Source organism: Metabacillus litoralis (assembly GCF_020524045.1).
Taxonomy (GTDB): domain Bacteria; phylum Bacillota; class Bacilli; order Bacillales; family Bacillaceae; genus Metabacillus; species Metabacillus litoralis_C.
Window position 1 is genome coordinate 57,672 of sequence record NZ_JAIVKL010000013.1, and the last position, 57,671, is coordinate 115,342.

52 protein-coding genes and 1 riboswitch (1 of these 53 only partly in view) are annotated in these 57,671 nt (G+C 33.6%); of the genes, 39 read left to right on the top strand and 13 right to left on the bottom strand.

The genetic code is table 11. The features are described from left to right. The first annotated feature begins 277 nt into the window (after window positions 1-277). Complete coding sequence (locus LC076_RS17375; protein ID WP_226670349.1) at window positions 278-799, top strand: hypothetical protein; 522 nt, start codon at window positions 278-280, stop codon at window positions 797-799. A 171-nt stretch (window positions 800-970) separates the two neighbouring features. Here the strand turns inward: LC076_RS17375 and LC076_RS17380 are convergent, their stop codons facing one another. Beyond that, window positions 971-2,521, bottom strand: a complete 1,551-nt coding sequence (locus LC076_RS17380) for a sensor domain-containing diguanylate cyclase (protein ID WP_226670350.1) — start codon at window positions 2,519-2,521, stop codon at window positions 971-973. Window positions 2,522-2,965: 444 nt separating this feature from the next. Then, window positions 2,966-5,020, bottom strand: a complete 2,055-nt coding sequence (locus LC076_RS17385) for a catalase (RefSeq protein ID WP_226670351.1) — start codon at window positions 5,018-5,020, stop codon at window positions 2,966-2,968. A gap of 434 nt (window positions 5,021-5,454) precedes the next feature. Here LC076_RS17385 and LC076_RS17390 point away from each other — a divergent pair, with 434 nt between their 5' ends. Further along, on the top strand, window positions 5,455-5,820 hold the full coding sequence (locus tag LC076_RS17390) for a hypothetical protein (RefSeq protein ID WP_226670352.1): 366 nt from the start codon (window positions 5,455-5,457) through the stop codon (window positions 5,818-5,820). Between the two features lie 196 nt (window positions 5,821-6,016). Beyond that, on the top strand, window positions 6,017-6,379 hold the full coding sequence (locus LC076_RS17395; RefSeq protein ID WP_226670353.1) for a VOC family protein: 363 nt from the start codon (window positions 6,017-6,019) through the stop codon (window positions 6,377-6,379). Between the two features lie 57 nt (window positions 6,380-6,436). On the opposite strand, the gene LC076_RS17400 is transcribed toward LC076_RS17395, so the two are convergent. The 7 genes from LC076_RS17400 to LC076_RS17430 all read right to left on the bottom strand — a co-directional run bounded on the left by LC076_RS17400 (window position 6,437) and on the right by LC076_RS17430 (window position 11,289). Further along, entirely contained in the window at window positions 6,437-6,619 is a 183-nt protein-coding gene (locus LC076_RS17400) for a hypothetical protein (RefSeq protein ID WP_226670354.1), read from the bottom strand. Between the two features lie 338 nt (window positions 6,620-6,957). Further along, window positions 6,958-7,128: a hypothetical protein gene (locus tag LC076_RS17405; RefSeq protein ID WP_226670355.1), complete on the bottom strand. Its 171-nt coding sequence runs from the start codon at window positions 7,126-7,128 to the stop codon at window positions 6,958-6,960. Between the two features lie 140 nt (window positions 7,129-7,268). Continuing rightward, window positions 7,269-7,415 carry a YjcZ family sporulation protein gene (locus LC076_RS17410; protein WP_226670356.1) on the bottom strand — a complete coding sequence of 49 codons (147 nt, stop codon included), beginning with the start codon at window positions 7,413-7,415 and terminating at the stop codon, window positions 7,269-7,271. 171 nt (window positions 7,416-7,586) lie between these two features. Beyond that, on the bottom strand, window positions 7,587-7,841 hold the full coding sequence (locus LC076_RS17415) for a YnfE family protein (RefSeq protein WP_226670357.1): 255 nt from the start codon (window positions 7,839-7,841) through the stop codon (window positions 7,587-7,589). A gap of 99 nt (window positions 7,842-7,940) precedes the next feature. Then, window positions 7,941-8,522, bottom strand: coding sequence for a hypothetical protein (locus LC076_RS17420; RefSeq protein ID WP_226670358.1), 582 nt, complete (start codon window positions 8,520-8,522; stop codon window positions 7,941-7,943). Between the two features lie 19 nt (window positions 8,523-8,541). After that, window positions 8,542-9,168, bottom strand: a complete 627-nt coding sequence (locus LC076_RS17425) for a TetR/AcrR family transcriptional regulator (protein ID WP_226670359.1) — start codon at window positions 9,166-9,168, stop codon at window positions 8,542-8,544. Window positions 9,169-9,597: 429 nt separating this feature from the next. Beyond that, entirely contained in the window at window positions 9,598-11,289 is a 1,692-nt protein-coding gene (locus tag LC076_RS17430; RefSeq protein WP_226670360.1) for a methyl-accepting chemotaxis protein, read from the bottom strand. A 450-nt stretch (window positions 11,290-11,739) separates the two neighbouring features. On the opposite strand from LC076_RS17430, the gene LC076_RS17435 reads away from it, so the two are divergent. Both LC076_RS17435 and LC076_RS17440 read left to right on the top strand, forming a co-directional pair. Further along, window positions 11,740-13,620 carry an LTA synthase family protein gene (locus LC076_RS17435; RefSeq protein ID WP_226670361.1) on the top strand — a complete coding sequence of 627 codons (1,881 nt, stop codon included), beginning with the start codon at window positions 11,740-11,742 and terminating at the stop codon, window positions 13,618-13,620. A 368-nt stretch (window positions 13,621-13,988) separates the two neighbouring features. Beyond that, window positions 13,989-15,467 carry a SulP family inorganic anion transporter gene (locus LC076_RS17440; protein WP_226670362.1) on the top strand — a complete coding sequence of 493 codons (1,479 nt, stop codon included), beginning with the start codon at window positions 13,989-13,991 and terminating at the stop codon, window positions 15,465-15,467. Between the two features lie 250 nt (window positions 15,468-15,717). Here the strand turns inward: LC076_RS17440 and LC076_RS17445 are convergent, their stop codons facing one another. After that, complete coding sequence (locus tag LC076_RS17445) at window positions 15,718-16,272, bottom strand: cysteine hydrolase family protein (protein WP_226670363.1); 555 nt, start codon at window positions 16,270-16,272, stop codon at window positions 15,718-15,720. A gap of 22 nt (window positions 16,273-16,294) precedes the next feature. After that, the gene (locus LC076_RS17450) at window positions 16,295-16,492 is read right to left on the bottom strand and encodes a DUF1272 domain-containing protein (protein ID WP_226670364.1); all 198 of its coding nucleotides are present in this window, start codon (window positions 16,490-16,492) and stop codon (window positions 16,295-16,297) included. A gap of 280 nt (window positions 16,493-16,772) precedes the next feature. Here LC076_RS17450 and LC076_RS17455 point away from each other — a divergent pair, with 280 nt between their 5' ends. The 4 genes from LC076_RS17455 (at window position 16,773) to LC076_RS17470 (ending at window position 19,447) form a co-directional block, all read left to right on the top strand. Further along, window positions 16,773-17,192 (top strand): Lrp/AsnC family transcriptional regulator, encoded by a 420-nt coding sequence (locus LC076_RS17455; RefSeq protein WP_226670365.1) that lies wholly within the window; start codon window positions 16,773-16,775, stop codon window positions 17,190-17,192. A gap of 167 nt (window positions 17,193-17,359) precedes the next feature. Next, window positions 17,360-18,376, top strand: a complete 1,017-nt coding sequence (locus LC076_RS17460; protein WP_226670423.1) for a Gfo/Idh/MocA family protein — start codon at window positions 17,360-17,362, stop codon at window positions 18,374-18,376. A 414-nt stretch (window positions 18,377-18,790) separates the two neighbouring features. Continuing rightward, a complete protein-coding gene (locus LC076_RS17465) occupies window positions 18,791-18,958 on the top strand; it encodes a hypothetical protein (protein ID WP_226670366.1) in 168 nt (55 codons plus the stop codon). Between the two features lie 36 nt (window positions 18,959-18,994). Then, window positions 18,995-19,447: a chemotaxis protein CheX gene (locus tag LC076_RS17470; RefSeq protein WP_226670367.1), complete on the top strand. Its 453-nt coding sequence runs from the start codon at window positions 18,995-18,997 to the stop codon at window positions 19,445-19,447. A gap of 598 nt (window positions 19,448-20,045) precedes the next feature. Here the strand turns inward: LC076_RS17470 and LC076_RS17475 are convergent. Then, the gene (locus LC076_RS17475; protein ID WP_226670368.1) at window positions 20,046-20,279 is read right to left on the bottom strand and encodes an aspartyl-phosphate phosphatase Spo0E family protein; all 234 of its coding nucleotides are present in this window, start codon (window positions 20,277-20,279) and stop codon (window positions 20,046-20,048) included. Window positions 20,280-20,617: 338 nt separating this feature from the next. On the opposite strand from LC076_RS17475, the gene LC076_RS17480 reads away from it, so the two are divergent. Then, window positions 20,618-21,166 (top strand): GNAT family N-acetyltransferase, encoded by a 549-nt coding sequence (locus tag LC076_RS17480; RefSeq protein WP_226670369.1) that lies wholly within the window; start codon window positions 20,618-20,620, stop codon window positions 21,164-21,166. A 275-nt stretch (window positions 21,167-21,441) separates the two neighbouring features. Here the strand turns inward: LC076_RS17480 and LC076_RS17485 are convergent, their stop codons facing one another. Further along, complete coding sequence (locus tag LC076_RS17485) at window positions 21,442-21,795, bottom strand: hypothetical protein (protein WP_226670370.1); 354 nt, start codon at window positions 21,793-21,795, stop codon at window positions 21,442-21,444. Between the two features lie 451 nt (window positions 21,796-22,246). Between LC076_RS17485 and LC076_RS17490 the strand changes: the two genes are divergently transcribed. The 29 genes from LC076_RS17490 to LC076_RS17630 form a co-directional block, all read left to right on the top strand. Next, window positions 22,247-23,089: an undecaprenyl-diphosphate phosphatase gene (locus LC076_RS17490; RefSeq protein WP_226670371.1), complete on the top strand. Its 843-nt coding sequence runs from the start codon at window positions 22,247-22,249 to the stop codon at window positions 23,087-23,089. 316 nt (window positions 23,090-23,405) lie between these two features. Then, the gene (locus LC076_RS17495) at window positions 23,406-23,711 is read left to right on the top strand and encodes an ArsR/SmtB family transcription factor (protein ID WP_226670372.1); all 306 of its coding nucleotides are present in this window, start codon (window positions 23,406-23,408) and stop codon (window positions 23,709-23,711) included. 70 nt (window positions 23,712-23,781) lie between these two features. Beyond that, a complete protein-coding gene (locus LC076_RS17500; protein WP_226670373.1) occupies window positions 23,782-25,176 on the top strand; it encodes an aldehyde dehydrogenase in 1,395 nt (464 codons plus the stop codon). A gap of 201 nt (window positions 25,177-25,377) precedes the next feature. After that, complete coding sequence (locus LC076_RS17505; protein WP_226670374.1) at window positions 25,378-25,920, top strand: glycerol-3-phosphate responsive antiterminator; 543 nt, start codon at window positions 25,378-25,380, stop codon at window positions 25,918-25,920. 431 nt (window positions 25,921-26,351) lie between these two features. Next, the gene (locus LC076_RS17510) at window positions 26,352-28,016 is read left to right on the top strand and encodes a glycerol-3-phosphate dehydrogenase/oxidase (RefSeq protein ID WP_226670375.1); all 1,665 of its coding nucleotides are present in this window, start codon (window positions 26,352-26,354) and stop codon (window positions 28,014-28,016) included. Between the two features lie 149 nt (window positions 28,017-28,165). Beyond that, complete coding sequence (locus tag LC076_RS17515; protein WP_226670376.1) at window positions 28,166-29,098, top strand: alpha/beta hydrolase; 933 nt, start codon at window positions 28,166-28,168, stop codon at window positions 29,096-29,098. 38 nt (window positions 29,099-29,136) lie between these two features. Then, on the top strand, window positions 29,137-30,222 hold the full coding sequence (locus LC076_RS17520) for a DNA alkylation repair protein (protein ID WP_226670377.1): 1,086 nt from the start codon (window positions 29,137-29,139) through the stop codon (window positions 30,220-30,222). Window positions 30,223-30,591: 369 nt separating this feature from the next. Beyond that, complete coding sequence (locus tag LC076_RS17525; RefSeq protein ID WP_226670378.1) at window positions 30,592-31,764, top strand: AGE family epimerase/isomerase; 1,173 nt, start codon at window positions 30,592-30,594, stop codon at window positions 31,762-31,764. Continuing rightward, on the top strand, window positions 31,764-32,939 hold the full coding sequence (locus tag LC076_RS17530) for a glycosidase (RefSeq protein WP_226670379.1): 1,176 nt from the start codon (window positions 31,764-31,766) through the stop codon (window positions 32,937-32,939). Before LC076_RS17525 ends, LC076_RS17530 begins: the two co-directional genes overlap by 1 nt. A 267-nt stretch (window positions 32,940-33,206) precedes the next feature. After that, the gene (locus LC076_RS17535; protein WP_226670380.1) at window positions 33,207-34,220 is read left to right on the top strand and encodes a substrate-binding domain-containing protein; all 1,014 of its coding nucleotides are present in this window, start codon (window positions 33,207-33,209) and stop codon (window positions 34,218-34,220) included. 670 nt (window positions 34,221-34,890) lie between these two features. Beyond that, window positions 34,891-35,487 carry a hypothetical protein gene (locus LC076_RS17540; RefSeq protein ID WP_226670381.1) on the top strand — a complete coding sequence of 199 codons (597 nt, stop codon included), beginning with the start codon at window positions 34,891-34,893 and terminating at the stop codon, window positions 35,485-35,487. A gap of 350 nt (window positions 35,488-35,837) precedes the next feature. Further along, window positions 35,838-37,181, top strand: coding sequence for an ABC transporter substrate-binding protein (locus LC076_RS17545; RefSeq protein WP_226670382.1), 1,344 nt, complete (start codon window positions 35,838-35,840; stop codon window positions 37,179-37,181). A gap of 280 nt (window positions 37,182-37,461) precedes the next feature. Then, complete coding sequence (locus tag LC076_RS17550; RefSeq protein WP_226670383.1) at window positions 37,462-38,340, top strand: carbohydrate ABC transporter permease; 879 nt, start codon at window positions 37,462-37,464, stop codon at window positions 38,338-38,340. A 2-nt stretch (window positions 38,341-38,342) separates the two neighbouring features. After that, a complete protein-coding gene (locus LC076_RS17555) occupies window positions 38,343-39,173 on the top strand; it encodes a carbohydrate ABC transporter permease (protein WP_226670384.1) in 831 nt (276 codons plus the stop codon). 330 nt (window positions 39,174-39,503) lie between these two features. Beyond that, window positions 39,504-40,433, top strand: a complete 930-nt coding sequence (locus LC076_RS17560) for a glycoside hydrolase family 113 (RefSeq protein ID WP_226670385.1) — start codon at window positions 39,504-39,506, stop codon at window positions 40,431-40,433. Window positions 40,434-40,805: 372 nt separating this feature from the next. After that, window positions 40,806-43,268 (top strand): beta-mannosidase, encoded by a 2,463-nt coding sequence (locus LC076_RS17565; protein WP_226670386.1) that lies wholly within the window; start codon window positions 40,806-40,808, stop codon window positions 43,266-43,268. A 435-nt stretch (window positions 43,269-43,703) separates the two neighbouring features. Beyond that, the gene (locus LC076_RS17570; protein WP_226670387.1) at window positions 43,704-44,756 is read left to right on the top strand and encodes a LacI family DNA-binding transcriptional regulator; all 1,053 of its coding nucleotides are present in this window, start codon (window positions 43,704-43,706) and stop codon (window positions 44,754-44,756) included. Between the two features lie 21 nt (window positions 44,757-44,777). Continuing rightward, window positions 44,778-45,767, top strand: a complete 990-nt coding sequence (locus LC076_RS17575; RefSeq protein ID WP_226670388.1) for an aldo/keto reductase — start codon at window positions 44,778-44,780, stop codon at window positions 45,765-45,767. An 87-nt stretch (window positions 45,768-45,854) separates the two neighbouring features. Then, the gene (locus LC076_RS17580) at window positions 45,855-47,246 is read left to right on the top strand and encodes an MATE family efflux transporter (RefSeq protein ID WP_226670389.1); all 1,392 of its coding nucleotides are present in this window, start codon (window positions 45,855-45,857) and stop codon (window positions 47,244-47,246) included. A gap of 174 nt (window positions 47,247-47,420) precedes the next feature. Further along, window positions 47,421-48,398: a glycoside hydrolase family 113 gene (locus LC076_RS17585; RefSeq protein WP_226670390.1), complete on the top strand. Its 978-nt coding sequence runs from the start codon at window positions 47,421-47,423 to the stop codon at window positions 48,396-48,398. Window positions 48,399-48,412: 14 nt separating this feature from the next. After that, entirely contained in the window at window positions 48,413-49,036 is a 624-nt protein-coding gene (locus tag LC076_RS17590; RefSeq protein WP_226670391.1) for an SGNH/GDSL hydrolase family protein, read from the top strand. A gap of 405 nt (window positions 49,037-49,441) precedes the next feature. Beyond that, a complete protein-coding gene (locus LC076_RS17595) occupies window positions 49,442-50,227 on the top strand; it encodes a DUF4397 domain-containing protein (RefSeq protein ID WP_226670392.1) in 786 nt (261 codons plus the stop codon). Then, window positions 50,227-50,898 (top strand): class F sortase, encoded by a 672-nt coding sequence (locus LC076_RS17600; protein ID WP_226670393.1) that lies wholly within the window; start codon window positions 50,227-50,229, stop codon window positions 50,896-50,898. Before LC076_RS17595 ends, LC076_RS17600 begins: the two co-directional genes overlap by 1 nt. A gap of 739 nt (window positions 50,899-51,637) precedes the next feature. Next, window positions 51,638-52,867 carry a coiled-coil domain-containing protein gene (locus LC076_RS17605; RefSeq protein WP_226670394.1) on the top strand — a complete coding sequence of 410 codons (1,230 nt, stop codon included), beginning with the start codon at window positions 51,638-51,640 and terminating at the stop codon, window positions 52,865-52,867. A gap of 415 nt (window positions 52,868-53,282) precedes the next feature. Continuing rightward, a complete protein-coding gene (locus LC076_RS17610) occupies window positions 53,283-53,519 on the top strand; it encodes a GTP-binding protein (RefSeq protein WP_226670395.1) in 237 nt (78 codons plus the stop codon). A 26-nt stretch (window positions 53,520-53,545) separates the two neighbouring features. After that, entirely contained in the window at window positions 53,546-53,695 is a 150-nt protein-coding gene (gene rpmG, locus LC076_RS17615; protein ID WP_053348792.1) for a 50S ribosomal protein L33, read from the top strand. Between the two features lie 100 nt (window positions 53,696-53,795). Next, a riboswitch (cobalamin riboswitch) is annotated at window positions 53,796-53,982 on the top strand. Window positions 53,983-54,106: 124 nt separating this feature from the next. Further along, window positions 54,107-56,146 carry a DUF4430 domain-containing protein gene (locus LC076_RS17620; protein WP_226670396.1) on the top strand — a complete coding sequence of 680 codons (2,040 nt, stop codon included), beginning with the start codon at window positions 54,107-54,109 and terminating at the stop codon, window positions 56,144-56,146. A gap of 147 nt (window positions 56,147-56,293) precedes the next feature. Further along, window positions 56,294-57,130 (top strand): DUF4430 domain-containing protein, encoded by an 837-nt coding sequence (locus LC076_RS17625; protein WP_226670397.1) that lies wholly within the window; start codon window positions 56,294-56,296, stop codon window positions 57,128-57,130. Then, window positions 57,130-57,671, top strand: partial view of an energy-coupling factor transporter transmembrane component T gene (locus tag LC076_RS17630; RefSeq protein WP_226670398.1) — the 5' portion only. Its footprint extends 343 nt past the window's final position; the window shows 542 of its 885 coding nt (coding positions 1-542); its start codon is at window positions 57,130-57,132; the stop codon falls past the right edge of the window. The genes LC076_RS17625 and LC076_RS17630 overlap by 1 nt, the downstream gene beginning before the upstream one ends.

Sequence of the window (57,671 nt, forward strand, 5' to 3'; positions counted from 1 at the left end):
GAGGAGTCATTAAACTATAAAAAACCTTTTATTAGAATCACTTTCTGCATTACTACATTGAACATTGAAAATAAAAGAGACTAAATATTAAAAAAAGCTTCTTCAAAAGCTAACTTTTTATTCATCAATTCTTGATTATACTTCCCACTTCGTAGAGTAACCTTATCATAGTTTTCAATTATCCATAATGCACGTTTTTATGAATATAAGCCCATTCTTTCTTTGGTGGAGGTAAACTCTGGTAATTTATTATTCTAATTTATAAAGGATGTATATTATGGGAAAAAATCATTATTTTGAGAAATCATTTCCTCCTAAAAGAATTAAAGATGTTGATTATATATTAAAACATTATTTAGAAGGAATAGAAATTTCTAAAGAAAATAAACGTATAAAATTTATTTTGGATGATCCATATTCTCCAGAAATGGAGCTGATTAAGGGAGTTTACGTAATCTATAAAAAGCCAGTACTCGAATTGCTTGAGGGAAGAATCCGTTCGATTAATAGCCATGAGTTTTATACCAGTAAAAAGGAAAATAGAACTATTTCAGATGAAGATATTGAGTATGTATTAGAGACGGCGACAATTGTAGCGCTCGCAAGTGATAACAGCCAAATACTTACAACATATTTTATTGCCGGTTCGGGAGAAAAATTAAATAGCATATTAAACTTATGTCGAGGTTACTCAAAAGATTTAGAAAATAATGAGTTTAAAGTTAGTTTGCAAAGCTTCATTGATGATATTGAAATAGTTAAGGAAATGGGATTACTAGATGAAATAATTGTTAAATAAGTAATGTGGAAGAAGAGTTTGTGAAAATTTTATAAGCTTGTATGTAAAAGACCCTCAATCCATTAGTTTGAGGGTCTTTCTTTTTTGAGTTAAAATTACTCATCAGTGATTTCATAAATATCATTTTAGTAGTATTTAATTTTATCTAAAGTAAACTTTTTAAATTGTCATTTATTGTTTACTTTCTGCAATGATTGTTCTATTTCGACCTTCATTTTTGGCAATATACAATGCTTTATCGATTTGATCTAAGGCTTCCGTTTTATAAGCGTTTGAATACGGAACACCACCAACTCCTAGAGAAATGGTGATGGTTGAATTAACCGGACTTATACTTAGCTGGACTCTTGTCCTTAATTTTTCAGAAATTCGATATGCTTCTTCCACTGAAGTTTCAGGGAGAACGAGTAGAAATTCTTCCCCACCAAAACGAAAGCAATGACCTTTATCCTTTATTTCGTCTAAAACTATGTTTGCAATAAACTTTAGAACTTCATCACCCATCAAATGTCCATAGGTATCATTCACTTTTTTGAAATGATCTATATCAAACAGAACCATTGAATACGTATCAAGATTAGAAGTCATTTTATTAAATGAACGACGATTTAGAAGACCGGTAAGGTGATCGAATTGTACTTCTTTTTCGAAGTTTAGTATTTGCATATTATAGTGGGTAACCAATTTAAAAATTGTCCTTTTTAATTCACTAATCTCCAGAGAATTATTGTTAATAACTGGTGTTGGTGTCTTTTGATTTGTAGCTACATCTTTAGCATATTTTGTTAATTTCCGAAGAGGGGAAAATATTTTCCTTAGTAATAGAAATGAAAGTAAATAAATGATAATAAAAATTGGTACAGTATATTTTATTATATCTTTAACAGAATTCAAGGCAGGGGTCATAATGGATTTCTCCGGAGTTTGGCTTATAATTCCCCATTCACTTGTTTTAACTGGGGCATAACCCGCCAGCATTTTTATTCCTTTTGTGTTGATGACTTTTTCCTTACCAGCATGTCCTTTTGTAACTTTTGCTACGACTTTATTCTCTATTACAGTGTCTCCAATACGTTCACTTTCAGGGTGATAAATGATTTGACCTTTAGAATCCACCACATAAACATAGGATCCATTTGAATGGGATGGATGTAAACTGAGAGTATCTTGTAGGCTGTTTATTTCATTTAGATGGATGGTACCCCCAAGAAACCCAAAGTATTCACCATTTGTTTTATTATATACAGGTACCGAAACTAAAACGACGTTTTTGCCCGTTACCTGGCTCCTATAAGGTTGAGAAATGGTAGTGTATTTTTTAAAAATCGCTTCCTTTACCCCCATTGTTGTCACTTTGGTTCCCTCGAGTATTAATTTTGGAGTTGATTTTACGATATAGCCTTCTTTATCAACTAAATAAATAGCATTAAAAAAGTTGGATGATTTTAAAAGTTGATTTAGTTCAACGACTAGATCAGGATCATCCAAATTTGAATAAATATTTGCAGCACTAACTTCAAGTGTGTTTATCATATTTTGAAATAAGAGATCCGTAGTTCCAGCTAGTTTTTCTGAGTATACCGCATTCTCTGTTAGGATATTTTTTTGATTATTTTCTTTGCTTTCAATCAAAGTTACATAAGTAACTCCAATGAAAGTAGCAAGCATCGCGCAGGATATTAATAGTAAAATGATGGATTGTAAAGATAACTTTTTAGTCATTTTATTCCTTCTAGATAGAAATTTATTAGAGTAGTTAGTACTAGTTGCAAAAGGCAATATTCAATAATAATTATACTTCTTAGTAAGCTGAGATGTAAGAAATTTCTTTAGGATATTTATTCCATTGAAATAGGGCTTCAATCAATTGTGTTAAGTTTTTCATGGGTAGACTTATTCATTTTACGTGTTACTACTATTAATCCATAAAGGTGTTATATTTTAAAGTGAGATTCATTCCCCATGGAGCCTAATCCTAATACCGTTCTTTTTTAAAAAAACTACTATTTTAAGTGTGTTTTATCTGTAAAAAATTATTCATCGATTCTTCTCTTTAACTAGCTATGAAGACTCTTTAGTATGCACTAAATCGTATGAAAAATAACAATAAAAAGGTAGAGAAATCCCTAACTTTGGATTCCTCTACTTTACTAGTTTGATAGGAACTTAATGATTCAACTGGCGGTCCCAATGACGATGGGTAGAAATGGCTTTGATAAAGTGTTGCGAGAATGTATCCATCTTTTCAGTCTCAATGACCACTCCAGGACTTTCTTCAGCGATGTTCTTAGGAAGCCAGTTAATGCCTTCAAATGTTGCTCCAATTGCTTTGAAATGAGAGAATGCTTCCTTGATAAAGTCAGCCGCTTCTTGTTTGAATGTCTGACTTATCTCTTTTCCTCCACCTGCATAAATCGCATCGAATAAGACTGAATCGCAGGTGAGGAATGTATGATCAACTTCAAGCTCTTTATCACCCGATCCTTTTAAGTGACCAAGCTTATCACTGATAATTTCAACTTGTATACCTTCTTCTTTTAAATTGTTACAAACATTCATGACCTCTTCACCGTTAAAATCGTTACCGAGAATCAATCCTACTTTACGAGTATTCGGTACTTTCTTCGTATTTAATTGACTTAATGCTGGAGAGAACTTTGTGACATTCGATCCGCCTGCTTTAGGTGGGTTAGCACCAATTGCTGACGCAAATGCAGATGCTAGATCTACGTTGACATTTGCAAACATATCAACTACCTGCTGTTGTATAGATTTGCTTTTTACCTTTCCAAGCTCAAAACTAAATGCTTTAATGATATGTTCTTTCTCAGGCTCACTCATACTGTTCCAAAACAAAGTAGCTTGAGAGAAATGATCTTTAAAGCTATCACTTCTACTTCGAACCTTATGTCCGTCTACTTTTTCCTGATAATGAACATATCCACCTTCCTCTTCACTTGCAGGTTTAGGTGTATTGTTAGCTAGTGAATTTTTATGATAGCTTACTTTTCCTACGTTAATGGTTTGACGGCCATATCCATCACGTTGATTATTGAAGAATGGGCAAACAGGTCGATTTATTGGTAACTCATGGAAGTTAGGTCCACCAAGGCGAATTAATTGTGTATCTGTATAAGAAAACAGTCGGCCTTGTAGCAATGGATCATTCGTAAAATCAATACCTGGGACAACATGACCAGGATGGAATGCGACTTGCTCTGTCTCTGCAAAAACGTTATCTACATTTCGATTTAATGTCATCTTACCAATGATTTTAACGGGTACTTCTTCTTCAGGCCAAAGTTTTGTTGGATCTAACACATCAAAATCAAAGTTAAATTCATCTTCTTCAGCAATTAATTGCACGCCTAACTCGTACTCTGGAAAATTTCCTGATTCAATGGAATCAAATAAATCACGGCGATGAAAATCTGGGTCCTTACCAGCGATCTTCTGAGCTTCATCCCATACAAGAGAATGAACACCTAATACCGGTTTCCAGTGAAATTTTATAAAATGGGCTTTTCCTTCATCATTGACAAAGCGAAATGTGTGGACGCCAAAGCCTTCCATCATTCGAAAGCTTCGAGGAATACCACGATCTGATAAATGCCACATGATCATATGTGCGGATTCTTGATTATTTGCTACAAAGTCCCAGAATGTATCATGTGCACTAGCTGCCTGGGGAATTTCATTATGAGGTTCAGGTTTAACGGCATGAATTAAATCAGGAAATTTAATAGCATCCTGAATAAAGAAAACAGGAATGTTGTTTCCAACTAAATCGTAATTTCCTTCTTCTGTATAAAACTTTGTCGAAAAACCACGGGCATCTCTGACCGTTTCAGCTGAGCCACGTGAACCCGCTACTGTTGAAAATCTCACAAAAACAGGTGTTTTTACAGCTGGATCTTGTAAAAATTTTGCTTTCGTATACTGTTTCATAGATTCATAAACTTCAAATTCACCATGTGCTGCAAAGCCGCGTGCATGAACGATACGTTCTGGAATTCGTTCATGATCAAAATGAGTCATCTTTTCACGAAAATGAAAATCCTCCATTAACGTTGGACCACGTTCTCCTGCTTTTAAAGAAAATTCATCTTCAGATACCTTTAATCCTTGATTTGTCGTTAAGTTTTCCCCTTCATCCTTAACACGGAATTGTTCCAATTGCTCATTTTTGCTATTTCCATTTATCTTATCCTTGCTATTCATAAAATCGCTCCTTTTTATTAGTCTTATATGTAAAATCAGTCCATTATTACGTACCCATCTAAGCAGGAGAAAAAACACGTATTTTGTAAAAAGATTTAATTAGTAGGTGACTGTCATATAATCTATTGATAAATACACCGGGCCATATAGGATTCTGTGATTTTATGAATGGTTTTTAATAGGTCCAAGTGTTTCAATATGATTTAAAGCAAAATATTTTATTCAACAATCAATCAAATTAGATCACTACTAACTAATGTATAAAAATGGGTAGTATTTCACTTATTTAAACCAATATATCCCATAAAGGTATTGATAATTTCAAAGGTCTAGATTAAAGTAATATTTAAAATAATTGTTTGTAACACTCACTCTTTTTTTCTAAATGAATTTACATAAAAATATTAATAGATTTGTGAGAATGGGAGGGTTAAATGGCGATTCATAAAAATGATCTTTATAAAATTACTAAAGATTCTATACGCTACAAATCATTATCTAAACAATACTGTTTATTAGTTGATTCAATGAAACAACTAAATAATGAGCGAGATTTAAATAGTATTGATAACTTTGTGCTATATTTAACGATTTATACTAAAGTTAGGAAAATAAATAGAATACAAACAAAACATTTCATCTTATTTGCAAGAAATCAAATTCAAAATTGTCATGATCAACCGACTGAGGTGACATTAAAAGAAGTAGTTAAAACATTAACTACATTAAAAGAAATACATAAATTAAATACAGATGTTTCTTTAATGAATTACAAATTCTGGTGTGAGGTATTTAAGTGATATTCCTGTGATATCAATCTTTATTAATCTAGCTATTTATTCAAGAGAAGAGTTATGTATGGGGACTATACTAGAACTAAAGAGTAAACCTTAAACTACAATTAACGATAAACTTTATTCTAGAAGTAGAAGGAATTCACGATAAAATGGAGAAATCTTACATATAATCTTAAAGCAGAATTAGGAGATGTGTATGATGAGTGGACAAACAAACGGAAAACTAGTAGAGCGAATTGACGCAGTATTTCTTCCTGTAAGGAATCTTAACGAGTCACTGATATGGTATCAAGACATTTTTGCATTTGATTTACGTTGGAAAAATGAACGGATGTGTGGACTTGCAATAGCACCTAATTGTGGATTTCACCTCGTCGAAATCTCTGACTTTCAACCTATCACAAAATATACTCCATTTAATTATGTTGTTAAAGATGTTGAAGAAGTTAGAAATATGTTAATTGAAAAGAAGGTAACGGTTTCGGATTTAAGAATTGGAGAACCTAAACGTTTTGATTTGGCAGATATTAATGGAAATATGATTAGTGTTATAGAATTATAATCGAAAATACAAATTTGCTAGAAGTATGAAATAGAGAGCTCCATTTTTGGAGCTAAGTTACTTTTTCTTAATAGTCTCTATAAGTTTAATTAATAGAGTTATTATAATGGACATCATTAACAGTAGAACGAGCCCTATTGACATGGCTCCCGTTTCATCTCCATTGAACAAGTTAAGAAATAAGAAAATTAACAGTAAGCTACCAAAAAATACTAATAAAGTCATTGAAACGAATCTCATGAAATTCCCCCTTATGATACATCTTAAATTTTTGAGGAAGTATATTGAGAGTTTTTTGTTTCACAGTCCGTAAAGATATTGAAGAAGTCATTTTCCTCACGCTAATTCCTTTGATTAGATGATATTTAAATCCTATTTTATGTTCATTCAACTCTTTGTATCTATCATTGATCTATTTCATCATGATGTGAACAGTAACATCGTATTATAATAACTCTTACACTTCAACAAAAAGTGAAATTCAAGACTGAAGTAGTGGAGGTAGCTGAAAAACGCAACTGAATGAAAAAAGATGACACCTGTAAATACAGAATCATCTTCTTCCATGTAATATTTTCTTATTCATCATCATTTAAATCAGCTTTATCATATTCATTTAAGTATGGGTTTTCTGTCGTAGCAAAAGTAACAGACTGAAGAATTTCTTCTGGGTCCATTCCGTAATGTTTTTTTAATTCTGCCTTTGATAACTCATCATTTATAATGGGGGCATCTTTATTTTCCTTCATGGTCCACCTCTTTTCTTGTTCCTATTTTCCGATAGGATCATTACATTTATGCAATTATGCAAAAAACTCTTATGTATAATTTGTTGATAAAGAAGTAAGAGAGATGCCTTAGGTACAAGCATCTCATTTTAATTAATTTATTAGCACCATGCTGCTCCTACAATGATAAGAAGTATGAATAAAACAACGATTAACACAAAAGGATTAACTCCAACTGGTGCAGCAACAGGAGCTGTGTTTCCGTAGCCGCAGAAGCCACCACCAAATCCACCATATCCGTAACCCATAAAAAAAGCACCTCCATTTCACATTAGATCAATACATACTATGGATATATCCTATAATTGTATAGACACTAACACATTTATCATTAAAATAAAGGAGAAATGAAAGGGGTAGGGTGATGGTAAGATTGTGAAGAAAAAATAAAACAATGAAAAAAACACCCCTAAGGATGTTTATTTGGTGTTTTGTTTGTAGATCTCATCCAGTTGAGTTTGCGAAATATCTTTATTTGCGTAACCTACAGCAGCGTCTACAAGTTTATCAAAGCTTTCAGAAGATCTAGTTTTCATCTTTAGATTGTGTTCTAACTTCTCAAGATCTTCCTTTTGTCTTAATAAGTCTTGTTCTCTTCCTGCATAATCAGGTTCATTCATTGTTAGGGAATTTTCCTTAACAACATCAATATAGCGTTGTAATTGATCGTCCATATGGCCAAACTCCTTTGAGCAAATGATTTCAATTTAGTATGTACTAAATTGAAGGACTCATTCAAAAGAAGTACGTTAAAACCTGTTCACATTTCTAAGTCATTTGTCGATATTCATTTTGTTCTTTTCTAATTTCTTAAAGCCCCAATAAATGAAGAACACACAAAGTAGTAGGCCAACAATAGCTGGAATCATGATGGATTTGCCTGATTCACCAGCAGAAAAAATACTCCACATCATTTTACCGAAAGCCATCATAATAATGACAGATAAACCAATCCACAAATTTCTTTTCCAGAATCCTAGGCCTAATAATAAGAAGGAGATGGGTACTAATAAAGTTAATAAGATTTTCGATATACCCCATTCACTTGTTAAATAATCAACTTCATACTCAAGAAATAATGCAACCTGTTCGCTTACAATTTCTGGTTCTGGAAACCAAAACATACTTGTGAAAAGGCTAAAAATTGTGATTGAAATGCCACTCCAACTTTTTTTATAAGCAAAATAGCAAAAAGGTATCAAAAAAATAGGACGAATAAACCAGCTTAATTGATTGTGGTGACGAGCAAAAGCCCATTCTAGAAAATCCCTGTTGCTTATAGCAAAGATAAAGAACAATAAAGTGAGAAATGCAAAAATAGAAGCAATTAATTTATCATATTTCTTAAAAAACATGAGTAACACCTCATTTATTTTATTTTGTTACTATGCCATTCTTTAAGATGAAAAGTAAGCGGTCTAAGGATTGTATTAATTCTTCACTTTCAAAACCTATATCTGGATGCTTTAAAAAATAATCTGCAAAGGTAGCATTGATTGTGTTAATTAAATAGATGAGCATGTCTGAATCAATTTCTTCCGATATTTCTCCAGATTTCTTTCGTTCTTCTATAACGTTAATGAAAAATTGGTGACTTGCTTTTTGGCTATCACCTTCTATTTCACTTTTCAATTCTTGATTTTTTAGTGTAAGAAAATCTGTTGCAATGGCTGCAAGCTTGGGTTCATTTTTATAAAAATCAAGACCGCTAATAAATAGCTCACGAATGAAAGGAATAAAATTCATTTCCCCTATTTTCTCGGTTAAAGAGTTAGAGTAGTGACTTTTTCTGCTCCCAATAATATTGATAATGATGTATTTATAAAGATCATCTTTATCTTCGAAGTATTGATAGAAACTTCCTCGAGGGATTTTAGCACTTACAATTAATTTTGAAATACTCATTTTTTCATAGCCTTTATCAAAAAATTCATCTACAGCAGCTTCAATGATATGAATTTTTTTATCTTCAGGTAAATTAAAAAAGGTTTGAGTTGGCATGTAAGTTATCTTCCTTTCAATTATGACATGTGTGTCATATGACGATAATGTCATAATAAATGATTTTTAGCTAAATGTCTACTCCATTTAGATAAAGATTTGTTGATGAGATAGTGTTGAACGAATGGCTGATCATGGGGGGTAAAGCATGAAGGAAGATTGTTGATAGTAAAAGGAGGTTGGGACATAAGTATTTTAACAAAACAGGAACCGAACAATGATTGTAGGGTAGTTCCGTCGCTCCTGAAATATACTCCGCTTTCCGCGGGAAGCTGGCAAGCCTCCTCGTGCTACGCACTGTGGGGTCTAGCCTTTGCTTTTCATCCCGCAGGAGTCTACGTATATTTCATCCGCTAAGCAATTACTTTGTTCGAAGTTTTTGTTAATTAGTACGTTATGTCCCAGCCTCTCTCTGAGGTCTTATTTAGATTAAACTTTAAATTTGCCAACAATACTTTGAAGATCTTCAGCCATTTTAGAGAGTGAAGAGGAAGAGGCTGTAATCTCCTCCATTGCTGCAAGTTGTTCTTCAGCAGATGCCGAGACACTTTGTGTGCCAGATGCTGTAATGTCAGAGCTCTTAGTAATTTGTTCAATCGATTGGACAATTAATTTAGTGCCAGTAGACATTTCTTTTACAGCAGAAGTTACTTCTAGAATTTGTGAAGATACTTCAGAAATAGATTGCTGAATTTGCTCAAATGATTTTCCAGTTTCGTTGACAGAGGTAATTCCCTCAGCGACTTTGATGGTTGTATCATCCATTGATTTGACGGTATTGTCTGTATCCATTTGTATTGCTGATATTAATTGTGAAATTTCCGACGCTGATGCTGTGGATTGTTCAGCCAATTTACGCACTTCATCAGCCACAACTGCAAACCCACGTCCTTGTTCACCAGCTCTTGCCGCTTCAATGGCTGCATTTAATGCAAGTAAATTTGTTTGTTCAGCTATTTCTGTAATGACTTTGATAATATCGCCAATTTGACTTGAACGTTTTCCTAGTGTTTTCACTTTTGACGAAAGTTCATTAACAGTAAGGTTAATATCATTCATTTGTGAGACAACAGTTGTTACGAATTTATTACCTTCATCAGCCATATCTGCAGCATGAAGAGCGGTTGTTTTGACAACCTCGGAACTGTCAGAAATCTGGTTAACAGATAATGATAATTCACCAATCGTTTTCGATGTATCTTTCACACTAAGGGCTTGTTTTTCTGTTCCAACAGCTACCTCTTGAACTGTCGAGGAAATTAATTCAGTTGCTCGCGTTGTTTCTTCTGAACTTGCTGTTAATTGCTCAGATGCGGCAGCTACTTGTTCAGAATAAAAACTTACTTGTTGAAATAATTCTCTTAATTTTCCAATCATTTGATTGAAAGATTGGGCCATTTCACCGAGTTCATCTTTCGAGTGTAAGTTGATTAATTGGGTAAGATCTCCTTCGCCTTCAGAGATTTCCTTTAATCGACTATTCATCATGCTTATAGGTTTGTTTATAGATCTAATGATAAAAAATGACGCAATTGCTCCTCCGATAATTGATAGCAAAATGGTTGTATACAATGTTATGTTAGCGATTGTTTGTTTTTTATCTAAGAGTATCTTATCTTCTTCTATTTCGTTCGTTAATTTATTAATAAATTGCTCGATACTAGGATCAACCAGTTCTTTACGGATACTTCTCTGTTCATCCATATGAATGGTCATGGCTGCTTCTTTATCACCAGCTAGATAATTTTTGATCATTTTTTTATTTGCTTCGCTGTATGTTAACAAATTGGTTTGAATGGAATCGATAGCTTCTCGATCACTTTTACCGAGGCTTTTTATTTTAGTAAGTTCATTGAAGTAGTTTGCTAGTTGCTTTTCTTTTTCCTCTATACCTGTAATTAAATCCCGATCACCAGTAAGTAAGAAGGCTCTTTCATCATTAGAAATTCCTGTGAATCTGTACTGTAATGACTTTAAGATTAATTGAACTTGTTCATCCTCTTGTATTTCAAGATAGGAGTTTTCTGTTGCTTTTAATTGAAGTGCTGACCACACACCTGTAATGGTTAAGGCAGTAATTAATAATGAAACTAGTAATACTAATTTGATTTTGATTTTCATAATTTCCCCCAGTAATTCCATTGTGTAAATGTCAAAAAACGATAAAATTCGACATTTTTCTATTTAAGAAATAATACCACATTGTGGCTGGATAAACTATATGATGAAGAGTGTTTATCATAGATGGGAAAATTTACTGAATGATAATGAAATTGAAGCGTAAAAAAGAATGACTAGTTTTTAGTTACAGAAAATAGGGAATAGTTAAATTGGTTATGTGTTCATAGAGGAAAAGCAATGAACTCTACTTGATAATTAGCGTGTTATTTGATATATTAATTCCGTTTATGAGTCGTTACATAATAATAAATATTTCGAAGAGTATGTTTTTACTATTACGTGATATATAGCAAACATGTACAAGCTTTTTAATGGCAAATACCTTCGTATAACAATATTTGTATGTTAAATTATATTTAGGAGATTTGAACGATCTTAAGGGAGGAAAAGATGTTAAAAAACTTAATAAGCAAATATCATTTTCTATTTTTAGCGGTTGTCCTCATGTGGATAAAAACCTATATTGTTTATCAAACTAGTTTTGAGATAAAAATAGAAAATATAATGCAGTCTTTTATTCTATTTATTAACCCACTAAGTTTCTTTCTTTTGGTCTTTGGTTTCGGTTTATTTATGAAACAAAAAGCAAGAAATATATATATTATTGCTGTTAGTACAGTGGTTACAATTTTGCTGATCTCTAATATGATTTTTTATAATTTCTATAATGATTTTTTGACCATTCCATTATTGTTTCAGTCTAGTAATATGGGAGATTTAGATAGTAGTGTTCAAGAATTAGTGAAACCGATTTATTATCTATTGTTTATTGATATTTTATTGTTAATCTGGATAGCAATGAAACATAAATTTCAAAAAGTAGATATTGTCCCATCAAGAGAAAGAAGAGCTTACTTTTTACTTGTTACCGTTGTTTTTGTTATTAATTTAGGGCTTGCTGAGATTCAACGTCCTATGTTATTAACTCGTTCATTTGATCGTGAGGTATTAGTGAAAAACATTGGGATTTTTAACTTCCATATCTATGATGCTATTATCCAATCAAGTACATCAGCACAAAGAGTTCTAGCTGATAGTGATGAACTTGTGGAAATCCAAAACTATATCAAAGCGAATAAAACAAAACCAGATGAAGAGATGTTTGGTATTGCTAAGGATCGTAATGTGATTTTTGTTTCTTTGGAATCAACGCAAAGCTTTGTTGTCAACGAAACGTTAAATGGCAAAGAACTTACACCTTATTTAAATGATTTTATTGATGAAAGCTATTACTTTGAAAATTTTTATCACCAAACAGAACAAGGCAAAACATCTGACTCAGAATTTTTAGTGGCAAATTCACTATATCCTCTTGGAAGAGGAGCGGTGTTTTTCACACATAGCGAAAATGAGTACAATTCGATGCAAGAAATCTTAAAAAGTAAAAATTACTATACAGCTACATTTCATGCAAATGATGCAAGCTTTTGGAATAGAGATATCATCTATGATGCATTTGAGGTGGACCATTTTTATGATTTGAAAAGCTATAAAGTAGATCAAGAGAATTCTGTCGGATGGGGATTAAAGGATAAAGAATTCTTCGAACAGTCTGTGGATTTAATCAAAACACTGCCACAACCTTTTTATAGTTACTTTATCACGTTAACAAATCACTTTCCTTTTGAACTAGAAGAGAAAGATAAGTTAATAGAAGAATTTGATTCGACTAGTGATATTTTCAATCGTTATGTAACAACCATTCGATATCAAGATGAAGCGCTGAAAAGATTTATTGAGAAATTAAAGGAATCTGGACTTTATGACAACTCCATAATCGTTTTAATGGGGGATCATTATGGAATTTCTCAAAATCATAATGAGGCAATGGCGAAATTTTTAGGTAAAGATGAAATTACCCCGTATGATAACGTGCAATTACAGCGTGTGCCATTTTTAATTCACATTCCTGGTATAACAGATGAAAATCCAAAATTAATATCAGATGTTTCTGGTCAAATTGATATTAAACCAACACTTTTACATTTACTTGGTATTGATACAACAAAATTGATTCAATTTGGGAATGATTTATTTTCACCTGATCGAAAGTCATTTGCTGTTTTGAGAAATGGTAGTTTTATCACAGAAGAGTACATCTCTATATCTGATGTTTGTTATAATCGTCAAACTCAGGAAGTGATTGAAGCTGACAATGCTTGTGATGTTTATCAAGATAAAGCACATAGTGAGTTAAGTTTCTCTGATAAAATCATTTATGGTGATTTATTACGATTTTATAATGAAGAAAAAGTGAGTACGGGGAATTAACTTCTCCGTACTTTTTGTGATGGACTGTTTTACTGAAAGAATGTTATTTAAGGCTCCTTTCTGAAAAGAATCATCCTCGAGAATATATTGTGGGATTCACATTGATTAATTTAAGTTGAGATACGTTTTTAAAATTAAAAATTAGGTTAGAGGTAAAAGGCTTCAATTAAATTAATTTTATGTTTTGTACTTGCTATTGTTAGAAAAATAAAGAATAAAGAAGCTTTCACTTAATGTTTACGCTTACACTTAACTTCACAAATGAGTCAAAACAATATATAATCTCTTATGTTAATAACGGACCCGACTTTCATGAGAGTTGAAAGTCATAAATATCACAAAAAAATGTTTAGGGAGAGGTGTCTTTTTTGGATTTAAGTACAATTAAATATTCTTGGTTTGGAAATGTCAAAGGTGATGTATTAGCAGGTATCGTAGTTGCTCTTGCATTAATTCCTGAAGCAATTGCGTTCTCAATCATTGCAGGTGTAGATCCAATGATCGGATTATACGCATCTTTTTGTATTGCGGTGACAATTGCTTTTGTTGGAGGACGACCTGGAATGATTTCAGCTGCAACAGGAGCTACAGCACTGTTGATGGTCACATTAGTTGCTGACTATGGATTGCAATATTTACTTGCTGCAACCATTCTTACAGGTATCATTCAGATTATTATGGGTGTTCTAAAATTAGGAAGATTAATGAAATTTGTTCCTCGTTCAGTTATGACAGGTTTCGTTAATGCATTAGCTATTTTGATTTTCACATCACAATTACCACATTTTGCAGGTGAATCATGGCAGATGTTTGCCATGGTAGCTGGAGCATTAGCTATTATTTATATTTTGCCACGTTTTACGAAGGCTGTTCCTTCACCATTAGTAGCGATTGTTGTTATTTCAATCATTGCGGTGATGACAGGAAGTGGTGTAAGAACTGTTGGAGATATGGGTGAATTAACACAAGCATTACCATTATTTTTATTACCTGATATTCCATTAAACTTTGAAACATTGCAAATCATTTTCCCATATTCACTTTCTATTGCGATTGTAGGATTAGTGGAATCTTTATTAACGGCACAAATCGTAGATGATATGACAGATACAGATAGTGACAAAAATAAAGAAGCACGTGGTCAAGGGATGGCAAATATTGTTTCAGGATTTTTTGGCGGGATGGCTGGTTGTGCGATGATTGGTCAATCCGTGATTAATGTTAAATCAGGTGGTAGAGGACGATTATCTACTTTGGTTGCAGGGGTTTTCTTAATGGTGTTAATTTTACTATTAAACGACTTTCTTGTACAAATTCCAATGGCAGCACTTGTGGGTGTAATGATCATGGTTTCTATTGGAACATTTGATTGGACATCATTAAAAACTCTTCACAGAGTACCGTTAACAGATTCGTTAGTAATGGTTGTTACAGTCATTACTGTGATCATCACTCATGACTTATCTAAAGGTGTTCTTGTTGGGATTATTTTAAGTGCGATCTTCTTCGCTGCAAAAATATCAAAAGTAAAAGTAACAAGCTTATCAGCAGAGAGATCTAGTAAGAAGATATACCAAGTATCAGGTCAATTATTCTTTGCCTCTGTTACAGATTTTGTTAAAGAATTTGATTTTAAAGAAAATGTGAAGGAAATAGATTTAGATTTAACACAGGCACACCTTTGGGATGATTCCGCTGTTGGCGCTATCGATAAAGTTGTAATTAAGTACCACCAAAATGGTGTAAAGGTGAATTTAATAGGCGTCAATTCAGAAAGTAATAAATTAATTGAAAAAATCGCTGTTCATAATAAACCAGGTGGACTGAATAAAGTAGCAAATCATTAATAAAGACTGTTGTCATAAACTTTTTTGTTTTAATAACCTGAAAAAATAGCTCTGCATAAGGTCTTGTGGCATCTTTTCTTTCTTGAATAATACCTTATAGTGGTAAACACAGGGTTTTAACAGATAATTAGGTAGTTCAGCAACAATCTTTGAGAAAAGAGCCTTAATGAAATAGTTTAGAAAAAGAACATCAATTGTTTGATGTTCTTTTTTCTGTTGTATTGAAGGGTTCAGATCTACTGCACGAATGTTATCGATCTATGAAATTTTTAATATATTCAGATGTCGTTATTACGGTCGCAAATTCCTTGTGTAGCGTTGCTAGTGAGCTATGATGAATTGTTTCTGCGTCTATGTAGTGATCGTTATGGTCAACTAATCCGAAGGCAGCTGTCGCATCTGATATTAAGAATGTTGTAAACCCTAAGTTACCACTCATTCGTGTTGTTGTAGAAACACAATGTGGAGTCGTTAATCCTGTAATCACTACTTCTGTTATTCCTTTATTTTTGAGAGTGTCTTCAAGTGCAGTATTAATAAAGGCACTGTTTACCTCTTTTGTGATAATCATTTCACCATCAATTGGCTGAACGATTTCCTTGATCTGAAAACTATGGTTTTCCGGATAAAACAGTGAATCTGGATTTTGCGAGATATGCTGAATAAAAATGACGTTCTGTTTACTAGCTCTCCATAAAGATAAAAGGTGGCTGATGTTTGTTTCTGCTTGTAAGTTATTTCGACTTCCCCAGCTATCATCATAAAAAGCGTTTTGTACGTCAATAATGATCAGTGCTCTTTTCATTTAAAATCACCTCAATGTTAGATTATTTCCTCCAGCTCATAGGACACATGTACTTAGCAGGTTTCGGTCGTTTTACCAATTCTCCACTACAATTAGGACAAATATTTGACATATCATTCGTGCAGTTTTCACAAAAGGTGCATTCATGAACACAAATATAAGCTATTAAATCAACGTTCGCCTGGCATTTTTCACAAGCGCCTTTCATCTCTAAACCCATAATATAGCCCCCTTGCTCAGAATGAATTTTATAAACTTTGTAGAAATGAAATACTTAAGGTACAGAAATCTAGTATGATCTTTTCTTCTTTTAATGGCACCTTTACCATAGGATCACTATACCTTTAGCGTACACCTAACAAAGAAGAGTCATATCCATTATCATTATTTTAAATGAAAAGAAATGTAAGATATATGCTATTTATAAGGAGATCAAACTGTTATTCTTAAGAATATAAGGAATTTAGATAAGTAAAAATGAATTATAAAGGTGAGCAATAATGGACAATGTGAATCGCAAAATTTTAACGATACTTCAAGAAAATGGTCGAATATCAATGACAGAGTTAGGAAAGATAGTTGCTTTATCAACTCCAGCCGTTACCGAGAGAGTTCGCAGACTAGAAGAACAAGGTGTCATTGAAGGGTATAAAGCGCAAATAAATCCGGAAAAAATAGATAAATCTGTAAAAGCCTTTGTTTTAGTTGAAACACATCGTTGCAAAGCGTTCAGAGAATTTTGTAAGGAAAACCCAGTCGTGATTGAATGTCATCGGTTAACAGGTCAGTATAGCTATTTGGTGAAGATTGTAACAAATAACAATGAAAATTTAGAGAGATTCATAGATGAGACAATGGAATTTGGTCAGCCTTATACAATGATTAACCTCTCTTCACCTGTACTACATAAAAAAATATAAGTGCGTAGATCAAGCAAATATGTCTCAGTTTTTTGAAAATAATCAAGGCTCATTTGGACATAGATGCGAAACTTAACAACTATTATAATGGTGTGGGATAGTGGATTCTAAATGTTTCATGGTTTAGTTGAAGACAAAAGACTTAAAATACATACATAAGGAGAGACATATTGGAGCATAAAATTATTGTTGCTGGTTGTGGTGGAATGTCAAATACTTGGTTAGATTATCTTGAAAAACGTGATAATGCGAAAATTGTTGCGCTTGTTGATCTTTATGTAGAAACAGCTCAAGCAATGAATGAGAAAAGGAACTGGAATGTGCCGATCTTTTCAGATTTATCTCAGGCTATTAAAGAAACAGATGCAGATCTCGTTTTCGATATTACAATTCCTTCGAGTCATAAACAAATTGTCACAACTGCTTTAGAAGCGGGTTGTCATGTGTTTGGGGAAAAGCCAATGACTGAAAATATGGAAGATGCGAGGGAATTAATTAGAATTTCAGAGAAAACGGGAAAACAATATTCAGTCATGCAAAACAGAAGATACTTAAAACAAATTCGTGGATTTAGTGATTTTGTCAAAGGTGGGTCTATTGGAAAACTAGGTTCTTTATATGCTGATTTTTTTATTGGTGCACATTTCGGAGGTTTTCGTGATGTAATGGATAGTCCGCTTATTCTAGATATGGCGATTCATACATTTGATCAAGCACGACTTATTTCTGGAGCGGATCCAGTGTCCGTTTATTGTCACGAATTTAATCCTGAAGGATCTTGGTATAAAGGAAATGCTTCAGCGATTTGTATCTTTGAAATGTCCAATGGCTCTGTCTTTTCTTATCGAGGATCTTGGTGTTCAGAAGGATTTAACACTTCTTGGGAAAGCAATTGGCGTGCAATTGGTGAGAAAGGGACTATTTTATGGGATGGAGTAACCCCACCAATTTGTGAAGTGATTGATGAGAGTAAGGAAAAAGGATTTATTCACTCCACTAAAAAAATACCTATCCCTTGTGATTGGTCTCATCAAGAAGGACATTGGGGCTGTATAGATGAAATGTTCTCAGCAATTGAAGAAAAGAGATTAGCTGAAACCGATTGTCGTGATAATATCAAAAGTATGGCAATGGTTTTCGGAGCCATTGAGAGTGCAAAAACGGGTCAAAAGGTAATGTTATAAAAAACAAGATGAAGGAGCAAACCCTTTACTAATGGTTTGCTTCTTTTCTTATTTGTTTAAGGTAAGATAGGATAAGATGTGCTCCGAGTGATTATTCTTGTTATGAAGATAATTGAAGAATGATTATAATTTTAAAATATGGTCAAACAAGCAATAGAAAAGATTGCTGTTAAAATGTTTAATTGCATACTTTTACTTATCAAAGTGTATCCAGTGATTCTTGATTTTTTTGGGGGAAGTAAATGCAAACTTTAAATAGAATCCGAAGTAAAGGGTGTAGATGCGAATTCTACACCCTTTACTATACGCGAATTTATCAGTAGTACAATCTGTCAAGCTCTAAAAATATGTAGAATTTTGTCGATATAGTAATTAAGTGTTTTTTTACTATAACATTCAAAAAAGGTCAAGGAAATGGGGGAACTGGCTAAATTTGGAAAAGTAACTTATGATATCCTCCGATTAATCAGTGAGGTAATTCCCAAAATGTCTTTTTGTGTTGCTATGGTGCAACAGTTGAAAAAAGTTGCTGGTAATGCAAAAGATTTAGCAAAAATCGCTCAAAAGCTTCAAGAAGATTAAACTAAGATCGCTTAGAAAAAGAGAGGAGGTAAAGGCATGAGTAGTACAGCCTCAAAAATAATAACGACGATACAAGAAGGTATGATTGACTCAATAAAACAAATTGTTCCTATTCAAACTGATTCTGTTGATTCTACGTTTGTCAGTAAGAATATCTCACTGAATTTTGCTGTTCTTGTCGGACTTACAGGTGATATAAAAGGTAAGATTCTTTACAAAGGAGAGTTATCACTTTTTGGTTCAGTTGGGGAGATTATGTTTGGGATGAAAATAGAGGGAGATATGTTAAAATCTTTCGCTGGAGAGCTTGGTAATATGATTTCTGGTGGACTTTGTACAAATTTATCTTCTAAAGGCATTGTCATTGATATTACATCACCAACGATATTAGAGGGAAGCTCCACAATATCAGGATTTAAAGAAGCTGTTGAAATAGAAGTGTACTTTCAAAATGGAGAGAAATTAAGTATTGTTGTTATGATTGATTAATTTATCTTTGAGTTTTTATTTGCGTATGTTTATTGATTTCGTAAGTGTAGTTGTGATCCTTACTGGGAGCTCTATGATTTAATTGGGTATCTCATTGATTCAGTCAGGTCATTCAACTAGGTACTAGAAATCAACATTGGTTTTTAACGTTTAATAGAAAAAGAGGTTGAGACATAACTTAGTCCCAACCTTTTTTCATAATTTTAAGAATAATCTTGTATGTTAGAGGATATTCCATGTAGATAGATGACAATTCTATGAATGAAACTTAGAAGAAGAAAAAAAGGTAATTGTTTATGTAGGTAACTAAGTGGCTGTTAATAATGAGCCTTTTCAAATCATGATATGATATAGTCTCTTTTCTGAAAAATTGTTGCTAATTGACGTCTTTATCTGTTAGAACTAGTGTATTATTGCTTAAAAGGTACGACCTGTAGAAGGAAAAATGTACTAGACTTTATAAAGTGTTGTTTCCATCAGGTTTCTAAAAACAGCCAATATATAAGAAGGAATCTCTCTTTTCATTAAATAAAACAGGGTGTAAAATAATTGATTCTAAAGAAAAGGGGGGTTCCTTCAACTATTTACTTGCAGGGTGCTACTCTTTAAAATAAATATACATATTACGCTTACGATGAAATTGGTTTATTAGTTGATCTACTTGAACGCTCAATTCGATTGTTTCTTTACTCGTCATTCCAGTACTTGCTGCAGAATCAATCATCTGTGAGCTTGTTTTAAGAATTTTTTTCCCAATCTTAAGTAGTTCTTTCTTCTTCCTTTTTTTAATTCGACTATCCTCAATTAACAGATAAAACCGCTCCTCAATCAATGCAACCACCTCTTAAATAGATTTTAATAAAAACATTAAACCAGATTAACTAATAGAATGGAAGGTATTCGACAAAAATAGAATTTTTATGATAAAAAACTGCATTTTTATAAAGAAAATGAAATCACATAATGAATTTTAATAAAGGCTCTTTTCTGAAAGATTGTTGCTAATTGACCTAATTATCTGTTGAAAACAATGTTTTTTATCGTTTAAAAGGTTCTATTATAAGAAGAAAAGAGCCACTAGACTTGATACAGAACTGTTACCTTCAAGTTGATAATAGCAACAAAGTTTGCGAAAACAGTCTTAATAAATAAATAGGAGGATATGAAGAAATGTCACGAATTGTAACATTACGTAAAAAAACAAAAGAAGACTTACCTATTTTGTGGAACTATAAGTATGGAAAGGATCATCCTGAATGGAAAAAATGGGATGCACCCTATTTTCCCCTAGAGTTCATTAATTATGATGAATATGTTCAGCAATTTCTTGATGAAGATTTGGAGAAAAGTAGAATCATAGAAGTTGATGGAGTTGTTATTGGTTATGTTGGATACTATTGGGAATATGAACAAACAAAATGGCTTGAAGCAGGAATTGTTATTTACGATCCTTCCTATTGGAGTGGAGGTTATGGAACAAAAGCACTCTCTCTTTGGATTGATCATTTGTTTCAAACACTAGATATCCCTCGAGTTGGTATTACGACTTGGTCTGGTAATGAACGCATGATGAAGCTTGCTGAAAAACTCGGGATGAAATTAGAAGGTAGAATGAGAAAATGTCGCTATTATAATGAGGTGTATTATGACTCGATAAGAATGGGGATTTTAAGGGAAGAATGGGATGAAATGAAAGCAACTAATACCAAGTTAAAATAGGTCAACAAAAACCTACTTATCATACTATGCAGTGATGCGATATCAAGAACGAGATAACATACTAGAGTGAAATTTCCTAATAAAAAGTCACCTTGTGTATTCAAAGGGCTTTTTTTCCTTTTATTGTTTTCCTATTAGGGTTATAAATTTAGGGGAATCACGAACCTTCTAATTTTGGATGTATTTGGGGTTTTCCACGAAGATCTTCTTTATTTTGCACTTAACAAAGTACAAAAATCAATAAAAAACTTAGTGAAAAAGGTGTTTAATGATTGTTATAACGTTTCTATTTTTTCGATCATTAGACCTCCAGCACCTTTGCTAAAATAAACCTTAATTTCCATCCCTTCAGAAAGCTCATTTAAAAAAGGCTTTTTTAAATCAGTTGGACGAAAAGAAATAACTGTGTGATCATCACTCAAACCTTCAACCTTCTCATCTACTACTTTTGTAATTTTATATTTTTTAATTTTTAGATAACTTTCTTCATGTGTTGAATTGTCAGCTTCAGTATCAACACTACTTACCTTTTTACTAGTGTTTGTCATGAATTCATCTGTTGAATAACTAGCTATTAGTAAGAAGAGAATAAGTGTTAAGCAGGATAATAAAATAATTTTCTTAAACATTCCATCGATCTCCTTTAAACAAACTTCACACTACTATTCTTCCCAACTAGAAAAACATTAAACATGTATTAAAAGATAAAAACTGTTTGTAAGAGCTTTACTGAAAGACTGTTTTTGGAAACTTTGTTGCTTATAAATACCGAAGAATCAGCATTCTATTAAATCTAGTGATATCTTTTCTGCATTAAATAGGAGCCTTTATGCGAAAAATACACTGTTTCTACTGCATATTTTGGTTGCATAGCATATAGCCTACCGAAAAGAGTAAATGATTTATTTGAAAAATAGTTTCCATATTAGAGAATTAGTAGCTATACTAACATATGTGCTAAAGCATTTTGCCGTTGTTGTAGGCTTTAAGACATTTACTATTAAAGTAGATATTAAAAACAAGATAAGTTGAAATGAACAAATAGATTTGAACATTTAATGTGTGAATGGAGAAAAAATAATGGATATTCTTACACTGTTGAAAGCTGTCATTCTTGGGTTGGTTGAAGGGTTAACTGAGTTTGCTCCTGTTTCATCAACAGGTCATATGATTATAGTTGATGATATGTGGTTGCAATCTGAGGCATTTTTAACAAAATATGTTGCCAATACATTTAAAATTGTTATACAGTTAGGATCAATTTTAGCCGTTGTTGTTATATTTAGAGATCGCTTTATCCAATTACTTGGCTTAGGGCGATTACGTAAGAAAACAAGTAGCACACACCAACCTAGTGAAAATCATTTACGACTTTCACAGGTGATTGTAGGGTTAATTCCTGCTGGTGTTCTTGGTGTACTTTTTGAGGATTATATAGATGAACATTTATTTTCAATTGAAACGGTATTAATTGGCTTAGTCGTCGGAGCGATTTTAATGATTTTAGCTGATCTCTTCGGTGCAAAAGAGCCGAAAATCGTTTCAGTTGATCAGATTACTTATAAGCAGGCGCTTTATGTTGGTCTTATTCAATGCCTCTCGTTATGGCCAGGATTTTCTCGTTCAGGATCAACGATTTCTGGAGGTGTTTTATTAGGGATGAGCCATAGAGCTGCAGCCGATTTTACCTTTATTATGGCTGTTCCAATTATGGCAGGTGCAAGTACATTATCATTACTGAAAAACTGGCAGTATTTCACACTAGATGCCATGCCATTTTTTATCACAGGCTTTATTAGTGCATTTGTTTTTGCGTTAATTTCCATCCGCTTTTTCTTAAAATTAATTAATAAAATTAAACTCGTTCCATTTGCAATCTATCGTATTCTTTTAGTCGTTGTTATCTGGATTGTTTATTTTTAAGCATATTAGCTAAGGTTCACAATGTGTGTATCTTAGCTTTTTTATTTTGGATAGATGGTGTTTAAAGCCTTTTTGATTTGGGCTTTTTTCTGAATAATTTGTTGCGAATGAACCTAATTTCCTTTTCGTAACAATAGTGTTATCAAATAAAAGAGGACATTACATTTTATATCGTGCTGTTTTCTTCAATTAACAAAAAGCAGCAAAGTTTACGAAAGATTGCCTTTAGTAAACACATCACTCCTTGACATGATATTGGTGAGGAGATATATTATGTTTAATATTTTAAACGTTTGGAAATAAGGAGAGAAATGACATGACAGCAGAGGTAGCGATTGAATCGTTCAGAGTTTGTATCCCGCTTTTTCAAGCGCTAGGTGATGTGTACCGCCAAGATATTATTATGCTTCTTGCAGAGAAGGAACGGTTAACAGTAAATGAGATTACGGATCACTCAACATTGTCTAGACCCGCAATTTCTCATCACTTGAAAATATTACGACAAGCGAATTTAGTGTCAATAGAACAAAAAGGTACACAACGGATTTATTCTCTTTCTCTAGAACATTCTGTTGATCAGTTAAAAAAGTTAATACACGTTGTTGAAGAAAATTGCTTTTGATCGATTTTCTCTAAAATATTGAAGTCATATCTACTTTTTAGTATTAATTTTAGTGGGAGGAGTTCTCCATATGGTCGAAATAAAAGAGCATTCGCTAAATTCAGTTGAAAAGCATGTACACATGCAAAAACAATACTTTAAAACTGGAGCTACTAGATCGAAAGAATTTCGAGTGAAAATGTTGGAAACACTCGAGAAGCAAATTAAGAAGAATGAAGAGGAAATTTCTCGTGCTTTAAAGCTTGATTTAAATAAATCGGAGTCAGAAGCGTATGTAACGGAGATCGGTTTTTTATTAGAAGAAATTCGCTTTACGATGAAACATATAAACAGATGGATGAAGCCTAAAAAAGTGAAAACAGCAATCACACATATTGGTTCAAAGAGCTATACAATTGCTGAGCCATATGGTGTATCACTTATTATTGCTCCTTGGAATTATCCGTTTCAACTTCAATTAGCACCTTTAATTGGAGCGATTGCTGCTGGAAACACAGCTATTTTAAAGCCTTCAGAATTAACGCCAAATACATCAAATATCCTTGCTTCTATTATAAGTGAAGTGTTTGACCCAGAGTATATAGCTGTTCTAGAAGGCGGAATTGATACGACAACTTATTTGCTAGAACAACCCTTTGATTATATCTTTTTCACAGGAAGTGTACCTGTTGGGAAGATTGTCATGAAAGCTGCTGCAAAAAGATTGATTCCCATTACATTAGAACTTGGTGGGAAGAGTCCTTGTATTATTGATGAAACAGCCAATGTGGAATTAGCTGTAAAACGGATTGCTTTTGGTAAACTCATCAATGCGGGTCAAACATGCATCGCACCAGATTATTTGTACGTTCATAAAAATGTGAAAGAAAAATTCTATATGGAATTTAAAAAAGTTATCGTTGAATTTTATGGTGAAAATCCAATTGCGAATGAACATTTTGCGAAGATTGTAAATGAGCGACATTTTAACCGTTTAACGACCTATTTATCTCAAGGAGAAATTTTACATGGTGGCAGGATGGATGAAACAAGCCATAAAATTGAGCCTACATTAATTGTTCCTAACAGTATGACGTCTGAAATAATGACTGAAGAAATTTTTGGTCCTATACTCCCCATGATTGAATATGAGGAAATACAAGAAGTGATCGACTTTGTGACTAGTCGTCCAAAGCCTCTTGCTTTGTATCTTTTTACAAAAAGTGAGTCAATTGAAAAGCAAGTAACAGAAACAATCTCGTTTGGTGGCGGATGTATTAATGATACACTCATGCATATTGCCACACCATATTTACCATTTGGTGGAGTAGGTGAAAGTGGAATAGGAACATATCACGGTGAATCGAGCTTTCATGCTTTTTCACATAATAAAAGCATCTTAAAACAAACGAATCTCTTTGATTTTCGTTTTCGTTATCCTCATGCGGAAAATGGATTAGCTAAGTTAAAGAAACTAATGAAATAGTAACATGACCATTATCAAGTGTTTATCATGTGATTTTCTTTTAGATTTATGTCAAGGGACTCCAAAGTGGGCTGATAAAAGAAGGCTCCCGGACTTCCTAAGGTAATGCAATAGGGCTTTTTTTACTTTTTTCCTCTTGGAAGCCTACATAAATAATCTACTAAGAGAAATCAAAGGAATAGAGATAGGATAGGAGTTTTTATGCAAAAAATAGTCCCAGCGTTTTCCTCAATGAAACAATATGAACTTTTTCTAGAAAGTGATTATGAAATTGGTGTTTTTTTAGAAACTCATATTTCCCAGTTGGGGAATATTCATAAATTAGCAGAAAAACATCAAAAGAAAATTATTTATCATGTTGACTTAATTCATGGATTGAAAAATGATGATTATGCAACAGAATATATTTGTCAGCAGTATAATCCTTATGGGTTGATCTCAACCAAGTCAACGGTCATTTTGAAAGCGAAGCAAAAGGGTGTTGTAGCTATTCAGAGGATGTTTTTAATCGATTCACATGCACTTGAACGAAGTTATCGTCTTGTTAATAAAACAAAACCAGATTATATTGAAGTTCTACCTGGAGCCATGCCATGGATGATTGAAGAAGTAAAGGATCGGACAAAAACAAAGATCCTTGCAGGAGGTCTTATCAGATCTGTTGCTGAAGTTGAAGCAGCCCTTGAAGCAGGTGCAGACGGAATCACGACTTCAAATAAAGAGATATGGAATTATTTTAAATAATGGTTTTGTGGAATAAATTAGAATGACCTCTTTGAGTGATGTTATTACAATTAATCTATTCAACAAGGAGTAAAAAGTCTACATTACTTGAAACTTATTGATAGCTAAGTAATTGGTTTTAAAATTCATTATAGTGGAATGGAGCTTCAGACAATTGACTCCCTCCCCGCGGAAAGCAATTGTCTAAAAGCGAAATGAAACGAACTAATGATCACCCTAAAGTAGATATAATTATTTAATCATTGAAATAACTGTCATGAATGTTATAATAAAGGTAAGTTAATAAACGCGGTAGGAGACATGGAGAGACCATTCTACATTATAACAATTGTTATAATGCTAGTTTTGGTCTCTTTTTTTGTACGTTTTTATAGATATTGGTGTAAAACCTACAAATAGTTAAACAATAAAATACATTCGGAGGTTATCACATGGAGAATTTCTCTAGTATGAATAGATCAGAGCAGTTAAAAACAATGAGTGAAACAAAGTATGATTTATTAGTAATTGGCGGGGGAATTACAGGTGCTGGAATTGCATTAGATGCTGCTTTAAGAGGGATGAAGGTGGCTGTCGTTGATATGCAGGATTTCGCTGCAGGAACTTCAAGTCGATCAACAAAGCTCGTTCATGGTGGGTTGCGTTATTTAAAGCAATTTCAGGTAGCGATGGTTGCAGAGGTTGGTAAAGAACGCGAAATTGTTTATGAAAATGGCCCTCATGTGACAACACCAGAATGGATGTTACTTCCAATGCATAAAGGTGGAACATTTGGTAAATTTTCAACATCTATAGGTTTACGTGTTTATGATTTTTTAGCAGGTGTGAAGAAATCAGAACGAAGAAAGATGCTTTCTGTTGAAGAAACATTAAAGAAAGAACCATTAGTAAAGAAACAAGGCTTAGCTGGTGGAGGATATTATGTAGAATATCGAACAGATGATGCAAGATTAACAATAGAAGTGATGAAAGCAGCAGTTGCAAATGGAGCAAATAGTATAAATTATACAAAAGCTGTGGAATTAATTTATGATGATAAACAAGTAGTAGGATCAAAGGTGAAAGATGTTATCACACACAAAGAATACAACATTTCAGCGAACATTGTGATCAATGCTGCTGGTCCATGGGTCGATAAAGTGCGTAATAAAGATTATTCTAAAAATAATAAAATGCTTCGTTTAACAAAAGGAGTACATTTAGTTATTGATCAATCTGTTTTTCCACTTCGACAAGCAATATATTTTGATACACCAGATGGTCGAATGGTTTTTGCTGTTCCAAGAGAAGGAAAAGCTTATGTTGGAACAACGGACACATTTTTTGACACAGATATCGCCAATCCAAAAATGCTCGCTGAAGATCGAGACTATATCCTTGAGGCGATTCGTTATATGTTTCCAGATGTGAATGTAACGGATAAAGATGTTGAATCAAGCTGGGCTGGAGTTCGTCCTCTAATCTATGAAGAAGGAAAAGATCCGTCAGAGATTTCAAGAAAAGATGAAATTTGGGAAGGTGACAGCGGATTAATCACAATTGCTGGTGGAAAATTAACTGGATATCGTAAAATGGCTGAAAGTGTTGTAGATCTCGCATCTAAACGAATCACAGAACAATATCCATCTGTATCATATAAATCATCAATCACAAAGTCTTATCCAATATCAGGTGGTCATGTAGATGGCTCGAAAGGCTTCACAACATTTGTCGCAAAAAAACAACAAGAAGCTGTTCAATATGGTTTTACCAAAGAACAAGGTCGAGATTTAGCTAAAATGTATGGATCTAATGTTGATACATTATTTCAATATGGAAAACAATATGATGAGCTTCAAGTTAATTTATCAAGAGATGTTTATGCAAAGCTTATGTATTCAATTGAACATGAAATGGTCACAATGCCAGTAGATTTCTTTGTAAGACGTACAGGTGCACTTTTCTTTAATATTGCTTGGGTAAACACCTGGAAAGACGAAGTTATTAGCTTTATGGAAAAGAAATTAGCTTGGACATCTGAACAAACAGAGGAATATCGAGTACAATTGGAGAAAGAGCTAAAAGATGCAGTGATACCAACTGATTTACATTCTTAAATCAAGTGATAGTTATCCACTCTGTTGATCAGATAACCTATATAACAACTTGATTTCTATTAATAGCTGCACAGAGTTTAAAGTTTATACGATTGATAAAGCTAAGGAGTTAGGCATATGTCTAACTCCTTTCACAAAGGGGAATAATCATGAAAGCAAATAGTTGGTTAAAGATGTCAGATGGGCAAGAAGTTTTTATTAGTAAATGGTCAGATGAATCCATACAACCAAGAGCCGTTTTACAACTTTCACATGGCATGGCAGAACATATTGGTCGTTATGAGGAATTTGCAAACTTTCTAGTTGAACATAAAGTATTTGTCGTAGGAAATGATCATCGTGGTCATGGAGAAACTGGAAAGAAAATTGGAGACTATGGTTTTTTCGCTGAAGAAAGTGGGTTTGAAAGGGCTGTTGAAGATCTAAAAGAGATAAATACTGAAATTCATAAAAAATATCCAACTACACCTGTTTTTATCATGGGACATAGTATGGGTTCCTTTTTGGTACGACGTTTTTTACAGCGCTTTCATAATGATGTTGATGCTGTCATTTTATCAGGAACTGGTGGAAACCCTGGATTTATGGGAAAAATAGCAAAAGTCATATCGAAATCACAAATCCGTAAACTTGGTCAAAAATCAGAGAGTCAATTAATGAATAAACTGGTTTTTGGTCGTTATAACAAACATATTGCTAATGTGAAAACAAGTTATGATTGGTTAACAAGAGATCCTCAAAAAATTCAATATTACATGGATGATCCTTATTGTGGTTTTATTCCAACAACAAGATTTTTTTATGATTTGATGGATGGACTAGAATTGATTCACAAAACCGAAGAAGTAAGAAAGATAAACAAAGATCTACCTTTCTTGCTTTTCAGTGGTGATCAAGATCCGGTAGGGAACTATACAAAAGGTGTAGTAGGCGTTATTGAGCAGTATAAAAGAAATGGAATCAAAAACATAGAGTACAAGTTTTATAAAGAAGGTCGTCATGAAATGTTAAATGAATTGAATCGCCAAGAGGTATATACAGATATTATTCAGTGGATTGAAACACAATTGAAAATCGTTTAATGTAAAGAAATGACTATTGTGTTAGTAAAGGAGAAAATATGGCCGAAGAATTAAGAAATATATTTAGTGAACAGTTTATTATTTCGCTTTCTTCATATTTGGAAGAAGAGTATCCTGCTTTTAATTCAGCATTGTTTCAGTCACGTATATATCATGATCATTGGAATGACCTTTCGTTGAAAATGCGAGTGCGTCATATTACTAGTTGTTTACATGAAACATTACCAAAGCAGTATGACGAAGCAATTGCTATTTTAAAAGCTGTTGCACCAAGAGTTCGAGAAAGCTTAGCTGGAATTATTTTTCCTGATTATGTAGAAGTATATGGACTAGATGATTGGGAGATCTCGATGGATGCACTTGAATTTTTCACCAAATACTCAACATCTGAATTTGCTGTTCGACCATTTTTTATAAGTAATCCACATAAGATGACCCAGCAATTTCTAAAATGGAGTAAAGACAGTAATGAACATGTGCGTAGGTTAGCAAGTGAAGGATCTCGACCAAGGTTACCATGGGGAATGGCCCTTGTTAGTCTGAAACAAGATCCTTCACCAACCTTACCTATTTTAGAGAATTTAAAGAAAGATACATCATTATATGTAAGGAAAAGTGTAGCTAATCATTTGAATGATATTTCTAAAGATCATCCTGGAATTGTGATTGAATTGGCAGAAAAGTGGATTGGTAAGAGTGAAATAACAAATTGGATAATAAAAAAGGGATTACGAACATTATTGAAAAAAGGAAATGAACAAGCTCTTGAATTAGTTGGGATAAAGAGAAATAGCAATATAGATGTACTTCATTTAACAGTAGTAAACTCTGTTAAAATTGGAGATACTCTTTCATATTCCTTTGAACTTCACTCAAGAGATCAACAAGAACAAAAAATTCGGATTGAATACTCTATCGATTATGTAAAAGCGAACGGAAAGCTGTCTCCAAAGCAATTTAAGATATCAGAGAATACCATCTCACCTAATGAGCTTAAGATTTATCAGCGGAATCATTCTTTTAAAGAGTTATCAACACGAAAGCATTACCCAGGAATGCATGTGATTTCAGTGATCATCAATGGAGAAGTAAAAGCAAGCGCGGAATTTTCAGTAACACATTAGAGGTCAGCGATGGACTATAAATAGAACATCGCTGATTTTTTTCTAAAGGTGAAAAGGGTAGTGTTTATACATAGTTTTGATCATTTTAGCTTAAATTTTACTAATTCTTAATGTTGAGTAATTCTCTACTTCAACTTTTAAATCCCTCGAAATTTTCCTCTTTAAACGAAATGAAATCTTTTGATAGAAAGCTAGCAAAAGCTAACGTTAATACCTCATTTAGGGTATAAAGTTAGCTTTTTTAAGTTAGTGATTATTTTTAAATATGAAATTTATGAAAACGCTTTAAAGTAGATTGACAAAATGTTAACAAGCAAGTAACATGATAATTAAGTTATCGGTAAACTAAAGTTTGGGGGTTTATAGGTTTTGGATAAACTTAATAAAGAGATTAAAAATCACTTAACTGATCATATCTTGCCATTTTGGATAAATCTTAGAGATGACGAAAATGGTGGTTTTTACGGAAAAGTAAATTATGACTTAACAATTGATAAAAAAGCTGAAAAGGGTGGTATAGCAGCTTCTCGGTTTTTATGGTCTTTTTCAGCCGCTTACCGTATGACAAAAAATGAAGAGTATCTTCAATATGCGCACCACCTTTATAAGTTCTTAATTGATAAAGTTTTTGATCATGAACATCAAGGGTTATTTTGGTTAGTTGATTACCAAGGAAATCCAATAGAAGATCAAAAGCATGTTTACACACAATCATTTGGAGTTTATGCATTAAGTGAGTATTATCGTGCAACTAACAATGAAGAAGCACTACAATATGCAACTGAACTTTTTAACTTAATAGAAACCAAAGGATTTGATTCAGTAAATAATGCCTATAAAGAAGAATTTGGTCGTGAGTGGAATGAGCTTCCAAATGAAAAATTAAGTGAAAACGGGATTATTGCGGATGTGACAACAAACACACATCTTCATGTCCTTGAAGCCTATACAAACCTTTATAAAGCATCTCCTACTGATGAAGTGAAGAAGCGTTTAATAAATTTAATTGAGATTTTCTACGAGAAAATCTATGACAAAGAAACGAAATATTTAAATGTGTTTTTCGATAAAAATTGGAATTCGTTGATGCCACTGAAATCATATGGTCATGATATTGAAGCAAGCTGGCTCATTGATGATGCATTAAAAGCTTTAGGGTTAGAAGAAGAAAAATACATTTCAATGGTCATTGATATTGCGTATAACATTGCTGAAACAGCTGTTGTTGAAGATGGTTCATTAGTCAATGAACAGCATGATGATAAGATTGATTTCACACGAGTTTGGTGGGTTCAAGCAGAGGCGATGGTTGGTTTCCAAAACGCGTATGAGAGAACAAAAGATGAAAAGTTCTTAAAATTAATTGATGGTTTATGGGAATACACAAAAAATAACTTAGTTGATCCTCGTGAAGGTGGAGAGTGGTTTTGGTCTATAGAACCAGATGGCAAGCCAACAGAAAGAGCTGTTGGAGAACCGTGGAAAACACCTTACCATAATTCAAGGTTTTGCTTAGAAATGATTGAAAGGAATGAAGGATAATGATACACGAAAAATATTTTGAGTTAGTTGAAAAACAAAATGAGTTATTAAATAAAAAAAATGAGAAAAAGGTAGACTTCTATAATGGAGTTTATGATCGTTATGAAAATCCAGTGATTACTCGTCATCATGTACCTGTTCATTGGCGTTTTGATTTAAATAAAGAAACAAACCCGCATTTCATGGAGAGATTAGGGATTAATGCGGCATTTAATCCGGGAGCAATTTACCTAAATAATAAATATTATCTTGTCGTTCGTACAGAAGGATTAGATCGTAAATCATTTTTTGCCATAGCAGAAAGTGATAATGGAATTGATCAATTTCGCTTTATTGATACACCTTTAACATGGGATGATATAGATGAACACGAAACAAATATCTATGATATGCGTTTAGTTCAACATGAAGATGGTTGGATTTACGGAATTTATTGTTCTGAAAGTAAAGATCCGAATGCACCAGAATTTGATACATCAAGTGCAATTGCACAAGCTGGCTTGGTTCGAACAAAGGATTTGAAGAAATGGGATCGACTTCCTAATATTCAAACACCATCTCCACAGCAACGTAATGTTGTTTTACACCCTGAATTTGTTGATGGAAAATATGCATTTTACACTCGTCCTCAAGATGGATTTATTTCAACAGGTTCTGGCGGTGGAATCGCTTTTGCTCTATGTGATGATATTCTAAATCCTGTAGTAGATGAAGAAAAAGTCATGCATGGTAAACGTTATCACACTGTTTATGAAGTGAAAAATGGTCAAGGTCCAGCGCCAATTAAAACAGAAAAAGGTTGGATTCATATTGCACATGGTGTAAGAAATACAGCAGCTGGGTTACGTTATGTCCTTTACACTCTTGCAACAAGCTTAGAAGATCCAGCAAAAGTCATTGCCCTTCCTGGTGGACATTTTATTGCGCCATATGATGAGGAGCGAATTGGTGATGTATCGAATGTTATTTTTAGCAATGGTGCTATAGTTAATGAAAACAACGAAGTATTCATTTATTATGCTTCAAGTGATACACGTATTCACGTTGCAACAACAACGATTGAAAAACTTGTAGATTATACATTTAATACACCAGAAGATCCGTTTCGTTCATTGGACTGTGCTGCACAACGCAAAGATCTTATTGAACGTAATTTAGAGTTATTAAAAAAATAGGCTCAGTTAAACTTTGTTGTTGATTTCCGTTTCAGGCATTCGCTTTCCGCGGGGCGGGCGGTGAGCCTCCTCGACGCATAGCGTCTGTGGGGTCTCACCTGTCCCGCTACTCCCGCTAGAGTCTCATGCCTTTCCCTTCAATCAACAAAGTGCTAATAATCAACATCAAGCTTTAACATAGCCAAAGAATATAACAAATAAACGACTTTCTTTAAATATGACCAATAGGGAGTTCCTTGCACATGGGGTTGGTTCGGAGGAAAACGAATGAAAAGCAATGTGACGATGAAGGATATAGCAGATAAATTAGGTGTAAGTAGTGTCACTGTTTCCAAAGCTTTGAATGATAAAGAAGGTGTCAGTGATGAGCTGAAAAATAAAATCAAGTATCTAGCTGATGAAATGGGTTATCGCTACAATGCTATGGCAAAGTCGATGAAAGAAGGACTTTCCTATAATATTGGAGTGATTATACCAGAAAGATATGCTGGTCTTGCTCAATCCTTTTATTTAAATGTTTATCAAACTATTACTCGACACTTAGAGAAAAGTGGCTATTATGGAATTCTGCATATTTTAAACAATGAAGACGAAAAAAACCTAACTCTTCCAAGGATCTATTACGAAAAAAAAGTTGATGCATTTATCATATTAGGGCAAACAAGTAAAAATTATATCGAAAAAATACAAAATATCGGGCTTCCAAAAGTCTTTCTTGATTTCTATGATGAACATGCAGATATTGACTCAGTTATAACAGATAACTTTTATGGAGCCTATGAAATAACAAATTACCTTGTCCAAAAAGGCCACTGTGATATTGGTTATGTTGGAAATTTAACATCTACAAGTAGTATTCAAGACCGTTTTCTAGGATATTATAAATCTTTATTAGAGCATAAACTTCACTTAAATTATGATTATATTTTAAATGATCGTGACGAAAATGGAGTTTATATCGATATACAACTACCTGAAAAACTTCCAACAGCCTTTGTATGTAATTGTGACCAAGTGGCACATAACTTAGTACAAAAGCTTACAAAACTAGACTATCAAGTTCCGGAAGATATTTCTGTCGTTGGATTTGATAATGATGTGTATGCGACAATCACTGAACCAGGCTTAACAACTGTTGAAGTAGATATAGAAGAAATGGCACATAATGCGGTAAGCTTTATTTTAGAAAAAGTGAAAGATAGCAACAAGTCATTCGGAAGAGTATTGGTTAAAGGGAAAATTGTCTATCGGAATTCGGTTAGGGAGATTAAACAAGGCTAACCACCTTAATTTAGATAGCCTTTAACATAACCTTTGTCTACAAAAGGCTAGGACATAAGTATTTAAGTTAATGATCAACCCGAAATATTAGGTGGTATTTATTCTTACGCCTAATAGTTCGGGTCTTTATTTACTGTCTTCAATAGATTTTCTGATTTTGTATACTATCTTTAAGAATTAGTTGAATGGAACGAACCTAAGACACTAATTCTCCTATGGGAAGTAGAGGAAGAAATGGGATCTACACAGAGCAGCTGAGGGAGGTATGGTTTCCTCTCCGGTGAATCTTTTCTCTGCAGCGCAATGGAACGAACTTGTTATACCTGTTTATCTGATTAATAGAAACAAGTATGATCTATTGGGTGATTTAGATTTATTCGTCTTGATGGATGATTTCTCTCATTAGCTTCTTATTACCACACTAGTCCATTTATTAAATTCACCTTTCATTGTTATAATAGACTTTAAATTAAGGCTCTTTTCTGAAAGATTATTGCTAATTGATCTAATTATGCATTGGAAACATTGTTTCTATAGCAAAATATGTCCTATCCTATGAAGAAAAGATGGCACTATGCTTTATATAGTGTTGTTTACTTGGAGTTGTTAAAGCATTAAAGTTCACGAAAACAGCCTAAATGAATCATGACTTATGTGCAAAGGAGAAAAAATGAATAGTAAAATCATCATGTTTTTTCAGTATCTTTATAAGTTCTTTCAGGTGAGTATTTATTTTTGGATAAGCTTGTTGAAGGGATTTGTGGTTTATAGTATTGTTCCAAGTTTTTGTGCGTTGTTTTTAACATTACATCATCTCAATAGAGGTGAAGATGATGAAAAAAATATAAGTGTACGGAAATTATTCAAGCAACAGTTTGAATTGCACAAAACACATAAAATCGTGTCGTTCACTTATACCTTTATTTTAATGCTGCTATATGCATTTCTTTATTTTGTAAATAAACAAGGTAATGATTTAACAATCGTTATGTCAGTTGTGTTAATTTACTTACTTGTTTTGACTCTATTAATGTTAACTTTTAGTACTGTCTTTCTTTCTTTTAAAAAACAACCAATTAAGCTTGCAAACATTCATGCCTTTTTAGCGATTATAAAAAACCCTGTTAGCTCTATAGCAATCTTAGCTCTTTTTATACTTATGTATTTAGCGGCAGATTATAATTTTGCTTTTTTTGTCTTTTTTGGACCATTTCTTTACGGGTTTGGTGTGATCTATTCCTTATATAAACATATAGAAATTGATTGAATAATAACTAGAAATACTTTCGCGAATGAAAGTATTTTTTTTGTTTTAGCATTGTTAATATAAGGGTGTTTAAACTCTTTTTATGATAAGTGAAGTTACATAATAAAAAAATTCTGGTCATTTACGTTACATTCCGTTATAATTAGGTTACCGTTAACTTAATAATTTTGTTTGTAGTAAAGTTCACTAAAAGTACAGTCTCCTTATATTTTTTGAAAGAAATAGTAAAAGAAATGAAGAATTCAAAAATATTAACAGGAAAGTTATTGACAAGAAAGCGTTACCAACTTACAATTAATTTGTAACCTATACGGTAACTTTAAAACGAAGTAAAGAGAGGGGTTATTATAATGAATAAAAGTAAATTACTTAGTTTGTTCATGACAATGTTGCTTATTATATTAGTTGGCCTTACTGGCTGTTCTTCTTCTTCAGATGAAGGTGATAAAGGAAATTCAGATCCGGATGTAAGCTGGAAAGATAAAGCTCCAGAAGATATTGAAGGAGAAATTACATTTATTTCTCAGAGAACAGATATTGTTGACACAGTTTTCCCTGAATATGAAAAAGAGTTTCAAAAGAAATATCCGAACGTAGAAGTGAATTTTGAAGCGTTAACTGATTATGGTGGTCAAATTACACCACGTATGAACACAGAAGATTATGGTGATGTTTTATTACTTCCGACTCAAGTACCAATTGAAGATCTTCCAAATTTCTTCGAGCCACTTGGTAAACTTGATGAAATGAGCGAAGAGTACATGGGTGTAGAAGAGAGAGCGGTTGATGGTACTGTTTATGGCATTCCGATTGCTGTTACTTACACAGGTGTTGTTTATAACAAAAAAGTATATGAAGAAGCTGGTGTAACAGAAACACCAAGAACAATGGATGAATTTATTACAGCATTAGAAAAGATTAAAGAAAATACAGATGCAGTTCCACTTTACTCTAACTATGCAGCTGGTTGGCCGTTAACTCAGTGGGAAGGTGCATTTACTACTGTAGCTGGAGATCCTGCGTATTACAACCAAACAATGGTGAATGAGAAAGATCCTTTAGTTGAAGGAAAACCTCAATATGAATTATGGAAGCTTATGTATGATGTAGCGAACAAAGGTTTAATTGAAGCAGATCCATTAACAACAGATTGGGAATCTTCAAAAGCAATGATGGGTAAAGGTGAAATTGCGACAATGGTATTAGGTTCATGGGCGATTGATCAAATCAAAGCAGTTGCTGAAAATCCAGATGAAATTGGTTATATGCCATTCCCAACAAATGCAGATAAAGTGATTTTTCCATTAGGTGCTGACTTCCAAATGGGTGTGAACAAGCACAGTGATAATAAAGATGCGGCTTTAGCTTGGGTTGACTGGTTTATCCATGATTCAGGTTATTCAGTAGAACAAGCTGGTGGTATTAGTGCAGCGAAAAGTGTTCCACTTCCTGAAGAACTAAAAGTATATGAAGAGCAAGGTGTGACATTTGAATTGTTAACTCCTGCTAAAGAAGGTCAAGAAGGATTACTTGATAAAATTGACAAAGAAGCAGAACTAGGTTTATGGCTAGAAGATACACCGAAGCGTATTGTAGAAGCTGCAATTGGAAATCGTGATGAATCATTCGAGGACATTATGAAAGAACTTAATGCCGAATGGAATGAAGCGTATGAAAAGGTAATGGCTGAGTAATAAGCTTAAACAACAAGGAAGGTGCATGTAAAAGCACTTTCCTTGCCTAAAAACTATTGTTGTAAGTGTTTACAAGTTTTTGTTTCGTTGATTCATAGTGAATGAAGATATGAATCTATTAATTGTGTATGAATGAAAGCATGATCAGATCAAGAACATAAGTCAATTAGGAATAGAAGGTAACGGTATACATACACCTTCTATTCCTAATCGCCTTATTTGCTCTTGGGAAGTAAGGTGCTTTTTCTATTCATACTAATACTGCCAGGAGGTGTGGTTCTTGTTTAAATTTTCGAATTTATCATACGATGCGCAAAGACGCTTTATTATTGTTCTTTTCTCGATTGTACCTGTTGCATTATTGATCACGTTTGCTTATGTACCTGTTATGAATATGTTTTATTATAGTTTCACTGATTGGAATGGTTTTAGTGAGAAAGAATTAGTAGGTTTTGAGAATTATGTGACAATCTTTACAGATCCTGAGTATTTTTCAGTATTTAAAGTAAGTTTATATTATTTTGCAGGAACATTCGTGCAAATGGGTTTAGCTTTATATTTTGCAACGATCTTAAGTTTTAATGTTCGTTTTAAGAATTTTTTCAAAGGTGTTATCTTCTTTCCTTATCTATTAAATGGTGTTGCGATCGGATTTATGTTCTTATTTTTCTTTAGACCTGAAGGAACACTTGATACTGTTTTAAATGCATTTGGTTTAGGTGCTATTATTACACATTGGTTAGGAAATCCAGATATTATTAATATTTCTTTAGCTGGTACATCTGTATGGAGATATATGGGCTTTAACTTTATTATTTTCCTAGGTGCTATTTCATCTATATCAAAAGAAGTATATGAAGCTGCTGAAATTGACGGTGCTAATAGATGGCATCAGTTTAGATATATTATTCTTCCAAGTATACGAAGAATTATTGAATTAAATTTAATTTTAGCGATTAGTGGTGCGTTGTCAGCATTTGAAATTCCGTATATTATGACTGGTGGATCAAATGGAAGTAAAACATTTGTTATACAAACAGTGGATATTGCCTTTAAATACGGAAAAGTAGGCTTAGGTTCTGCGATGGCTGTGGTTTTATTAATTATCGTTGTTCTTGTTACTGTTATTCAGAAAAAGCTATTTAAGGAGCGTGACTAAAGATGTATCAACTTAAATATGCATTGGGAAGTACGTTGAAATATGTATCCCTTCTTTTAGGGGCGTTTGTTGCGTTAATTCCTATCGTAGTTGTTTTCTTTGCTTCATTTAAAACAGGTAGTGAGTATACGAGTACAGGTCCACTTACTCCTCCGGAAAATTGGTTGAATTTCGAAAATTACACAAGAGCCTTTACAGAAGGAAATATGTTATTAGGTTTTACAAATACTGCGTTTATCCTAGTGATTTCGATTATCGGAGCGACATTAACGGGCTCGATGATTGCATTTGTTTTGCATCGTTTTACCTTTAGAGGAAGTAAGTTATTAATGGGAGCTTTCTTACTTGCAACGTTAATACCTGCCGTGACAACTCAGGTTGCTACTTTCCAAATTATAAATGAATTAGGTCTTTTTAATACAAGATGGGCTGCGATTATTTTGTACATGAGTACTGATATCATTGCTGTTTATATCTTCTTACAGTTCATGGATTCGATTTCAGTATCACTTGATGAATCTGCGATGTTAGATGGTGCATCTTACATTACTATTTTCAGAAAAATTATCTTACCTTTATTAAAACCGGCAATTGTTACAGTTATTATTGTTAAAGGTGTGAATGTGTATAACGATTTCTATACCGCCTTTCTCTATATGCCGAAAACAGATCTGCATGTTATATCCACTGCACTATTTAAGTTTAAAGGTCCTTATGGTTCACAGTGGGAAGTAATCTGTGCGGGAATTATTATAGCGATTATTCCAACGCTTATCGCTTTTATCACATTACAAAAGCATATATACAACGGAATGGCGGGTTCAGTTAAGTAATCATGTTTCGAAAATTTAATTAAGTGAGAATTGATCAGAAGATGTAAAAGTCGTCTAGTTAATTCTCGTTATTTTCTAGATTAAAGAAACAGTTTCACATAATCCGAGTACAGGGCTGATATGATTTCAGGTCTTAATTTTGGCTCTTTTCTGAAAAATTGTTGCTACGTAACCCGAAATAGCCGTTAGAAACAGTGTGTTTTTGCAATTAAGGATACCTTTTTATGAAGAAAAGATGCTACTAGACTTAATACTGTGCTGATTTCTCCGGATATGTAAAAGTAACAAAGTTTTCGAAAATAGCCTAATTTTTTAAAAGGAGCGGTGAAAATGGAATTCATCAAGGGGTTTACGTATGGTTGGATGAGCCGTAAAGGCGAGTTCGGAAAGAAGGAAGCTAAAGAGTCTATGAGACTTTTAAAAGATAGAACCAATACAGAATATGCCATTATTTCATTGGCAGCTTTGCAAGATGGCGCCCATACAACTGAGGTTGATTATACAGGCGATCATATGGTTTCAGATGATGAGTTAATTGAAATGATTCATTATGCAAAGTCACTCGATATGAAAGTGATTTTGAAACCGACTGTTAATTGTAAAGATGGGACATGGAGAGCTCATATCAATTTCTTTGATATCGATGTTCCTTGTGAACCTAAATGGAAAGATTGGTTTAAGAGTTATACAGAATATCAATTGCATTATGCGAAAATTGCACAACAAACGAATTGTGAAATGCTGATCATTGGTTGTGAAATGGTACAAACTGAGCGTCGTGATCAAGAATGGCGAGCGTTAATCGATGATGTAAGAAATGTATATAAAGGTCCTATCACATACAATACAGATAAATATCAAGAAGGAAATGTACATTGGTGGGATGCATTAGATGTTATTTCTTCAAGTGGTTATTATCCAATAGATGATTGGGATCAACAGTTAGATCGAATAGAGGAAATCATCAAACCTTATAACAAACCATTTTTCTTCGCTGAAGCGGGGTGTCCGAGTCGCTCAAATTCTCCTTTTGTTCCGAATGATTGGAATCTTGAGGGGGAGATCGATATGGAAGCTCAAGCAAACTATTATAAAGTCATGTTTGAGAAAACAAAGAAAAGAGACTGGGTGAAAGGCTTTGGTCTTTGGGATTGGAAGGCTCTTTTACATGATGAAAAAGATGCAGTTCAAAATGATGAATATGCTGTATTTGGCAAGCCTGCAGAAAAAGAGATTAAAGAATATTATGCAACAAAATAAATAGCAATGTTCACTCGTTGAGTGGAAATGGACTAAAGCGTTTTATTAGCTAGATATATACGAATTTTTAGGTAGTTACCTCTTATAGAAGAGGCCTACCTTTTTTAGCTATAAAAACGAATGGATGATAAATAAAATAATAACAATAAATATTTTTGTTAGGTATTTACTAACAGTTAGTTATGATATAAAGTTATTTATATCATAACTAAAAGATAACAAAAATAACAAAAGTGATATTTGGATTTCCAGTTAGTTTATATAGTTTTTTAGATGAAAAACTCAATTGTTTAAACTGCTATTTTAGTTATTTATCAGTATTATTCTGCGAAATAAAATAACAAATATAACAAGTAAAGGATGAGAAGGTAAATGAGGAAGTTGTGTTTAGATTCTACTTGGAAAATGAAAAGAACAGATGATACAGAATGGTTAAATGTTTCAGTTCCTGGTTCAGTGATGACTGATTTATTGAAGAATGGCAAAATTGAAGATCCTTTTTATCGAGATAACGAAGATAAAGCGTATGAAATTGCATCGAAGGATTACGAATTTATAAAAGATTTCCAAGTTGATGATGTTTTAATTGATAACGATCATATCGTTGTAAGGTTTGAAGGAATTGATACACTTAGTGAAATAAAAATAAATGGTTATACAATTGCGAACACAAACAATATGCATCGAACATATGAATTTGATCTTAAACCATTTCTGACTTTAGGTGAGAATACGATTCAACTAACCCTCTTTTCTCCTATAGAATATGTGACAAACAAGCAAAAAGAATTACCGTTATGGGGTGTTCCACATGCCATAGAAGGATATCCACACCTACGAAAAGGACATAGTATGTTTGGCTGGGATTGGGGACCTAGAATTCCTGATTTAGGAATTTGGAGAAGTGTTTCCATTCTTGCGTGGAATACAGGAAGAATTGATGATGTGTATGTTACTCAAAATCATTCAAACAATGAAGTAGATCTTAACGTCCGTGTTAAGGTGAAAAATACGAACGATGAAAAAGTAAATGTAGAAGTAAAACTAACAAGTCCTAACGGTGAATTTCTTACTCGGAAAATTGAAAATGCTAACTCAGAGGAACAAGTACATATTCATGTTGAAGATCCTCATCTATGGTGGCCAAATGGATATGGAGATCAGCCTTTATACAAAGTAGAAGTGAGCACAGATAATGGAGAAGATCCATTAGATCAAAAGGAATTAATGATAGGTCTAAGAACCATTAAATTGAAAAATGAAAAAGATCAATGGGGAAAATCGTTTGAATTTGAAGTGAATGGATACTCGATTTTTGCAATGGGTGCTAACTATATCCCTGAAGATAACTTACTTGCTAGAAATTCAGCTGAAAGAACAGAGAGATTAATAGATGATTGCGTAGAAGCAAATTTTAACATGATTCGTGTGTGGGGTGGAGGAATTTATCCTGAAGATTATTTCTTTGAATTATGTGATCAAAAAGGAATCATTGTTTGGCAAGATTTCATGTTTGCTTGCTCGATGTATGAATTAAATGATGAATTTAAAGAAACGGTTATCCATGAAGTGATTGATAATATGAAACGAATTAGACATCATGCAAGTCTTGGACTATGGTGTGGAAATAATGAAGTTGAAGAAGCGTGGGTGTATTGGGGAGATATGCCTGATGATGATTATAAACATAAATCAGATTATATTAAGCTATTTGAATACATTATTCCTGAACTGGCTAAGGAGCTTGATCCACAAACATTTTACTGGTCATCATCCCCATCTTCAGGTGGAGGGTTTAACGAACCAAGAAACCCCGATGAAGGAGATATGCATTATTGGGAAGTGTGGCATGGTTTAAAGCCATTTACAGAATATCAAGAATTTCATTTCCGTTTTTGCTCAGAATTCGGATTTCAATCCTTTCCATCTATGAAAACAATTGAAACATTTACAGAGCCAGAAGATCGTAATATTTTCTCTTATATCATGGAAAAACATCAGAAGAATGATTCAGCTAATGGAAAAATTCTCTATTATCTATCTGAAAACTTCTTATATCCTAAAGATTTTGATTCGATGTTATACACCTCACAGTTGTTACAGGCAGAGGCGATTAAGTATGGTGTAGAGCATTGGAGAAGAAATCGCGGTCGTTGTATGGGATCACTTTATTGGCAGCTTAATGATTGTTGGCCTGTTGCATCATGGTCAAGTGTTGATTATTACGGACGATGGAAAGCACTGCACTATTTTGCCAAGAATTTTTATTCACCAATCTTATTGTCTCTAAGAGAAGATGGAACAAATGTAGAAGTTCACGTGACAAATGACACATTAAAGGATGTAAACACGCGGATTGAGTGGAAGCTGCGTAAAAATACATCTGAAGTGATTGAAGAAGGAACAGTTTCGTCAACAATTGAACGTTTATCAGCTAATATGTGCGAAAAATTATCGTTAAATGAAATTTTGACAAAAGAAAAGAGTAGAAACACGTATCTAGAGTGCACTCTGTATGTTGAAGGTGAAAAAACAACAGGTACAACACTTTTATTTACAAAACCAAAACACTTTGATTTCTTAAATCCTGAACTTTCATTTGAGGTATCAGAAAATGAACAATACTTCACAATAGATGTTAAATCAAGTGCATTTGCCAAATATGTAGAGCTTGATCTCCGCGCTGCTGATTGTAAATTTAGTGATAATTATTTTGATTTATCAGCTGGGGATGCTGTAATAATACAAGTGCAAAAAGATAGTTTAAGCGAATCCTTAAGTCTAGAGTCATTTAAGGAACAACTATCCATTCGTAGTGTATATGATATTTCATAAAGGCTCTTTTCTGAACGATTGTTGCTATGTAACCAAAATTCGAAGTGAAAACAGTGTTTTTTCACTATAAGAGTACTAATTTATGAAGAAAAGATGCCACTAGACTTAATACAGTGCTGATTGCTTCGGTTATTTAAAAGCAACAAAGTTTGCGAAAACAGCCTTCATAATAAATAAATCAAATTAAGTTTGTGGCTTTGAAGACATTGCATTTGTTTTCGTGGGTTAGGTGAGTCATTTTTAGGTGCATATGCAAAAGAAGCTCACCGCCCATCACTTACGAGCAACAGTTTTGGAAGAGAAACTAAGTAGAAGCCATATTTGTGAGATCTAACCAATGGTTGCTTAATCAATCAATCAATGGTAAACATCGAAATTACACTAACTACAACAAGAACATAGAGTTTTAGAAGCGATGATGGAGTGAGAAGAAAGATGGCGAAAAAAATAACAATGCAGCACATAGCTGATTACTTAGGCGTTTCAAAGTTTGTTGTATCTAAGGCGTTGTCTGGAAAAGAAGGAGTCAGTGCTACAACAAGAGATAAAGTCCTTGATGCTGCTTCTAAGCTTGGTTATTTTACACAAGAAAATGCAAAAGAAGAATCTCTTTCTCTTCAACATCATGAAGTGAAAGCAAATACGAAAAATAACAATGTAGTGTTAGTGCTGATGCCTAATATTCGCTTTCAAAGTAAAACATCAAATTACTGGGGTCGGATATTAGATGGAATCCGTGAAAACTTAGAAAAATATTTTTCAGGAGTTGTTGTGTTAACTGAAAATAATATAGATAGTCTTGAAAATATATTGAATCCAAGAGGATTTGTAGGCGTGATCAGTATTGGTGTGGTATCAACTGCCTTATTGCTAGAAGTAAAGCAGCTAAACATTCCTATTGTGATGGTTGACTATGAAGAGCCGTCTATTCGATGTGATGTTTTATATAACAATAGCTTTGATCATAGTTACCAGTTAACGAACTATTTAATAGGTCTTGGTCATGAAAAATTACAATTTATTGGTGACAAAAACTACTCAAGAAGTTTTCAGGATCGGTGGCTTGGTTTTCGCCATGCAATGGAATTGAATAATCTTGAGGTAGCAAAGAATCAGGTTGTTCATTCTACAGATGATAAACAGTTGATCATAGAAATTCAATCCTGGTTATCAATACAAACAGAGCAATCAATGCCAACAGCCATCGTTTGTTGTAATGACAATATGGCGCTACGCGTGATATCAGAAGTGAAAGCAACAGGTTTAAAGGTTCCAGAAGATGTATCCGTGACAGGCTTTGATAATATGGACTATTCCTACACAACGACACCAACAATTACAACAGTGAATATTGCTAAAAAAGATCTAGGAATACGGGCGGTTGAAATGTTAGTACGAAGACTAAAAGACAAAGAAAAACCATTTGAAAAAGTCCTCCTAAATGGAAGTATTTTGCTACGTGATTCAACAACAAAACCGAAAAAATAATATATGAGGAAGGTTTTTCAAATGTCTGTTAACTCAATTTCTAAAAGATATGACAAGATGATTTACAACAAATTAGGTAAAAGTGGTTTGAAGGTTCCGGCCATTTCACTTGGTCTATACCGAAATTTTGGAGAACAAGATGATTTTTCAACAGCTAAAGAAATGATTAAGAAATCCTTTGATCTAGGAATTACTCATTTTGACTTAGCAAACAACTATGGAGATCCAGCAGGAAGTGCAGAATTGAATTTTGGAACAATTCTAAAAGATGAACTTGCTAGCTATCGTGATGAATTACTCATCTCAACAAAAGCTGGCTATGATATGTGGCAAGGTCCCTATGGTGAGTGGGGATCAAGAAAACATATGTTATCAAGTCTTGAGCAAAGTTTAAAAAGATTGCAGCTAGATTATGTAGATATCTATTATTCGCACCGGTATGATCCTGATACGCCTTTAGAAGAAACTGTTGCAGCTCTTGATACAGCGGTGAAACAAGGAAAAGCTCTATATGTTGGTGTTTCAAACTATCCTCTAAATGTCACAAGTGAAGCAATACAATTATTTAAAAAATATAACACGCCTTTTGTCGTTCACCAGCCGAACTACTCAATGTTTTTACGTGATGCTGAATATAAACTTTTCGATGTTTTGGCTCAAGGTGGAGTTGGAGCAATTGTTTTTCAACCATTGTATCAAGGGTTATTAACAACGAAATATGTACAAGGAATTCCGAAGTATTCTCGTGTTGCAAAGGGAGTAGATTCCATATCTGCTGATTCAGTAACAAAAGAAAGAATAGAAAAGGTACTTGAATTGAAAAAGATCGCAGAAAATCGTGAACAAACGGTTGCTCAACTAGCTTTAGCATGGACTTTGAGAAATGATGTCGTATCTTCAGCACTAATCGGTGCTAGTCGGGTTGAGCAAATTGTTGAAAATGTGAAAGCATTGGATAACCTAAACTTTTCAACAGAAGAGCTTAAAAAGATTGATAGGATTCTTTCTTAATTGTAGGTTGTGTACTAGGATCTGAATATGTTTGGATGTGAAAATTTCATTCACTATGAATGAATTGTTTTAAAGGGGAAAATCAACATGCAAAACCGCATCAAAGTTAATCAACAATTTTACAAAAAAATGTTTGCTCTAGCAATTCCTATAAGCATTCAAACATTATTAATTTCTTCACTAAATATGGTTGATTCTTTAATGATCGGGCAGCTTGGAGTTGATAGTATAGCTGCTGTAGGTGTAGGAAACAAAATTACAACAATTCTTATCTTGATTTTACAAGGATTCGGAACAGGAGCTGCCATTTTTACAGCCCAATATTGGGGAAGAAAAGATCTCACTGGAATTAGAAAAATTCTTTATATTACATTTTTCATTGTGACCGTTTTTTCTTTACTTTTTACAATATTAACATTTCTTTTTCCAATTTTGTTTATTAAGATATTTACCAATGATATCGCAGTAATTGAATTGGGAGCAGGATATTTAAGGATTGTGTCACTTAGTTATTTTGTTACTGCATTAACTGTTCTTTTTTCAACCGTTTTAAAATCAATGGGAGAAGTGAAACGGCCATTATATATTGCGATTATCGCTATTGGCTTAAATACAGGGTTAAACTATTTACTTATTTTTGGAAACTTAGGTTTTGCTGAATTAGGTGTAGATGGAGCGGCGATCGCAACAGTTATTGCGAGAACTATTCAAGCTGTACTACTTCTTATACTCATTAAACAACATCTTGCTTTAACATTATCATCTTTTACTATTAGAGAGAACTTTGATAGAGAGTTATTGAAGAGATACTTAGTGATTACTGTTCCATCCATTTTAAATCATGCTCTTTGGACAGTTGGAGAAACTTCATATTTTTGGGTATATGCTCAAATGGGAACTGCTCAATTAGCTGCTGCAACGTTAATAGATCCCTTATTATTTGTATTTATGGCTCTTTTCATAGGATTAAGTGATGCTTCAACTGTGATGGTAGGAAATAGTATCGGTGCAAACGATGAGGAAAAAGCGGTGAACTACGCCAAGCAATTTTTAGTGATTACATTTGTGTTATCTATAATAGCTGGTCTAGGTGTTGTGCTACTAAGTCCTTTATATATTGCCATTTATAACGTCACAGATTTTGTAGCGAGCCAAGCCCAAAGTATTTTATATGTTTATGGCTTATTGATTACTGGAAAAATGTTGAATATGGTAAATAATATTGGGGTTTTACGTGCGGGAGGAGATACGAAATATGTTTTATACCTAGATGCTTTAGGTGTATGGCTAGTGGGTCTACCTCTTGCATTAGCAGGTGCCTTTTTATGGGATTTACCAATTTTTATCGTATTTGCTCTTGCAAACTCGCATGAAATTGTTCGCGCATTTTTTGGGATTAAACGAACATTTTCTAGAAAGTGGATGAATAACGTCATAGATATTCAATCGAATGATCGAGATTCAGTTACTAGTTTGTGATGTGAGTGTTGCCTAAAGGAAGTCAAGTTAAATCTAGAAAATGCCCAAACAGATAACAATCGATAGATGTTTGAATGAAAGCAATAGTAAAGTTTAACTGTGCTTCGGTTAAACTTCAATAAAAATAAATTATCTATTTATATAGAAGAAACTAGCAATAAGGAGGGAAATGGAATGAAAGAAATTTTTATAAAAGGTATGACCTATGGTTGGGATACAACTCGAGGAGCTTATCGTACACCTGAGGCAGTGCATTCTTTAGAGATGTTAAAGGAAACGGGTAGTGAGTGGATTGCTTTATCTTTCTTTACGTATCAAGAAACCTTTTCTTCTACTGAGATTACGTTCGATTATAATCACACAATGACAGATCGAGATATTGAATTTGCTGTGAAAAAGGCAAAAGAACTGGGTTTAAAGGTATGTCTAAAACCAGTGGTCAATTCTCGGGATGGACTATGGAGAGCCCGAATTACTTTCCCAGAAGATGCAACAGATTATTGGAACAAGTGGTTTGCTTCATATGAAAATTTCTTATTACATTATGCTGAGCTTGCACAAGAGCTAGATTGTGAGATGTTTTGTGTTGGCTGTGAAATGATCGGAACCGAATCTAGAGTAGAACAATGGGAACAAGTGATTTCAAAAGTACGTGAAGTTTATACAGGCCCGTTAATCTATAATGCAAACCATGGTAAAGAAGAAGGTGTGGAATGGTTTGACAAAGTTGATGTAATTGGAACGAGTGCCTATTATCCGGTTGCTGAAAAACCTGGTGATACAGAAGAAAATATGATTAAAAATTGGGAAAAGGTAAAAGGGAAACTCGTGAATCTTCACAAGAAATTTAATAAACCTATCTTATTCATGGAAATAGGTTGTCGAAGTGCTGAAGGTTGTGCAACAATGCCATGGGATTTTACTTCGACTGAACTTCCTTTCAATGAAGAAGAACAAGCGAACTTCTATCGTTCTGTTATGAAGGTATTCTGGGATGAGCCGTGGTTTGCTGGATTTTTCTGGTGGGATTGGAGTACTAAGCTTTATCCGTTAGAAGAAGCAAAGACGAACACCTATTTTGATATATATGGTAAAGAGGCAGAGTCAGTTGTAAAAGAATGGTACAATAAACCAGTTAGTTCAAAGCAATGATGGGGGGCATTTCAATGAATAAGAAAAGAGTTTTGTTCATCGGAGATAGCATTACCGAATGGGGTAGATACGAAGATCAAGAAAACATTGGCACAGGATATGTTAGGCTCATTCATGATTACTTTGTTACTTCATATCCATCAACCCAATTTGAATTTATAAACAGAGGTGTTGGTGGAGATCGAATCTCTGACCTACAAGCAAGATGGCAAGATGATGCAATAGAGATAGATCCAGACTATATTTCAATTTCAATTGGAATTAACGATGTATGGCGTCAAATAGATAACCCTGATTTGGATCAGATATCACCTGAGAGATTTCAAGAAATTTATGAAGAATTGTTATCTCTTGTAAAGTCTAAAACGAAAGCAACCGTTATTCTCATGGAGCCAACAATTATTGAAGAAGATACTCAAGCACCGGGTAATCAAATGTTAATCGAATATTTAAAAGTGATCTATGAAGTGGCAAAGAAATTTGAAGTAATTGTTGTTCCAACTCACAAAGCATTTATCAAGTACCTTGAATCGGGCAATGAATATAAATTAACAATTGACGGAGTTCATATGAATTCAGCGGGCAATATGTTGATGGCGAAAACTTGGATAAATGAAGTTGAAAAAGTGATTAAATAATAAAGCTTTTCTGAAGGCTCTTTTCTGAAAGATTGCTGCTAATTGACTTCTGTTTATCACATACTTTTGATCTTATAAAAGATACTATTCTAGCAGAAAAGATGCTACTAGACTTTATACAGTGCTGTTTTCCTTCAAGATTGTCAAAGCAACAAAGTTTATGGAAACAGCCAATAATAATAAAATCCTTTGAAGGGCTCTTCTGAAAAATCGGAGAGTCTTTTTTTTGTTGCTTTTTTATTTTAATGATTTCCGTTTAATAGGAAAATCCTACATGAAAAATAGAAATTAGCACACTGGAGAAGTGTTATTGATTGAAAAGTCACTTGTATAAATGTTATACAATTAGTACACAAACATTTTACAAAAAATCCGTTTGTGAATATTAAGAGGAGTTGGTTTAAAATGAAAAAAGTATTTGGAACAATCATCGCAACAGTATTGATGGTTGGATTAATGGCAACAGGAGCACTAGCTGCTTCTACTGACGCGATGGTGCGTGTCGTACATGCTTCACCTGATGCACCAGCTGTTGATGTCTACTTGAATGATGAATTGACTATTGAAGGTGCAGAATTTAAAGCGGCAACTGATTATTTGAATGTACCAGAAGGAGAGCATAAGGTAGAAATCTTTGCTGCTGGCACAACTGAAAATGCGGTAATTTCTCAAAATGTAACTGTTAAAGCTGGAAAAGCTTATACTGTTGCAGCTGCAAATGTATTAGAAAATATTGAACTTGTTATTGCTGAAGATTCAATGGAGGTCACAGAAGGGAAAACAAAAGTCCGTGTTGGTCATTTGTCGCCTGATGCACCAACTGTAGATGTGGGTCTTATTGATGGAGATGCTTTATTTAGTGGTGCAGCATTTAAAGCGATTACAGATTACAAAGAATTAGATCCTAATACGTATGATTTAGAGATACGTACTCCAGATGGAACTCAAGTTCTTGATCTCTCTGGAACTAAGTTAGAAGAAAATACTGTGTACAGTGTGTTTGCTGTTAATAATGCTGAAAATTTAGAAGTATTGTTATTAAAAGATTCCATGCTTATGCCATCAGAAATGCCAAAAACGGGATTAGGTGGGGCATCTGAATCATCAACTAGTATTGTACCTGTTGTAGCATCAATCATTGGTTTAGGAATTGTTGGTTTTGTTGTATTCCGTAGGAAAATTGTTCAGTAATGTATCGTCCATTAGCTTTAACAATTTTTATTCTCCTGTTGAGTGGCTGCTCAGCAGGAGCGCAATTGAATGAGGAACAAAATAGTTCTTCAAACACAACTAAATCTACGGAATTACAACTTAGTAATAATACAACAAGTGAAAAATTAGTTCAAGAGTCTCAGAATCAAAAGGGATCAAAGTCCCGAGAGAATGAAACGATTGAGCAGGGAATGTCTGATAGTAGGGGGATTGTTCCCACACAAATTGAGATACCGTCTATAAATGTGCAAGCCTCCATCACAAAACAAGGTTTAAATAATAAAGGACAAATGATCATCCCTGATAATGGCGAAGAAGTTGCTTGGTATGAGCCTGGAGCTCAGCCAGGTGAAGAGGGCAATGCGGTCCTTGCAGGGCATGTAGATGATTATACCGGACCTGCTGTTTTCTTCTATTTAAAAGAGCTAAAACCAGGTGATGATGTCATTGTTTATGATGCTAAAGGTAAAAAGTTGTTATTTAGAGTAGAGAAAATACAATCATATCCTAAAGATGAGGCCCCATTACAAAAAATATTTGGACCTACTACAGAACCAAGATTAAACCTAATCACATGTACAGGGTTATACAATCGTAGTACAAACGAACATGAAGAACGTTTAGTTGTTTATACTAAAATGGTTTCATAGATTTGTTAATCATCTGAACTGTAAGTTTGTATCTCAGATTGTTAACAAACAGTCTGAAGGACATAAAATGTACTTTGTTTAAAAAAAGAGTCTGGGACATAGTTATTTAAGCTAATGATAGACCCGAATGATTAGGTGGGATTTTAGTTAATTCTTTGCCTAATCTTCGGGTTTTTATTTGTTGTCTTCAATAGTACATTCTATTTTTAAGAACTAGTGAAATCGAGCGGAACACACACTAAGGCTCTACGGGAAGTAGAAGAAGAGGTGAGGTCTAAGTAGGGAGAGGAGAGGAGTCACAGCTTCCTTTCTTGACGAATTTTGTGTCCGCAGCACGATGGAACGAACTTGTTTTTCTAGCCTAACTGATTAGTATAAACGAGTAGAATCTATTGAATATTATAGGAATTTTGATTTATTCTCTATATAGTAGTTTTTTAATTATGTTCCAGTCTCTTTTTCCATAGTGTTTTCCCCTTTTCAAAATAACTAATCTATGAAAACGATACTAGAAATCGAATGTAAACTATGATAAAGTTAAAAAAGTGTTATTTTTAGGGTGAATTCTGAGTCTTTTGTTACATATGAAATATAATTGTAATATTAAAAACACAGGTTTGTCATTTTTTGATGATATACTACTAATTGTGGCAGAATGGTTAATTAGTAATATAAATTGATAGTTACATATACATAGATATAAAACATGCATAAGATAGAATGGAAAGTAGGGAAAAGGATGTCGAAAAAGAAACTAGTAATTATGAATCTAGCATTCATGATTGGATTAGGAAGTTCATTTGCTATTCCTTCGGTAAAAGCTGAAACAAGTGAGTCTGAAATTCAGCAGCAACGCTCCGAAATTCAAAATGGTATTGCTAATGCAGATAAAGAGTTACAGCAAGTGAAAGCAGAACTTGCAAAATTAAATGAGCAAATTGCACGTGTAGATCAAGCAGTTGCTGATAACAATAAGAAAATTGAATCAACTAAAAATAATATAAAAATTGCTAACAAAGAAATTTCTTCGATGGAAGCTGAAATTACAGAGTTAGAAAAAGTAATTAATAATAGAACAGAAATTCTAAAAGAGCGTGCCATTTCATTTCAACATAGTGGTGGAAGTGTGGACTATTTCGATGTACTAGTAGGTTCTTCAAGCTTTGGAGATTTTGTTAACCGTGCAATAGCTGTAGGCAAGATTGTAGAGGCAGACAAAAATTTATTGGACGAGCATGTGGCAGACGAAGAGACATTAAATGAAGCGAAAGCTACTAAAGTAAAGAAACTAGCTGACCTTACAAACATGAAAGAGGAATTAGAGGGTATGCAAGCCCTTACATTAGAGCAAAAGGCACAAAACGATGAATTAAAAAAACAACTTAAAAATGAAGAAACAGCAACTCTAGCAGCAAAAAATAGTTTACAACAAAGAGATATGAGTTTAGCAACACAAATTACAACTGATAATCAAAGTTCACAGTCATCATCATCATCATCAGTTGAATTAGCTAGTGGAACTAACTATGCATCAAAAGAATCTAAAAACAAATTTGAAAATACACCAGTTAATCCAAATGGAACTGTGAATGATTTAATTTCAGCTGGTTATAAGTATATTGGAAATTCAGTCTATGTTTTTGGTGGCGGACGAAATTCATATGATGTAGCAAATGGTAGATTCGATTGTTCTGGTTTTGTTCATTGGGCATTCTCAACGATCGGAGTTAGTGTTGGTGCAAGTACAGATTCACTAAAGTATGCAGGTACTCAAATTTCACCTAGCAATATGCAACCTGGAGATCTAGTTTTCTTCAATACGTATAAAACAGATGGTCATGTAGGAATTTATATGGGCGGTGGCAAATTCATTGGCTCACAAAGTTCAACAGGTGTAGCAATTGCAAATATGTCAAGTGGTTACTGGGCTAATACGTTTAGTGGTCGTGTAGTAAGAATTAATCTGTAATAATATAGATGTGATAGGGGCTAGCAAATTTGCTAGCTCTTTTTATTCTTTTTATTGTTATTTTTTAATTTCCCTAATGTATTTTATTCTAAACATCTTTTTAGACACTTTTTTTAAAAAGAAAATACTAAGTTGATTAATTGAGAAGATAAACTCCTGGAGTAATGAAATACAGATGCAGGACACTAGAAACAATTCTTTAAATAGCTTCCTGAATGCAATCAAAAAGCGAGTGCTCAGTTTTGAAATCTTTGTTTCTTATATCAACTCAAGCTATTCTTTTAAAAAGAAGTTAAAAGCAATATGTAGAAGAAAACAGCTTTTTATATACAAAGCTTGCAATAAAAGGAGATTTCATTTATAATTTAAATCGTAATAATTACGTTTTGTCATTGATCAAGCTGCAGGTGGATGGGTGGCAACATATTACCAACAAGAGCAAAAACGGCTATTACTAGAAGAACCGGATTTACTGCAAAAGTGGGATCAGTCATACTGTGATCGTATGACTGATCTTGTGATGATTGGTATCGGTATGAACCGAAGGATAATCGAAGAATCACTAGACCATTGCTTGTTAACAGAGGAAGAAATGGAACAAGGCTGGACAAGATTTACTGATCCATTGCCACTATTTACAGTAGCAGGATAAACTTTTAAAAAATGGAGGAATTATAAATGAGAGTAAACATTACATTAGCATGCACAGAAACTGGGGATCGAAACTATATAACGACAAAAAATAAACGAAATAATCCAGATCGTATTGAATTAAAAAAATACTGTCCTCGTTTAAAAAAGCACACATTGCATAGAGAAACAAAATAGTTAGTGAAATACATTAACAGGTTTAATCTTGTTAATGTATTTTTTAGTTCCGACAAATATTGACACTCATCATAACCTAGACTATGATTAAGTGGTTGAATTGAATAGATAAAAAATAGGTTGATAGATTTATAATTTATCATGAAAAGGGAAGATCGGTGAAAATCCGACGCGGTCCCGCCACTGTATATGGGAGCTTTTTACGTTACAACCACTGTCGAAAGATGGGAAGGAGTGAAAAGTGATGATCATGAGCCAGGAGACCTGCCTATTTTGTCACCAGTTAATTTACGCGGATAAAGATGGTGTTTTGAGTACAGGACTTATTTTTTAGTTTCTATATGTGCGAAAAACATACATCTCTGCGAAGGGATGTTTTTTTATTTATTTAGAGACTAGGGGGACTTATTTTTGAAAAATCGATACTCATTAAAGTTTAATACGGTAATATTTTCTATGGTTTTATTGGTTGTGTTTCATATTTTATCTTTTTTACCACAGCAAGTTAATGCAGATTCATTATCAAAAGGAGTGACAGTTTCTGCATTTGATATGGAAGGAGAAAATGCTCTCCCTTTATCTGCAGTTGAAATTGAGGAAAATCAAACAGCTTTAGATGTTTTAATTAATGCAACAACTAATTTAGATAGGGATTTGGAATATTCAGTTCATGAAGAATATGGAGCTTTCATATCTAAGATTGGAGAGGCAGCGCCACCAACAGATAGTTACGATTATTGGTGGGGATTTTATGTGAACGGAGAATATCAATCAGTAGGTGCTTCTAGCTACAAAGTTAAAAATGGAGATAATATTACTTTTAGAATAATTAACGGAAATTCAGAAGAAGTAAATGTTAGAGTATCCGGGGTTGATAAGAGTGGGGAAGTTATCCTGGATGAAACTGTTCCAGTAGTCACAGGTTCTAGTGCATACGATGCATTGAAAATAGCAGGTAAAACCGCAAAGATTAATATAGAAGCTACTATAGATAGTAAATATTTTGCATATGTTAATAATATTGGAGATGTTGAACTGGGAGAGTATGATTATTGGAGCACATATCTAAATGATGGATATATGCAACAAGGATTATCAGGTGAGATTGTTGAAGCAGGTGACCATTTAGAGCTTGTTGTCGAATCATGGACACCAACTCCTCCTGCAGAAGGTGAAGAAGATGGAGAAGTACCAGATACTGGAGCAGAAAAGCCTGGTGAAGATGAGAATACTATTCCCGATCCGGTGGAGACTCCAAAACAAGAAACTATTAGTAAGCAAAAATTGGATACTACAATAAAATCAACAATGCAATATCAGTTAAATAAGGGCAATTTATCAGGATTTGACTTTGTGGCAATTAAAGCTGCAGGTGGAGAAATCCCAAAACAGTTTGTAGAAAAATTGATCAATCGTATTGTCACTGAAAAGGGAACTTTTAGAAATGTAACAGATTATGAGAGAATCGTACTTAGCTTATCCGCTGCAGGGATAGATTCAACAAATGTTGAAGGGTACAATCTAATTGAAAAAATATATTCGAATGATAGAATGACAGTGCAAGGGAATAATGGAGTGATTTATGCACTACTTGCATTTGATAGTGGAAATTATGAAATACCTTCAGATGCTAAATGGACAAGAGAAAAATTAACAGATTATTTATTAAAACAACAATTAGAAGATGGTGGATGGTCATTATTTGGCACAAATCCAAGTGTAGATATTACTGGAATGGCTCTTGCGGCGCTTGCTCCATATAAAGATCAACCTTCAGTAAATACAGCAATAAATAAAGCAGCAGATTGGATTTCTAGTGTTCAAGATTCTAACGGTGGCTTCAGCAATAATGATAATGGTGGAGATGCTAGTGAAACAACTGCACAAATAATTATTGGTTTATCATCAGTTGGGATAGACCCAACTGAAGAGCGTTTTACAAAACAACAGAAAAGTGAAGTAAAGATAATGAGTGAAGAGTCAACTTCAAGTGAAGTGAATTTAATTCAACATCTTCTTTCATTTAAACAAGAAGATGGGGGATTTGCTCACTTAGTTGGTGGTGAATCGAACGATATTGCTTCAACACAAGCCCTTTTAGCTTTAGTTGCATACGATTATTTTAATGCCAAAGAAAAAGGAACGATCTATCAATTTGCTAAGCCAACTATTGAAATAGATCCATCTCTTCCTTTAACTGAAGAACCGGATAAGTCAGAAGATAGTGATGAAACAGTTGAAAAAGAAGTTGAAGTTCAACCTTCAGAAAACGAAAACAAAGTTGAAGAGCAAACTTCTAACGAGCAGAAAGAGCAAAAAGAAGAACAAGGACACCGCCTTCCAAACACAGCAACACCGTTATTTAACTTACTTGCAGTTGGAGGAGCACTTATGTTAATTGGTGCTGGTGGTACAATTGTTACGAAAAGACGTCAAGTAAATAAAATTTAATGTTAAATGAGGGTGACTCAATCAAGTCCTATTTTAATTACTTCGTATGAAGTGGTTTGTTAGGGAAATGAGTTGCCCTCGTTTTCCTGTATAGAGTATATTGTAGGATAGCTACCTTATTGAAAAAGGTTGATAGGAGGTATGGTTTTGAAAAGACTTAACAAAATGTTTCTAGTCCTTTTTATGATGACAATCTTTTTAATTGCATGTGAAAAAGATGAAGTGGTTCCTATTACAGAATCGGCTAGTATTGAGGAAAATGCTGAGAAGCCTTCAGAAGAAAAAGAAGTAGCTAAAACGGATACAAGTGAAAATCCAGATAAAGTTAGTAAAGAAGAACAACAAGCAACCACAGATGCTGAATTAACGGATAAAAAAGATAATGTGGAATCTGAAAATGAGAAGCAAACATCATCGTCAACAGTTACTACTAAGGAGAAAGAAGTACCTACGAACACGTCTGAGAAGTCAACAACTAATCAAGCGTCCAAATCATCAACCGCAACTCCTGAAGTGAATGAAACGAAAAAGTCATCTACTACAACACAAGCAAAAAAAACTGAACCTGAAGTTAAAACAGCACCGAAAGAAACAGAAACAAAGAAAGAGAAAGTCACTCCTCCACCTGTAGTCAAAAAAGAGGAACCTAAACAAACAGTGACCATTACAATTACTGGTGATCAAAAAAAAGGTACAGTTCTTTCTTCAACAAAGGTAGAAATGATCGAAGGCAATACAGTTCTTGACATTACGTTGAAAATTCTAAAAGAAAAAGGGATACCAGTAAGTTTAACTGGTAGTGGAGGAACTGCGTATGTTCAAGGTATAGCGAATTTATTCGAATTTGATCGTGGACCTTTAAGTGGATGGACAGTAAAAAGAAATGGAGCTACTTTGGATCGGAGTGCTGGTGCCGTTAAGGTCAAAAGCGGTGACAGCATTCAGTGGATTTATACGACAGATTATGAAGAGGATGGAAACTGATGAGAGGTGTCCATGCTTTTCATCCTTTCGTGCTTTTTCTCTATTATATTGGCGCAGCAACACTGGTTATGCTTTATAAGCATCCGGTGTTTTTGTTTGTAGGAATCATTTTATTTATTATTTTTAACCTTCAATTAGATCATGGAAAAGCATTAAGAGGCTGGTTTTTTATGTTATTTTATTTATCGGTCTTCTTCTTAATTATTAATCCATTGGTGAATCAAAGAGGAAATCATATATTATTTTATTTTAATGATAATCCAGTGATGCTAGAGGCGGTTATTCAAGGGATTATAGCTGCTCTATCCATCTTCGCTCTGCTTGTTTTATTTATTTCCTATAATATCGTCATTACTGCTGATCGATTTCTTTATCTGTTTTCAAAATGGTTACCACAGTGGGCTCTTCTCACAATGCTTTCGATGAGATTTATTCCATTGTTAAAAAGAAGGCTAAGGGAGATAGAAACTGTTCAACAAAGCAAAGGGCTATCAGTTAAAGAAGGAAAATTGAAAGATCGTGCTAAAAATGGAATACTGCT

Excerpts from the sequence above, each read along its gene's own strand:
- LC076_RS17375 (WP_226670349.1), top strand. The coding sequence starts at position 278 with ATGGGAAAAAATCATTATTTTGAGAAATCATTTCCTCCTAAAAGAATT.
- LC076_RS17380 (WP_226670350.1), bottom strand. The coding sequence starts at position 2,521 with ATGACTAAAAAGTTATCTTTACAATCCATCATTTTACTATTAATATCC.
- LC076_RS17385 (WP_226670351.1), bottom strand. The coding sequence starts at position 5,020 with ATGAATAGCAAGGATAAGATAAATGGAAATAGCAAAAATGAGCAATTG.
- LC076_RS17390 (WP_226670352.1), top strand. The coding sequence starts at position 5,455 with ATGGCGATTCATAAAAATGATCTTTATAAAATTACTAAAGATTCTATA.
- LC076_RS17395 (WP_226670353.1), top strand. The coding sequence starts at position 6,017 with ATGAGTGGACAAACAAACGGAAAACTAGTAGAGCGAATTGACGCAGTA.
- LC076_RS17400 (WP_226670354.1), bottom strand. The coding sequence starts at position 6,619 with ATGAGATTCGTTTCAATGACTTTATTAGTATTTTTTGGTAGCTTACTG.
- LC076_RS17405 (WP_226670355.1), bottom strand. The coding sequence starts at position 7,128 with ATGAAGGAAAATAAAGATGCCCCCATTATAAATGATGAGTTATCAAAG.
- LC076_RS17410 (WP_226670356.1), bottom strand. The coding sequence starts at position 7,415 with ATGGGTTACGGATATGGTGGATTTGGTGGTGGCTTCTGCGGCTACGGA.
- LC076_RS17415 (WP_226670357.1), bottom strand. The coding sequence starts at position 7,841 with ATGGACGATCAATTACAACGCTATATTGATGTTGTTAAGGAAAATTCC.
- LC076_RS17420 (WP_226670358.1), bottom strand. The coding sequence starts at position 8,522 with ATGTTTTTTAAGAAATATGATAAATTAATTGCTTCTATTTTTGCATTT.
- LC076_RS17425 (WP_226670359.1), bottom strand. The coding sequence starts at position 9,168 with ATGCCAACTCAAACCTTTTTTAATTTACCTGAAGATAAAAAAATTCAT.
- LC076_RS17430 (WP_226670360.1), bottom strand. The coding sequence starts at position 11,289 with ATGAAAATCAAAATCAAATTAGTATTACTAGTTTCATTATTAATTACT.
- LC076_RS17435 (WP_226670361.1), top strand. The coding sequence starts at position 11,740 with ATGTTAAAAAACTTAATAAGCAAATATCATTTTCTATTTTTAGCGGTT.
- LC076_RS17445 (WP_226670363.1), bottom strand. The coding sequence starts at position 16,272 with ATGAAAAGAGCACTGATCATTATTGACGTACAAAACGCTTTTTATGAT.
- LC076_RS17450 (WP_226670364.1), bottom strand. The coding sequence starts at position 16,492 with ATGGGTTTAGAGATGAAAGGCGCTTGTGAAAAATGCCAGGCGAACGTT.
- LC076_RS17455 (WP_226670365.1), top strand. The coding sequence starts at position 16,773 with ATGGACAATGTGAATCGCAAAATTTTAACGATACTTCAAGAAAATGGT.
- LC076_RS17465 (WP_226670366.1), top strand. The coding sequence starts at position 18,791 with ATGGGGGAACTGGCTAAATTTGGAAAAGTAACTTATGATATCCTCCGA.
- LC076_RS17470 (WP_226670367.1), top strand. The coding sequence starts at position 18,995 with ATGAGTAGTACAGCCTCAAAAATAATAACGACGATACAAGAAGGTATG.
- LC076_RS17480 (WP_226670369.1), top strand. The coding sequence starts at position 20,618 with ATGTCACGAATTGTAACATTACGTAAAAAAACAAAAGAAGACTTACCT.
- LC076_RS17485 (WP_226670370.1), bottom strand. The coding sequence starts at position 21,795 with ATGTTTAAGAAAATTATTTTATTATCCTGCTTAACACTTATTCTCTTC.
- LC076_RS17490 (WP_226670371.1), top strand. The coding sequence starts at position 22,247 with ATGGATATTCTTACACTGTTGAAAGCTGTCATTCTTGGGTTGGTTGAA.
- LC076_RS17495 (WP_226670372.1), top strand. The coding sequence starts at position 23,406 with ATGACAGCAGAGGTAGCGATTGAATCGTTCAGAGTTTGTATCCCGCTT.
- LC076_RS17500 (WP_226670373.1), top strand. The coding sequence starts at position 23,782 with ATGGTCGAAATAAAAGAGCATTCGCTAAATTCAGTTGAAAAGCATGTA.
- LC076_RS17505 (WP_226670374.1), top strand. The coding sequence starts at position 25,378 with ATGCAAAAAATAGTCCCAGCGTTTTCCTCAATGAAACAATATGAACTT.
- LC076_RS17510 (WP_226670375.1), top strand. The coding sequence starts at position 26,352 with ATGGAGAATTTCTCTAGTATGAATAGATCAGAGCAGTTAAAAACAATG.
- LC076_RS17515 (WP_226670376.1), top strand. The coding sequence starts at position 28,166 with ATGAAAGCAAATAGTTGGTTAAAGATGTCAGATGGGCAAGAAGTTTTT.
- LC076_RS17520 (WP_226670377.1), top strand. The coding sequence starts at position 29,137 with ATGGCCGAAGAATTAAGAAATATATTTAGTGAACAGTTTATTATTTCG.
- LC076_RS17530 (WP_226670379.1), top strand. The coding sequence starts at position 31,764 with ATGATACACGAAAAATATTTTGAGTTAGTTGAAAAACAAAATGAGTTA.
- LC076_RS17535 (WP_226670380.1), top strand. The coding sequence starts at position 33,207 with ATGAAAAGCAATGTGACGATGAAGGATATAGCAGATAAATTAGGTGTA.
- LC076_RS17540 (WP_226670381.1), top strand. The coding sequence starts at position 34,891 with ATGAATAGTAAAATCATCATGTTTTTTCAGTATCTTTATAAGTTCTTT.
- LC076_RS17545 (WP_226670382.1), top strand. The coding sequence starts at position 35,838 with ATGAATAAAAGTAAATTACTTAGTTTGTTCATGACAATGTTGCTTATT.
- LC076_RS17555 (WP_226670384.1), top strand. The coding sequence starts at position 38,343 with ATGTATCAACTTAAATATGCATTGGGAAGTACGTTGAAATATGTATCC.
- LC076_RS17560 (WP_226670385.1), top strand. The coding sequence starts at position 39,504 with ATGGAATTCATCAAGGGGTTTACGTATGGTTGGATGAGCCGTAAAGGC.
- LC076_RS17565 (WP_226670386.1), top strand. The coding sequence starts at position 40,806 with ATGAGGAAGTTGTGTTTAGATTCTACTTGGAAAATGAAAAGAACAGAT.
- LC076_RS17570 (WP_226670387.1), top strand. The coding sequence starts at position 43,704 with ATGGCGAAAAAAATAACAATGCAGCACATAGCTGATTACTTAGGCGTT.
- LC076_RS17575 (WP_226670388.1), top strand. The coding sequence starts at position 44,778 with ATGTCTGTTAACTCAATTTCTAAAAGATATGACAAGATGATTTACAAC.
- LC076_RS17580 (WP_226670389.1), top strand. The coding sequence starts at position 45,855 with ATGCAAAACCGCATCAAAGTTAATCAACAATTTTACAAAAAAATGTTT.
- LC076_RS17585 (WP_226670390.1), top strand. The coding sequence starts at position 47,421 with ATGAAAGAAATTTTTATAAAAGGTATGACCTATGGTTGGGATACAACT.
- LC076_RS17590 (WP_226670391.1), top strand. The coding sequence starts at position 48,413 with ATGAATAAGAAAAGAGTTTTGTTCATCGGAGATAGCATTACCGAATGG.
- LC076_RS17595 (WP_226670392.1), top strand. The coding sequence starts at position 49,442 with ATGAAAAAAGTATTTGGAACAATCATCGCAACAGTATTGATGGTTGGA.
- LC076_RS17600 (WP_226670393.1), top strand. The coding sequence starts at position 50,227 with ATGTATCGTCCATTAGCTTTAACAATTTTTATTCTCCTGTTGAGTGGC.
- LC076_RS17605 (WP_226670394.1), top strand. The coding sequence starts at position 51,638 with ATGTCGAAAAAGAAACTAGTAATTATGAATCTAGCATTCATGATTGGA.
- rpmG (WP_053348792.1), top strand. The coding sequence starts at position 53,546 with ATGAGAGTAAACATTACATTAGCATGCACAGAAACTGGGGATCGAAAC.